Origin of the sequence: Streptococcus vestibularis, from assembly GCF_900636445.1 — a bacterium.
Lineage (GTDB): Bacteria > Bacillota > Bacilli > Lactobacillales > Streptococcaceae > Streptococcus > Streptococcus vestibularis.
Map to the genome: position 1 here is coordinate 57672 of NZ_LR134275.1, position 57671 is coordinate 115342.

Here is a 57671-nt window from a genome sequence, read left to right on the forward strand (position 1 = left end):
TTTACCATTATTTTAGTTAATAGGGTAGGGACAAGAAAGCATCTATTAGGAAGTATTTCATGAAAAAATACAAAAATTCTGTTATAATATGCAAGGAATATACATAAAAAGAGGAAAGATAATGAAGAGAGATCGTCAAGCTGTTATCAAACAGATGATTTCAAGAGATAAGATTGGGACACAAGAGGAAATTAAGCAACGCCTAGAGGCGGAAGGTATCACGGTTACACAAGCGACCTTGTCACGTGATTTGCGTGAGATTGGACTTTTGAAGCTTCGTGATGAAGAAGGCAGACTCTACTACAGTTTGTCTGAACATGTGCTTCCAAGTTTGGATCCTACGGTTAAGGACTATGTCAAATCAGTTTCCCGTGCCCAGTTTATGCTGGTCCTTCACACGGAGTTGGGTGAGGCTGATGTTTTGGCCAATCTAATTGACAGTGATGGCAACCCTGAAATTTTAGGAACTGTTGCTGGGGCAGATACTCTATTGGTAATCTGTAAGGATGCTGTGGTTGCTGAAAAACTGGAAAGCGAGTTTCACTGATGAACACTCCTCATCAGGATCTCCAAAAAGCCAAAGAAGAGTTAATCGACCTCCTCAAACACCATGAGGCGGTTCTTGCTTTTCAAGAGGCTGAGAAGGCCATTGGACAGGTACCTCAAATCAGTCATCTGGCTGGACAGATGAAGGCTTATCAACAAGAAGCCGTACTTTTTCAAAAAATTGAGAAACAACGTGCCTATGAGGAGGCAGGGGAACAAGCAGATTTGATTCAGCATGAGTTGGAAAATTTGCCTATTGTTCAGGACTACCGTCAAAAAATGCAAGATGCCAGTGACTTGATCCAATATGTGACCAAGTCTATCGAAGAAAGGATTAACGAGGAGTTAAGACATGGCTAAGGAAAAAATATCTCCAGGAATGCAGCAGTATTTGGATATCAAGGAAAATTATCCAGATGCTTTTTTGCTCTTCCGTATGGGGGATTTTTATGAACTTTTTTACGAGGATGCCGTTAAGGCTGCCCAGATTTTGGAAATTAGCCTAACCAGTCGTAATAAGAACGCCGATAATCCCATTCCTATGGCTGGTGTTCCTTATCATTCAGCTCAAGCCTATATTGATGTCTTGGTTGAGATGGGGTACAAGGTAGCCATTGCTGAGCAGATGGAGGATCCTAAACAGGCTGTTGGTGTGGTTAAGCGTGAGGTTGTTCAGGTTATCACCCCAGGAACAGTGGTTGACAGTTCTAAACCTGATAATGCCAATAATTTCTTGGTAGCTATTGACAAGGCTGGAAGTCGATTCGGCCTGGCCTATATGGATGTGTCAACGGGTGAATTTTTTGCGACAGAGTTGGACGATTTCAGTTCAGTTTATAGTGAAATTCAGAACCTTAAGGCACGTGAAGTAGTGGTTGGTTATGATTTACCCGAAGCTGATGAACAAGTTTTGGTGAAGCAGCTCAACCTGCTTCTCTCCAAGGAAACAGAGGTTTACGATGATGTCCACTTGATTGACACTGGCTTGACAGACTTGGAAAGCAGTGTAGCGGGTAAACTTCTTCAGTATGTGCACCGTACTCAGATGCGTGAGCTCAGTCATTTACAAAAGGCTCAGCACTATGAGATTAAGGATTACTTGCAGATGTCTTATGCGACCAAGTCAAGTTTGGATTTGCTGGAAAATGCTAGAACGGGCAAGAAACACGGTTCTCTTTTCTGGCTCTTGGATGAAACCAAGACAGCTATGGGAATGCGTCTTTTGCGCACTTGGATTGATCGTCCTTTAGTGAATCAGGCTGCAATCATAGAGCGTCAGAATATTATCCAAGTTTTCTTGGACAATTTCTTTGAGCGTAGTGACCTGACTGAGAGTCTTAAAGGTGTTTACGATATTGAGCGCTTAGCCAGTCGAGTTTCCTTTGGCAAGGCTAATCCTAAAGATTTGATTCAGCTAGGTCATACCCTGGCTCAGGTTCCAGTTATTAAGGCAATTTTGGAGTCTTTTGATGACGAGGCCTTGTCACGTCTTTTACAAGAGTTAGATACCCTGCCAGAATTAGAAAGTCTGATTCGTTCGGCTATTGACCCAGATGCTCCTGCAACCATTACAGAAGGTGGCATTATCCGTGCTGGTTTTGATGAGACCTTGGACAAGTATCGCAAGGTGATGAGTGAAGGAACGTCATGGATCGCAGACATCGAAGCCAAGGAACGTGAAGCGTCTGGTATTACAACACTAAAAATTGATTATAACCGTAAAGATGGTTATTACTTCCATGTGACCAACTCTAACCTTAGCTTGGTTCCTGATCATTTCTTCCGCAAGGCAACCCTGAAAAATTCGGAGCGTTTTGGAACTGCTGAGTTGGCTAAGATTGAAGGTGAGATGCTCGAGGCACGTGAAAAGTCATCAACGCTCGAATATGATATTTTCATGCGTGTCCGTGAGCAGGTTGAACGCTATATTGACCGTTTGCAATCTTTGGCTAAGGCCATTGCGACAGTCGATGTGCTTCAGAGTTTGGCAGTTACAGCAGAGACTAATCATTATGTTCGTCCTGTGTTCAATGATGAGCATCGTATTGTTATTGATCAAGGTCGTCATGCGGTGGTTGAGAAGGTTATGGGCGTTCAGGAATACATTCCAAACACGATTACCTTTGACAGTCAGACCAATGTTCAGCTCATCACAGGACCAAATATGAGTGGTAAATCTACCTATATGCGTCAGTTAGCTTTGTCAGTCGTTATGGCTCAGATGGGGTCTTACGTACCAGCAGATAGTATTGATTTGCCAGTTTTTGACGCCATTTATACACGTATTGGTGCTGCAGATGACTTGATTTCAGGTCAGTCGACCTTCATGGTTGAGATGATGGAGGCTAATCAGGCCATTAAGCGGGCAACACCTAATTCCTTGATTATTTTTGATGAGTTGGGACGTGGGACGGCCACCTATGATGGTATGGCTTTGGCCCAGTCTATCATTGAGTTTATTCATGACAAGGTGGGGGCTAAAACCATGTTTGCTACCCATTATCATGAGTTGACAGCCCTGTCAAATACATTGACACACCTTGTCAATGTCCATGTAGCAACACTTGAAAAGGATGGCGAGGTGACCTTCCTTCACAAGATTGTTGATGGCCCAGCCGATAAATCTTATGGTATTCATGTGGCTAAGATTGCAGGTTTACCAGCAGATTTACTGGAACGTGCTGACACCATCTTGACACAATTAGAGGGCGAGACAGTTACTATCCAACCTCAGGAAAAGGTATCGCCTCAAGAGAAGCCTGTCACTGAAACGCATATTAATGAGCAAATCTCTCTCTTTGATGATTTTACTGAAAATCCAGTTCTTCAAGAGTTACGAGACTTGGACATTTACAATATGACACCGATGCAGGTCATGATGGTTGTAGCAGATTTAAAACAGAAACTATAAAAGAAGCTTGTCAATTGACAGGCTTCTTGTCTTTTACAGATGTTTCAATTCTTGGTTGAGTTCTTCAATATCCTTTTTCATTTTCCAATAAGAGAAGACCCAAACGAGCAGATAGATAAGGCTGAATTCAATGACTAGCTCCAAGTAGAAAGTCAAACGTAGAGGGAACCACCCGCTGAGGGTAGCTAGTGGAATGAAACCTAGACAGGTCAAGGCGTAGTGAGTGAGGGTTGCACGAAGTAAACTCCACTCAGCCTTACGGAAAATATAACTGGCGACTTCAAAGAGGATACCGATTGCAAACCAAGTAATGATACAGTAGGCCAATACCAAAGATCCGTGAACCTGATGTGACGTCATCCATTGTCCAATAGCTGAATGAGGATTAAGAGGCATGTAGCTTGGTGCCCAGATAAGAGACATAATCATGGATACGGCAAGTCCGATAAGGATGCCCTTTGTGCCTGATTTAAAAAGTTGCTTTTTCATTGTAATTTCTCCTTTATTGCTTTGAGGTAACGGCGTGATGAGTAGGTGGTTTCCTTATTTTTAAGGTGAATTTCAACGAGGCCGTTAGGGGTAATGTTGAAGCGTTCAATTTCTTTGAGGTTGACAATCTCTGATTGTGAGATTTTGATAAAGTAAGATGGCAGTTTTTCTAAAACTTGATAGAGACGTAAGCCTAAATGGTACTCTCCTTGAATAGTTTCAGCTAGAACCTGCCGATTTTCGATGTAAATTCTGGAAATAGCTTTGGGTTCAATAAGATAAGTTTCGCCATCTTTTTTTCCTTTGAGTCGCTGGTTGTCATCCAAACTTTCAACAAACTCGACGACTTGCTGAATCTTTGGCGTCCGACTAGGTGCCTGAATCTGCAACATTTCTTCTTGAAATACCGGGTCAATCTGAACTTTTATTTTCATAACTATCCTTTCTTATTTGTAATTGAGGAGGCCTCCTCCCTTTCACACCCTTATTAAACACTATTTACTAGTCCACAGCAATAGCGCTCGTCTATGTGGTCCTATATAGTGTTTAAGTGGTTGAAAATATTTTAGAAAACCCCTATACTTAATGAAAACGTACTGACGAGGTAATCACATGAAATCTATAATGAAATGGCTAGCAGGAATTTTTCTTGCCTGCAGTCTGATTTTGAGCTTTTTTACACCTTTTGAGAAGGCACTAACACTGAATTTGCTCTTGCTTTATTTCTTTGTTAAGCAGTTTATGGATTTGACAAGCTCACCCAAAACCTACCAATGGATTTTCCAAATCGTCTACCTCTTGATTTTTTCTGGGCTCATTTGGTTCAACTTTCGTCATGGGGATATGATTATTATAGCCACAGCCTTATCTTGGCTAACAGTTGTGTGTGAGTTATGGCTTTATAGGAAGCATCAGTAACAGTTAGAAACAGTGATCTCTCAACCTTTTAGAAGGGAAAATAATAATTATGACAAAAATCATCGAATTGCCTGAGGTGTTAGCCAACCAGATTGCTGCTGGTGAGGTCGTAGAGCGCCCAGCCAGTGTTGTCAAAGAGTTGGTGGAAAATGCTATTGATGCCGGTAGCACTCAGATTACCATTGAAGTTGAAGAATCAGGTCTCTCAAAAATTCAAATCACAGACAATGGCGAAGGAATGGCTCAAGCTGATGTGGCCATGAGTTTGCGCCGTCATGCAACAAGTAAAATCAAAAATCAAGGAGATCTCTTTCGTATTCGGACCCTTGGTTTTCGAGGTGAGGCTCTGCCCTCTATAGCTTCTATCAGTCATCTAACTATTGTGACAGCAGCGGATGGAGAAGCCTATGGGACTAAACTGGTTGCTAAAGCTGGAGAAATTGAGAGTCAGGATCCTATTTCAACACCAGTTGGAACAAAGATTACCGTTGAAAATCTATTTTATAACACCCCAGCTCGTCTCAAGTATATGAAGAGTTTACAGGCTGAGTTGGCTCATATTGTTGATGTTGTTAATCGTCTGAGTCTAGCTCATCCCGAGGTTGCCTTTACCTTGCTTAATGATGGTCGTCAGTTGACACAGACATCAGGTACTGGAGACCTCCGTCAAGCTATTGCTGGTATTTATGGTTTGACAACGGCTAAAAAAATGGTGGAGATTTCAAATTCTGACCTTGATTTTGAAGTTTCTGGATATGTTAGTCTCCCTGAGTTAACCCGTGCGAATCGTAACTACATCACGATTCTCATTAATGGACGCTATATAAAAAACTTCCTGCTTAACCGTGCCATTTTTGATGGTTATGGTTCTAAACTCATGGTAGGACGCTTCCCTATTGCAGTTATTGATATTCAGATTGATCCCTACTTGGCCGATGTCAATGTTCACCCAACAAAGCAGGAAGTACGTATCTCTAAAGAAAAAGAGCTCATGGCCCTTATCAGCTCAGCCATTGCTCAAAGCCTTAGAGAGCAGGATTTGATTCCTGATGCCCTTGAAAATTTGGCCAAGTCTAGTACCAGAGGTGCAGCTAAGCCAGTTCAAACCAGTCTTCCACTCAAACAAACCAATCTTTACTATGATAGCAGTCGTAATGATTTTTTTGTCAAACCAGAGACCGTCCAAGAGGATATCAAACCTCTTATATCGGAGTCAGAGTCTCCAGTTTCATCGGTAGAAAACAAACCACAACCTTCTGTTAAACAGGCACAACGTTCAGTAGATGAAAGTGATGACGAACACGAAAAACTTGATTATAAAAACAAGTCGAAAATGAAGCGCATGCTTGAAACTTTGGATAATGAGGAAACATCAACCTTCCCTGAGTTGGAGTTTTTTGGTCAAATGCATGGAACCTATCTCTTTGCGCAAGGACAAGGTGGACTTTACATCATTGACCAACATGCTGCTCAAGAACGTGTCAAGTATGAGTACTATCGTGAAAAGATCGGTGAGGTTGACAGCAGTCTACAACAGCTCTTGGTTCCCTATCTCTTTGAATTTTCAGGTTCAGATTACATTAGTTTACAAGAAAAAATGTCCCTTCTGAACCAGGTTGGTATCTATTTAGAGCCTTATGGGAATAACACCTTCATTCTTCGTGAACATCCTATCTGGATGAAGGAAGAAGAGATTGAATCAGCGGTCTATGAAATGTGTGACATGCTTCTTTTGACGAATGAAGTGTCTGTCAAGACCTACCGTGCTGAGCTAGCCATCATGATGAGTTGTAAACGTTCAATCAAGGCTAATCATGCACTTGATGATTACTCTGCGCGTGACCTCCTAGTACAGCTTGCACAGTGTAAAAATCCCTACAATTGCCCTCACGGACGTCCAGTACTTGTCAACTTTACCAAGTCTGATATGGAAAAAATGTTCCGTCGTATCCAAGAAAATCATACAAGTCTACGTGACCTAGGGAAGTATTAAAACTTTTTTTGGTCTTGCTTTACGAATAGGAATGTTAGATTTATAATAGTGGTGAAGATAAGGAATCTTCTAATGTTTTAGCATATCATTGTAGGATGATTGCCTGATTTTTAAGTTAGGAGGTAGAGTGATGAGACACCTAACAAAAACTAATAAACACTTTTTACTTGTTGGCTTAACATTTTTAGCGACTAGCTTGATTTTCTATATTTTGGCCTGGTTAGGTCAACCAAGTTTGGAGAATACTCTCGTAAATGTTTCTAGCATTGCCTTTACTTTAGGCGTTGTAACATATATTCTATTAGGTCTAAAGATGATTACAGATACTTTAAAGACGAGTAGTCATCCTTAAAATAGAGCAAACAGAATCCACTTTCGAGTGGATTTTTTGTTACAATAGTACAGCAGTGCTTGAGATGACAAAATAAACACTCAAGACAATTATCTTACAAGTATAAAATGATAAAGCAAACCATTGAAGAAACGAACGAGAAAGGAAATCACACGCCATGTATGATTACATCAAGGGAACTCTAGTGAAAATTACCGCCAAGTATATTGTTATAGAAGCAAACGGCTTAGGTTATATTGTCACTGTAGCGAATCCATATAGTTTTTCTGACCAAATGAATCAGACTATCCAAGTCTATCTTCATCAGGTTATTAGAGACGATGCCCACCTTCTTTTTGGTTTCCATACTGAAGATGAAAAAGAGGTCTTCCTTAAGCTTATTTCAGTTTCTGGAATAGGTCCGACGACTGCCCTAGCCATTGTTGCTGTAGATGATAATCAAGGCTTGGTTGCTGCTGTTGATAATAGTGACATCAAGTACTTGATGAAGTTTCCAAAGATTGGTAAAAAGACAGCTCAACAAATGGTTCTGGATTTGGCAGGGAAATTTGCAGAGTTACCAACAGAAACGACCAAGACGACACCAAGTCAACCTGAAGGGAATCATCAATTGGATGAGGCTATGGAAGCCTTGATTGCTCTTGGTTATAAAGCCACAGAACTTAAGAAAATCAAGGCCTTCTTCGAAGGAACTAATGAAACGGCAGAGCAATACATTAAATCGGCTCTTAAAATGTTGATGAAATGAGGTAAGCAATGGTCAATCGTTGTCGTTGGGTTCCAACAAACAATAAATTATATTGTGATTATCATGACAAGGAGTGGGGAAAGCCTATTGGTGACGACCAAAAACTTTTTGAGCTGCTTTGCTTAGAAAGTTATCAGTCAGGGCTTTCTTGGTTAACCGTTTTAAATAAAAGACAGGCCTTTAATCGTGTTTTTCATGACTATAATATTGAGCGTGTTGCCCAGTTTAGCCTAAGTGAACTTGAAGATGCGCTTCAAAATCCAGACATCATTAGGCACAAACTTAAGCTAGAAGCAACCGTAAATAATGCCAAACAAGTACTAAAAATCCAAGATGAATTTGGCTCCCTGTCCCATTATTTTTGGCATTTCTTTGACGGAAAGCCCTTGATAAATAATGTACCCACATATAAGGACGTCCCATCATCAACTGCTTTATCCCAACAGATTGCCAACAATCTAAAAAAGAGAGGGTTCAAATTTTTAGGACCGACAACTATATATTCATTTTTACAAGCCGCAGGATTTGTGAATGATCATGAAAATAACTGTGACTTCAAATAAATGAGTGGATTTGATTGACAAGACGAGCAAAACATGTTAGTTTATAAACGAACATGTTTTTGAGATTATTTTACGAATAGTAATATAGGTGAACCAATGAAAGCTGAATTGATTGCAGTAGGAACTGAAATCCTAACTGGGCAAATCACCAATACCAATGCCCAATTTTTATCTGAGAAACTAGCTGAACTAGGAATTGACGTGTATTTTCACACAGCAGTAGGAGACAATGAAAACCGCCTACTTTCAGTTCTTGATCAGGCTAGTCAACGTAGCGATTTAGTCATACTTTGTGGTGGACTTGGCCCTACTGAGGACGACTTAACCAAGCAAACACTGGCTAAATTTTTAGGAAAAGAACTCGTTTTTGATGAGGAGGCTAGTAAAAAACTGGATAGTTTCTTTGCTACTCGTCCTAAACACACACGAACACCTAATAATGATCGCCAAGCGCAAATTGTTGAGGGATCTGTACCCTTGCAAAATCTCACCGGTCTAGCAGTTGGGGGGATTATTACTGCTCAAGGGGTGACCTATGTCGTCTTGCCTGGTCCACCAAGTGAACTCAAATCTATGGTGAACCAAGAGCTTATTCCAGCTCTTACAGAGAATCATACTACTCTTTATTCTAGAGTCCTAAGGTTTTTTGGTGTTGGAGAAAGTCAATTGGTGACTATTCTTAAAGATCTCATTGTTAACCAAACGGACCCAACCATTGCGCCCTATGCTAAAGTGGGAGAAGTGACCCTTCGCTTATCAACAAAGGCATCGTCGCAAGAAGAAGCGGATCGAAAACTAGATGTTTTAGAAGAACAAATTCGTTCTACTAAAACTCTAGATGGAAAAAGCTTGTCTGACCTCATATATGGATATGGAGAATCAAACAGCTTAGCTTATGAAGTGTTCTATTTGCTTAAGAAATATGGCAAAACTATTACTGCAGCTGAAAGTTTAACAGCTGGCTTATTTCAAGCTAGTGTTGCTGATTTTTCTGGAGCTTCACAAGTATTCAAGGGTGGTTTTGTTACCTATAGCATTGAAGAAAAAGCTAAAATGTTAGATATTCCCTTATCTAAATTAGAAGAGAATGGTGTTGTTAGTCATTTTACAGCAGAAAAAATGGCTGAGGGTGCCCGAGCTAAGACAGATAGTGATTACGGAATTGCGCTTACTGGAGTGGCAGGACCAGATACATTGGAAGGGCATCAAGCAGGTACAGTCTTTATTGGTATTGCCGATAGAAACCAAGTGCGGTCAATTAAGGTTGTTATAGGTGAAAGGAGTCGATCTGATGTCAGATATATCAGTACACTCTATGCCTTTAACCTAGTTCGCCAAGCTTTATTACAAGAAGACAACTTGATTTAAGTTTGTTATTTATCATAGGAAGAAGAGGAAATTAAGTGGCTAAGAAAACAAAGAAAACAGAAGAAATCACAAAGAAGTTCGGTGATGAGCGTCGCAAAGCACTCGACGATGCATTAAAAAATATTGAAAAAGATTTTGGTAAGGGTGCAGTTATGCGTCTTGGTGAGCGTGCAGAGCAAAAAGTTCAGGTTATGAGCTCAGGCTCGCTAGCTTTGGATATTGCTCTTGGTGCGGGTGGTTATCCTAAAGGTCGTATTATTGAAATTTACGGACCGGAATCATCAGGTAAAACAACCGTTGCTCTTCATGCAGTTGCTCAGACTCAAAAAGAAGGTGGCATCGCAGCTTTTATCGATGCCGAGCATGCTCTTGACCCTGCTTATGCAGCAGCTCTAGGTGTTAATATCGATGAGCTTCTTTTGTCACAACCTGATTCTGGTGAGCAAGGTCTGGAAATTGCAGGTAAGCTGATTGACTCTGGTGCAGTGGATTTGGTTGTTGTTGACTCAGTTGCGGCCTTGGTACCACGTGCAGAAATTGATGGAGATATTGGTGACAGTCATGTAGGACTTCAAGCACGTATGATGAGTCAAGCCATGCGTAAACTTTCTGCATCTATTAATAAAACAAAAACGATCGCCATCTTTATTAACCAGTTGCGTGAAAAAGTTGGCATCATGTTTGGTAACCCAGAGACTACCCCAGGTGGACGTGCTTTAAAATTCTATGCATCAGTACGCCTTGATGTACGTGGTAATACACAAATTAAAGGAACCGGTGACAAAAAGGACCAAAATGTAGGTAAGGAAACCAAGATTAAGGTTGTTAAAAACAAAGTTGCTCCACCATTTAAAGAAGCTTTTGTTGAAATTATGTACGGCGAAGGAATTTCACAAACTGGTGAACTTGTAAAAATTGCAAGTGATTTAGGTATTATTCAAAAAGCCGGGGCTTGGTTCTCATATAATGGGGAGAAAATTGGTCAAGGATCTGAAAATGCTAAGAAATATTTAGCAGATCACCCAGAGATTTTTGAAGAAATCGATCATAAAGTACGCGTACACTACGGTTTGATTGAGACAGATGAAGACGATGTTGTTGAAGGTACACAAGTTGAAGACACGGCTGATGATCTCGTTCTAGATCTTGATTCAACCATTGAAATTGAAGAATAAGTGTTAAAGAGCCCAAAAGGTTCTTTTCTTTTTGCTTTGAATTAAGAAGAAAACAAGAGCAATACAAGTTAAAAAAGCGGATACACTCCAGACTCAAAATAGGTCGCTAGACCGATTTAATAAATCAAAGACGGTGATAAGATAATAGTATCATGTGACAGAAAGAGAGAATTAACATGATTAAGATTTATACAATTTCAAGTTGTACAAGTTGTAAAAAAGCAAAAACATGGTTGAACAACCATCAACTTCCTTATAAAGAACAAAATCTTGGTAAAGAACCACTTACAAAAGAAGAAATCCTTACTATCCTTTCAAAGACAGAGAATGGTGTTGAGAGCATCGTTTCATCAAAAAATCGCTATGCTAAAGCTTTAAATTGTGATATTGATGAGCTTAGCGTCAGTGAAGTAATTGATTTGATTCAAGACAATCCTAGAATTTTGAAGAGTCCAATCTTGATTGATGATAAGAGATTGCAAGTGGGTTATAAAGAAGATGATATTCGTGCTTTCTTACCACGTTCAATTCGTAATGTCGAAAATTCACAAGCACGCATGCGTGCAGCACTATAAAATTCTAAAAGAAGGTCACTAGTATCTTCTTTTTGTTTTTCAAAAAGAAGAATTTGTTGACTTTATTTATTAAACTTGATAAACTAATAAAGTCCTAAACAACTTGTTCAGTAATAAAAAAGGTAAAAAACTTTAAAAAAGTTATTGACAAGTTTAAGCAGAGATGATATTATAAATAAGCTGTTTCGAAAGGGACGGCAAACGCCAAGAAGTGAAAAAAACTTTAAAAAAGGTGTTGACAAGATATTCTATCTTTGCTAGAATATAGAAGTTGTCTCAAGAGAGACAAAGACCTTTGAGAACTGAATAAGAAACCAAGTGCAGGGTTATGATAGAAGAATTATAACCTGTCAATTTACAAGAATAAATCGTCAGACGACGGTAATGAGTTAACGCTCGAACAATTATTAAAGATTTTAATGAGAGTTTGATCCTGGCTCAGGACGAACGCTGGCGGCGTGCCTAATACATGCAAGTAGAACGCTGAAGAGAGGAGCTTGCTCTTCTTGAATGAGTTGCGAACGGGTGAGTAACGCGTAGGTAACCTGCCTTGTAGCGGGGGATAACTATTGGAAACGATAGCTAATACCGCATAACAATGGGTGACACATGTCATTTATTTGAAAGGGGCAATTGCTCCACTACAAGATGGACCTGCGTTGTATTAGCTAGTAGGTGAGGTAACGGCTCACCTAGGCGACGATACATAGCCGACCTGAGAGGGTGATCGGCCACACTGGGACTGAGACACGGCCCAGACTCCTACGGGAGGCAGCAGTAGGGAATCTTCGGCAATGGGGGCAACCCTGACCGAGCAACGCCGCGTGAGTGAAGAAGGTTTTCGGATCGTAAAGCTCTGTTGTAAGTCAAGAACGAGTGTGAGAGTGGAAAGTTCACACTGTGACGGTAGCTTACCAGAAAGGGACGGCTAACTACGTGCCAGCAGCCGCGGTAATACGTAGGTCCCGAGCGTTGTCCGGATTTATTGGGCGTAAAGCGAGCGCAGGCGGTTTGATAAGTCTGAAGTTAAAGGCTGTGGCTCAACCATAGTTCGCTTTGGAAACTGTCAAACTTGAGTGCAGAAGGGGAGAGTGGAATTCCATGTGTAGCGGTGAAATGCGTAGATATATGGAGGAACACCGGTGGCGAAAGCGGCTCTCTGGTCTGTAACTGACGCTGAGGCTCGAAAGCGTGGGGAGCGAACAGGATTAGATACCCTGGTAGTCCACGCCGTAAACGATGAGTGCTAGGTGTTGGATCCTTTCCGGGATTCAGTGCCGCAGCTAACGCATTAAGCACTCCGCCTGGGGAGTACGACCGCAAGGTTGAAACTCAAAGGAATTGACGGGGGCCCGCACAAGCGGTGGAGCATGTGGTTTAATTCGAAGCAACGCGAAGAACCTTACCAGGTCTTGACATCCCGATGCTATTTCTAGAGATAGAAAGTTACTTCGGTACATCGGTGACAGGTGGTGCATGGTTGTCGTCAGCTCGTGTCGTGAGATGTTGGGTTAAGTCCCGCAACGAGCGCAACCCCTATTGTTAGTTGCCATCATTCAGTTGGGCACTCTAGCGAGACTGCCGGTAATAAACCGGAGGAAGGTGGGGATGACGTCAAATCATCATGCCCCTTATGACCTGGGCTACACACGTGCTACAATGGTTGGTACAACGAGTTGCGAGTCGGTGACGGCAAGCTAATCTCTTAAAGCCAATCTCAGTTCGGATTGTAGGCTGCAACTCGCCTACATGAAGTCGGAATCGCTAGTAATCGCGGATCAGCACGCCGCGGTGAATACGTTCCCGGGCCTTGTACACACCGCCCGTCACACCACGAGAGTTTGTAACACCCGAAGTCGGTGAGGTAACCTTTTGGAGCCAGCCGCCTAAGGTGGGATAGATGATTGGGGTGAAGTCGTAACAAGGTAGCCGTATCGGAAGGTGCGGCTGGATCACCTCCTTTCTAAGGAAAAACGGAATGTACTTGAGTTTCTTATTTAGTTTTGAGAGGTCTTGTGGGGCCTTAGCTCAGCTGGGAGAGCGCCTGCTTTGCACGCAGGAGGTCAGCGGTTCGATCCCGCTAGGCTCCATTGAATCGAAAGATTCAAGTATTGTCCATTGAAAATTGAATATCTATATCAAATTCCATATGTAAGTAATTACATATAGATAGTAACAAGAAAATAAACCGAAACGCTGTGAATATTTAATGAGTTAGGTCGAAAGGCCAAAATAAGGTTAAGTTAATAAGGGCGCACGGTGGATGCCTTGGCACTAGAAGCCGATGAAGGACGTGACTAACAACGAAATGCTTTGGGGAGCTGTAAGTGAGCAATGATCCAGAGATGTCCGAATGGGGGAACCCGGCAGGTAATGCCTGTCACTCATTACTGTTAAGGTAATGTAGAGGAAGACGCAGTGAACTGAAACATCTAAGTAGCTGCAGGAAGAGAAAGCAAAAGCGATTGCCTTAGTAGCGGCGAGCGAAACGGCAAGAGGGCAAACCGAAGAGTTTACTCTTCGGGGTTGTAGGACTGCAACGTGGACTTAAAGATTATAGAAGAACTACCTGGGAAGGTAGGCCAAAGAGAGTAATAGCCTCGTATTCGAAATAGTCTTTATACCTAGCAGTATCCTGAGTACGGCGAGACACGAGAAATCTCGTCGGAATCTGGGAGGACCATCTCCCAACCCTAAATACTCTCTAGTGACCGATAGTGAACCAGTACCGTGAGGGAAAGGTGAAAAGCACCCCGGGAGGGGAGTGAAATAGAACCTGAAACCGTGTGCCTACAACAAGTTCGAGCCCGTTAATGGGTGAGAGCGTGCCTTTTGTAGAATGAACCGGCGAGTTACGATATGATGCGAGGTTAAGTTGAAGAGACGGAGCCGTAGGGAAACCGAGTCTTAATAGGGCGCATTAGTATCATGTCGTAGACCCGAAACCATGTGACCTACCCATGAGCAGGTTGAAGGTGAGGTAAAACTCACTGGAGGACCGAACCAGGGCACGTTGAAAAGTGCTTGGATGACTTGTGGGTAGCGGAGAAATTCCAAACGAACTTGGAGATAGCTGGTTCTCTCCGAAATAGCTTTAGGGCTAGCGTCGATGTTAAGTCTCTTGGAGGTAGAGCACTGTTTGGGTGAGGGGTCCATCCCGGATTACCAATCTCAGATAAACTCCGAATGCCAATGAGATATAATCGGCAGTCAGACTGCGAGTGCTAAGATCCGTAGTCGAAAGGGAAACAGCCCAGACCACCAGCTAAGGTCCCAAAATATATGTTAAGTGGAAAAGGATGTGGGGTTGCACAGACAACTAGGATGTTAGCTTAGAAGCAGCTATTCATTCAAAGAGTGCGTAATAGCTCACTAGTCGAGTGACCCTGCGCCGAAAATGTACCGGGGCTAAAACATATTACCGAAGCTGTGGATACCTTTATAGGTATGGTAGGAGAGCGTTCTATGTGCGAAGAAGGTGTACCGTGAGGAGTGCTGGAGCGCATAGAAGTGAGAATGCCGGTATGAGTAGCGAAAGACAGGTGAGAATCCTGTCCACCGTAAGACTAAGGTTTCCAGGGGAAGGCTCGTCCGCCCTGGGTTAGTCGGGACCTAAGGAGAGACCGAAAGGTGTATCCGATGGACAACAGGTTGATATTCCTGTACTAGAGTATATAGTGATGGAGGGACGCAGTAGGCTAACTAAACCAGACGATTGGAAGTGTCTGGCCAAGCAGTGAGGTGTGATATGAGTCAAATGCTTATATCTCTAACATTGAGCTGTGATGGGGAGCGAAGTTTAGTAGCGAAGTTAGTGATGTCACACTGCCGAGAAAAGCTTCTAGCGTTAATTATACTCTACCCGTACCGCAAACCGACACAGGTAGTCGAGGCGAGTAGCCTCAGGTGAGCGAGAGAACTCTCGTTAAGGAACTCGGCAAAATGGCCCCGTAACTTCGGGAGAAGGGGCGCTGACTGATGGTCAGCCGCAGTGAATAGGCCCAAGCAACTGTTTATCAAAAACACAGCTCTCTGCTAAATCGTAAGATGATGTATAGGGGGTGACGCCTGCCCGGTGCTGGAAGGTTAAGAGGAGTGCTTAGCGTAAGCGAAGGTATGAATTGAAGCCCCAGTAAACGGCGGCCGTAACTATAACGGTCCTAAGGTAGCGAAATTCCTTGTCGGGTAAGTTCCGACCCGCACGAAAGGCGTAATGATTTGGGCACTGTCTCAACGAGAGACTCGGTGAAATTTTAGTACCTGTGAAGATGCAGGTTACCCGCGACAGGACGGAAAGACCCCATGGAGCTTTACTGCAGTTTGATATTGAGTATCTGTACCACATGTACAGGATAGGTAGGAGCCTATGACCTCGGGACGCCAGTTTCGAGTGAGGCGTTGTTGGGATACTACCCTTGTGTTATGGCTACTCTAACCCAGATAGGTTATCCCTATCGGAGACAGTGTCTGACGGGCAGTTTGACTGGGGCGGTCGCCTCCTAAAAGGTAACGGAGGCGCCCAAAGGTTCCCTCAGAATGGTTGGAAATCATTCGCAGAGTGTAAAGGTATAAGGGAGCTTGACTGCGAGAGCTACAACTCGAGCAGGGACGAAAGTCGGGCTTAGTGATCCGGTGGTTCCGTATGGAAGGGCCATCGCTCAACGGATAAAAGCTACCCTGGGGATAACAGGCTTATCTCCCCCAAGAGTTCACATCGACGGGGAGGTTTGGCACCTCGATGTCGGCTCGTCGCATCCTGGGGCTGTAGTCGGTCCCAAGGGTTGGGCTGTTCGCCCATTAAAGCGGCACGCGAGCTGGGTTCAGAACGTCGTGAGACAGTTCGGTCCCTATCCGTCGCGGGCGTAGGAAATTTGAGAGGATCTGCTCCTAGTACGAGAGGACCAGAGTGGACTTACCGCTGGTGTACCAGTTGTTCTGCCAAGAGCATCGCTGGGTAGCTATGTAGGGAAGGGATAAACGCTGAAAGCATCTAAGTGTGAAGCCCACCTCAAGATGAGATTTCCCATGATTTTATATCAGTAAGAGCCCTGAGAGATGATCAGGTTGATAGGTTAGAAGTGGAAGTGTGGTGACACATGTAGCGGACTAATACTAATAGCTCGAGGACTTATCCAAAGAAAGTAACTGAGACATATTGACAACGATTTGGTTTCTTGATACAGTATAGATATTCAATTTTGAGTTGAGAATACTCAGAGTTAAGTGACGATAGCCTAGGAGATACACCTGTTCCCATGCCGAACACAGAAGTTAAGCCCTAGTACGCCTGATGTAGTTGGGGGTTGCCCCCTGTTAGATACGGTAGTTGCTTAGCACAAAGGGAGTTTAGCTCAGCTGGGAGAGCATCTGCCTTACAAGCAGAGGGTCAGCGGTTCGATCCCGTTAACTCCCATTTAGCGGGTGTAGTTTAGTGGTAAAACTACAGCCTTCCAAGCTGTTGTCGCGAGTTCGATTCTCGTCACCCGCTTTATTTGGAAACAAATATCCAAGCATTTAGCTTGGGCGCGTAGCTCAGATGGTTAGAGCGCACGCCTGATAAGCGTGAGGTCGGTGGTTCGATTCCACTCGTGCCCATCATATGGTCCGTTGGTCAAGGGGTTAAGACACCGCCTTTTCACGGCGGTAACACGGGTTCGAATCCCGTACGGACTATATTTTATGGAGGATTACCCAAGTCCGGCTGAAGGGAACGGTCTTGAAAACCGTCAGGCGTGTAAAAGCGTGCGTGGGTTCGAATCCCACATCCTCCTTATAATTAACGCGGGATGGAGCAGCTCGGTAGCTCGTCGGGCTCATAACCCGAAGGTCGTAGGTTCAAATCCTGCTCCCGCAATTTGGCTCGGTAGCTCAGTTGGTAGAGCAATGGATTGAAGCTCCATGTGTCGGCGGTTCGATTCCGTCTCGCGCCATTTGTTTATATTTTGGAAGGGTAGCGAAGAGGCTAAACGCGGCGGACTGTAAATCCGCTCCTTCGGGTTCGGGGGTTCGAATCCCTCCCCTTCCATAGTTACGGGCATAGTTTAAAGGTAGAACTAAGGTCTCCAAAACCTTCAGTGTGGGTTCAATTCCTACTGCCCGTGTTAGTAAAGTGGCGAATGTGGTGAAGTGGTTAACACATCAGATTGTGGCTCTGACATTCGGGGGTTCGATTCCCCTCATTCGCCTATATTTTTGGGGTATAGCCAAGCGGTAAGGCAAGGGACTTTGACTCCCTCATGCGTTGGTTCGAATCCAGCTACCCCAGTTATACTTTGCCGGCGTGGCGGAATTGGCAGACGCGCTGGACTCAAAATCCAGTGTCCGCAAGGACGTGCCGGTTCGACCCCGGCCGCCGGTATATGTTACACTCCTTAAGGAGTGTTTTTTTGTCTATAGGAGTTTATTTTTTATGTTTAATAAATTTCAGCTTCTCTTAAAACAAATTCGTTTTCCTGAGGATCACGATGCTTTTAAAGAAATTAAAGATGGTTCTATCGAAACAGTAAAGCTATTTAAATCAAAGCGCCAGTGGTTTTTTGTTTTTTCTTTTCCTAGTGTTCTGTCTTATGAGTCTTTTACTCTTTTTGATAGTTTACTTCATTCTTCCTTCAATTCTTTAGGTGCCAAAGCTTTTTTTGAGATTCGTTTAGTTACTACTGCTTGCGATGATTCATTACTTGGGGATTATTTTTCATATGCTTTAGATAGTTTAAAAGTGTCTCACTTTTCTATTTATTCTTTATTCTCAAATCTAGATGTTGAGATTTCGAATAATAGTATTATTGTTAAGGCTCCAGAGCATATTATAAAGGAAAATTTACAGGATAGATTTATTTCTTTGATATCTAAATCTCTTTCTCAAGTTGGTTTATCTGATGTATCCATTTCTGTTGTCGAAGATAAGGTAGCTTCATCTTCTTTTGAAGAGGCTTACCAAACAAATAAGGTTTTTTTACAAGAACAAGCTGAGTCTCAAGCAAGACAAGCGCTTCAATCTATTCTTGAAAGTGTCCCAGCACCGAAACCCGTGAGCGAACCGTCCCAAAATTTTGCTGAGAAACAAAGTCAACGTCAAGCTAGTTTTGATAAGGCTGAAATAACGCCAATGGTTGATATTAATTCTGAAGAGAATCGTGTTGTTTTTGAAGGATATATTTTTGATGTAGAGCAACGTGAAACTAAGACTGGTAGAATTATTATTAATTTCAAGGTAACTGATTATACCTCTAGTTTTGTTATGCAACGATGGGTAAAAGATAGTGATGAGCTCGCTAAGTTCGATATGATAAAAAAGGCGAACTGGGTTAGGGTTCGTGGTCGTATCGAGAATAATCCTTTCACTCATAGTCTGACAATGAATGTACAAGATATCAAAGAGATTTCGCACACACCTCGCAAGGATTTGATGCCTGAGGGACAAAAGCGTGTGGAATTTCATGCACATACTAACATGTCGACTATGGATGCCATGCCAACTGTGGAAGAGCTTATTGATACTGCTGCTTCTTGGGGGCATCCAGCTGTTGCTATAACTGATCACGCTAATGTTCAGAGTTTTCCTCATGGCTACCATAGGGCTAAGAAAGCTGGTATTAAGGCTATTTTTGGTCTTGAAGCCAATCTTGTTGAGGATAAAGTTCCTATTGTTTATAATTCCCAGAATTTGGAATTAAAAGAAGCAACTTATGTTGTATTTGACGTTGAGACAACGGGCTTGTCTGCTGTTCATAATGATTTGATTCAGATTGCGGCATCAAAAATGCATAAAGGTAATATTGTTGAGCAATTTGATGAATTTATAGACCCAGGGCATCCTCTTTCTGCTTTTACTACTGAGTTGACGGGTATTACTGATAATCATGTAAAAGGTGCTAAACCTTTAGTCCAAGTTTTACAGGAGTTTCAAGAATTCTGTCAAGGAACTGTGCTAGTGGCTCATAATGCGACCTTTGACGTTGGTTTTATGAATGCCAATTACGAAAGACATCAGTTACCAACAATTTCACAACCGGTTATTGATACTTTAGAATTTGCACGAAATCTTTATCCTGAGTATAAGCGTCATGGTTTGGGTCCTTTGACGAAGCGGTTTGGTGTGGCGTTGGACCACCACCATATGGCCAATTATGATGCGGAAGCTACGGGCCGTCTGTTGTTTATCTTTATAAAAGATGTGTTTGATAAGCACGGTTTGACTAATCTGGAACAGTTGAACACGGAGTTGGTTTCTGAAGATTCGTATAAAAAGTCTCGTGTCAAACATGCAACGCTATATGTTCAGAATCAAACTGGCTTGAAGAATATCTTTAAGTTGGTAAGTTTATCAAATGTTTCATACTTTGAGGGAGTAGCACGTATTCCTCGTACGGTCTTAGATGAGTATCGTGAGGGAATTATTGTAGGTTCTGCTTGTGCTGATGGTGAGGTTTTTGATACGCTTCTATCTCACGGTATTGATAAGGCGGTTGAAGTTGCTAAATATTATGACTTTATTGAAGTTATGCCACCGGCAATTTATGCTCCCTTGATTGCAAAGGATTTAATCAAGGATGAGGCGGCTATAGAACAACTGATTCGAGATTTGATTGAAGTTGCTAATCGTCTGGACAAACCTGTGCTGGCTACGGGAAATGTACATTATATCAATCCTGAAGATGCCATTTATCGTGAAATTATTGTTCGTGCTTTGGGACAAGGAGCCATGATTAATAGGCCAATCGGTAAGGGAGAAAATGCGAAACCTGCTCCTTTACCTGAAGCGCATTTTAGGACAACTAACGAGATGCTAGATGACTTTGCCTTTTTAGGAAAAGACTTAGCCTATAAAATTGTTGTAACTAATACGCAGGCTATGGCGGACCAAATTGAAGAGGTTGAGGTTGTCAAAAAAGACTTGTACACACCTTTCATTGATCGTGCAGAAGAACAGGTTGCAGAGATGACTTATGCTAAAGCATTTGAGCTTTATGGTAATCCTTTGCCTGACATTATTGACTTGCGGATTGAGAAAGAGTTGTCCTCAATTCTTGGTAATGGATTTGCCGTAATATATCTGGCATCACAGATGCTGGTAAACCGTTCAAATGAACGTGGCTACCTGGTTGGCTCTCGGGGGTCTGTTGGCTCTAGTTTTGTTGCAACAATGATTGGAATTACTGAGGTAAATCCTATGCCACCTCATTATTTATGTCCTAAATGTCAACACTCAGAGTTTATCACGGATGGTTCTTATGGCTCTGGTTTTGATTTGCCTGATAAGGAATGTTCAGAATGTGGAACTGAGTATAAAAAGGATGGTCAGGATATTCCTTTCGAGACCTTCCTCGGTTTTGATGGGGATAAGGTTCCTGATATTGATTTGAACTTTTCAGGAGATGATCAGCCGTCGGCTCACTTGGATGTACGTGATATTTTTGGAGAGCAATATGCCTTCCGTGCTGGAACGGTAGGTACTGTTGCAGATCGGACAGCTTATGGTTTTGTCAAGGGTTACGAACGTGATTACAATAAGTTCTATCGTGATGCTGAGGTTGATCGTTTGGCTATGGGTGCTGCTGGGGTTAAGCGAAATACAGGTCAGCACCCAGGTGGTATCGTTGTTATTCCAAATTATATGGATGTCTATGATTTTACACCTGTTCAATATCCGGCTGATGATGTAACTGCTGCTTGGCAGACAACTCACTTTAACTTCCACGATATCGATGAGAACGTGTTGAAGCTAGATATTCTGGGGCATGATGATCCGACTATGATTCGTAAGTTACAGGACCTATCAGGAATTGATCCAAAAGATATTCGAGCAGATGATCCGGATGTGATGAAACTTTTTTCAGGGACTGAGATTTTAGGGGTAACACCTGAACAAATTGGGACCTCAACGGGAATGTTGGGGATCCCTGAGTTTGGGACTAACTTTGTTCGTGGTATGGTCGATGAGACGCATCCGACGACCTTTGCAGAACTCTTACAGTTATCTGGTTTATCCCATGGTACAGATGTGTGGTTGGGTAATGCACAAGATTTGATTAAGGAAGGTATTGCCACCTTGAAAACAGTTATCGGTTGTCGTGATGATATCATGGTATACCTAATGCATGCAGGGTTAGATCCTAAGATGGCCTTTACCATTATGGAACGTGTGCGTAAGGGAATGTGGTTGAAAATTTCTGAAGAAGAGCGAAATGGTTATATTCAAGCCATGCGTGAAAATAATGTTCCGGACTGGTATATTGAATCTTGTGGTAAAATCAAGTACATGTTCCCTAAAGCCCATGCGGCTGCTTACGTTATGATGGCCCTTCGTGTAGCTTATTTCAAGGTGCACCATCCTATTTATTACTATTGTGCTTACTTCTCGATTCGAGCCAAAGCATTTGAGCTTAAGACGATGTCTGCAGGGCTCAATGCTGTTAAAACTCGAATGGAAGATATTAAGGAGAAGCGCCAACGAAATGAAGCGACTAATGTTGAAAATGACTTGTTTACAACGCTTGAAATTGTCAATGAAATGTTAGAACGTGGCTTTACTTTTGGCCAGTTAGATCTTTATAAGAGTCAGGCGACTGAATTTTTGATTGAAGGAGATACCTTGATTCCTCCGTTTATCGCACTTGAAGGTTTGGGTGAAAACGTTGCGAAGCAAGTAGTTGCTGCGCGTGAAGAAGGGGAATTTCTCTCCAAAACAGAATTGCGTAAACGAGGAGGCCTATCATCAACCTTGGTTGAAAAATTGGATGAAATGGGCATTCTAGGAAATATGCCAGAAGATAATCAGTTAAGTCTTTTTGATGATTTCTTTTAATGGCTAAAGTGAATTGTCATCAACTTTGAGAGAATGGAGTCAGTCTCCGTTCTCTTTTTGTTTAGGTATCTGTATGTGATGATAAAAAGCCAAAGCTGATAGAAAACTTTTTTCTTCGTCTTATGGTATACTGATAGAAAATTATAGTTTCAAGGAGTTAATCATGGTTTTATCACATTTTAAAGAAAATCTTGAAAAATATGCTAAATTATTGGTTGCCAATGGGATTAATGTACAACCTGGTCATACGGTGGCCTTGAGTATAGATGTAGAGCAAGCAGAGCTAGCTCATCTTTTAGTAAAAGAAGCCTATGCTTTAGGAGCAGCTGAGGTAATTGTTCAATGGTCGGATGATATTATTAATCGCGAGCGCTTCTTACATGCCGATATGGACCGCATTGAAGAGGTTCCTGCTTATAAAAAAGCTGAGATGGAATATTTGTTGGCCAAAAAGGCAAGTCGCTTAGGAGTTCGTTCTTCAGATCCAGGGGCCCTTAATGGTGTCGCTCCTGAACGTCTATCTGCTCATGCTAAGGCTACTGGGGTAGCCTTTAAACCTATGCAGGTGGCAACTCAGTCTAATAAGGTTAGTTGGACTGTAGCTGCTGCAGCTGGTAAGGAATGGGCTAAGAAGGTCTTTCCTGATGCTTCGAGTGATGAGGAAGCCGTAGATTTACTTTGGGACCAAATTTTCAAGACCTGTCGTGTTTACGAAGAGGATCCTGTACATGCCTGGAAGGAACATGCTGACCGTTTAGATGCTAAAGCACGTATACTCAATGAGGCGCAATTCTCAGCCCTTCATTACACAGCACCAGGAACAGATTTGACCCTTGGTTTGCCGAAAAACCACGTTTGGGAGTCAGCAGGAGCTATCAATACCCAAGGTGAAGGTTTCTTGCCGAATATGCCGACAGAAGAAGTCTTTACGGCACCAGATTTTCGTCGTGCAGATGGTTATGTCTCAAGTACAAAACCACTAAGCTATAATGGTAATATTATTGAGGGAATCAAAGTAACCTTCAAAGATGGTGAAATTGTAGATATTACAGCAGACCAAGGTGACGAAGTGATGAAGAATCTCGTCTTCAACAATAATGGGGCGCGTGCTCTAGGTGAATGTGCCTTGGTAGCAGATCCAAGTCCTATTTCGCAGTCTGGTATTACCTTCTTTAATACCCTTTTTGATGAAAATGCCTCCAACCATCTAGCTATTGGGGCAGCCTATGCTACCAGTGTTGAGGGGGGAGCAGACATGACAGAAGAGGAGCTTAAAGCAGCTGGTCTTAATCGTTCTGATGTACACGTAGATTTTATGATTGGTTCAAATCAAATGGATATTGATGGTATCCGCCAAGATGGTAGTCGTGTGCCTATCTTCCGAAATGGGGATTGGGTGATTTAAGTATCGTGGAGGATTTCTTATGATTGGAAGTATGATAGTTGGTTTTCTAATTGGCCTTATTGCCTCTGCTATATCAAATAGGGGTGAACGTATGGGCTGTATTGGTAAGACCTTTGTTGGATGGTTAGGTGCTTTTGTTGGTCAGCTTCTTTTTGGAAATTGGGGACCGATGCTAGCAGATACTGCTATCGTTCCTTCGGTACTAGGTGCTGTTATCTTATTAGCCCTTTTTTGGAATCGTAATAGTTAGAAATGAAAGAGTTCTGAGATATTGGTTAGATATCTAAGGACCCTTTTTTCTTATTTTTTCATTTCCATATACCACTTTTAGAAAAACTGTGGTAGAGTAGTGAAAATAGCATCTATTTGGAAAGGACTAGGAATGAGTGACTTAGATAAAAACATAGCTGTAAAAAGTATGGTTGTTATGCGTAAGGCTTTTCGTACCATCGATGCCAAGGTTTCTGAGACCTTCAAAGAATTTAATTTGACACCAACTCAATTTGGGGTTATGGATGTGCTTAATGCCAAGGGGCGTATGAAGATTGGTGAATTAATTGATCGCATGCTTGCTACCTCGGGTAATATGACTGTCGTCATTAAAAACATGGAGAAAAAGGGTTGGTTGATACGAAAAGCCTGTCAAACAGATAAGCGTGCTTTTGAGATTGATTTGACGGATGAGGGCCGCCGTATTATCAAAGCAGCAATCCCCCCACATCAGCGAGCGATTGAGGAGACTTTTTCCGTTTTGTCTCCTGACGAACAGTCACAATTGGTAGAGCTTCTGAAAAAATTTAAGAATGTCTGAGCATATTTCTTTATATTTATAATAAAATCAATTATATTACTATGTAGTAGTAAAAATGATTGTTAGAAATACAAAGGAAATTTATCATGAAAAATATCCTATTTATCGTTGGTTCTCTTCGTAAGGGATCATTTAACCACCAATTAGCAGAAGAAGCTGAGAAAATGCTAGCTGATAAAGCTAATGTTTCTTATCTTGACTATAGTAAAGTACCTGTTTTTAATCAGGATTTAGAAAGTCCGGTTCTTCCTGTTTTGGCAGAAGTTCGAGAACAGGTCTTGGCAGCAGATGCAATCTGGATTTTCTCACCGGTTTATAATTTCTCAATTCCTGGGCCAGTGAAAAATTTGCTTGACTGGCTAAGCCGCGCCCTTGACCTATCAGATCCTTCAGGGCCATCAGCTCTTCAAGATAAGATTGTAACCGTGTCATCAGTTGCTAATGGTGGTCACAATCAACTTTTTGATGCCTACAAAGAATTGTTACCATTTATCCGTACCCAAGTAGTTGGTGATTTTACAGCGACACGTGTAAATGATACAGCCTGGGTAGATGGAAAATTCGTAGCAACAGAAGAAGTTCTTGAAAGCCTTCAGAATCAAGCGGAAGCTTTGATTGAAGCGATTAAATAAGAATAATGAATACCCGAGCTTTCTAGCTTCGGGTATTTTTATATGCAACAATGAAAAAAGACACCCTAAGGTGTCCTCATATTATGAAGGCGGTAGACGGATTTGAACCGACGATCAAGCTTTTGCAGAGCCGTGCCTTACCACTTGGCTATACCGCCATAACAGATACCATTCTATCGAAAAAACAAAGATTCGTCAAGCCTCTTTCATCAAATTGACTGATTGATTGTTCAAACTGTCCATCTACAAGAAACATAAAGAGACTGAAAGACATTCAACTTCTTTGTATTAATTATAACTGTTGTATATAGATTACTAACACGTATGTCTTGATTATTGTCTAATCAAGTAATCAAAGGCTCCGATAGCATTTGTAGCACTAGACCCCATGGAAATAATGATTTGTTTGTAGGCGCTGTCAGTATAGTCACCTGCTGCAAAAATACCAGAGATATTTGTTGAACCAAATTTATCAACGATAATATCTTGGCGTTCATTGAGTTCAATACCACTGTCTTTGAGCCAAGCAGTACTTGGTACAAGACCAATTCGAACAAAGACACCCTCAAGGTTAAGATGTTTTTCTTCATTTGTATCACGCTCAACGTATCTCAAACCAGTCACATAATCTTGACCCAGAATTTTTTTGTTGCAACGTTCTTAAGAATGGTTAGATTATCCGTTTTAGCAGCTCGTTCTTGTAAGACTTGATCTGACTTTAATTCAGGTAAGAACTCTAAGACCGTAACATGTTTAGTGATACCGGCTAAATCTAAAGCCGCTTCCAAACCTGAGTTACCACCACCGATAACGGCAATATTTTTCTCTTCAAATAGTGGACCATCACAGTGTGAGCAATAAGTAACACCTTTGTTGCGGAATTCTTCCTAGCCAGGAATGTTGATATTACGCCATTTGGCTCCGAGAGCTAGGATAGCAGTTTTAGCCTGTAGAACGGCACCGTTAGCTAGTGTGACTTCAATGAGTTCTTTCTTTTCAATGCCAGTAGCTAATTGACTTTTGATGATATCAACGTCGTAAGATTTAGTATACTCTTCAACTTGGTCCATTAACTTAGTACCTTCTGTATATAGCGTACCAATCATGTTTTCAATACCAACTGTCTCAATAACTTGTCCTCCAAAGGTTTCTGCTAAAAGACCAGTTTTTAGTCCTTTACGGGTAGCATAAATTGCAGCACTGTTTCCAGCAGGACCACCACCAATAATCAAAACATCATAGACACCTTTATCAGCGAAAGAATCAGCATCAAGTGGGCCGTCGAGTTTTTCTACAAGCTGTTCAATGCTTGCACGACCAGATGTAAATTCTTCTCGGTCTTTATAAACCGTAGGAACAGACAAGATACCTTTCGCTTTGACTTTACCCTAATACATTCCACCTTCAATCATAGTATGTGTGATATTTAGGTTCAAAACAGCCATAATATTAAAAGCTTGAACGATATCTGGACAATTAATATTTTCATCTGTTACAGTGATGAATTCCCCATTTTGAGAAGCTTGTGCTGAAAATTCTATAATTTCTTTTCCGACTAATGACAAAATAATGTCATCCTCTATTTTTGAAATCCTAATTATAAACAAAATACTTATTAATCTTAAAGAAAACGATTTTATTTTTTAATGAAAGCATGTTTTTTCCAATGAGGTTATTGATTTTATAGCTTGTCAAATATCACTTTTTTTGATAAACTACTATAGTTACCTAGAGTGACAAATACTCATTTTAAGCCGATTGTGGTCTTGTTGCCGCAAGGTGGGACTGCAAGTCTAAAGCTTAGAAGAGGAAAAAACAATTTTTTAAGGAGAAATACTCATGGCAGTAATTTCAATGAAACAACTTCTTGAGGCTGGTGTTCACTTTGGTCACCAAACTCGTCGCTGGAATCCTAAGATGGCTAAATACATCTTCACAGAACGTAACGGAATCCACGTTATCGACTTGCAACAAACTGTAAAAATGGCTGACACAGCTTACGAATTCGTTCGTGAAGCAGCAGCTAACGATGCAGTAATCTTGTTCGTTGGTACTAAAAAACAAGCTGCTGAAGCAGTTGCTGAAGAAGCAACTCGTGCTGGTCAATACTACATCAATCACCGTTGGTTGGGTGGTACTCTTACAAACTGGGATACTATCCAAAAACGTATCGCTCGTTTGAAAGAAATCAAACAAATGGAAGCTGATGGAACTTTCGAAGTTCTTCCTAAGAAAGAAGTTGCACTTCTTAACAAACAACGTGCACGTCTTGAAAAATTCTTGGGTGGTATCGAAGATATGCCTCGTATTCCAGATGTAATCTACATCGTTGACCCACACAAAGAACAAATCGCTGTTAAAGAAGCTAAAAAACTTGGTATCCCAGTTGTAGCAATGGTTGATACAAACGCTGATCCAGATGAGATCGATGTAATCATCCCAGCTAACGATGACGCTATTCGTGCCGTTAAATTGATCACTTCAAAAATGGCTGACGCTATCATCGAAGGTAACCAAGGGGAAGATGCTTCTGCAGATTTCCAAGAAGCAGCTGCAGCTGATTCAATTGAAGAAATCGTTGAAGTTGTCGAAGGGGACAATAACTAATCTTTAGGATTAGTTAGGGTATGATGCCCACTAAAGATACGACAAATACCTAAGGGGCGGGGCTCAGCCCAGCCCCTTAATTTTATAAAATAAATTTGGAGAAAAACAAAATGGCAGAAATTACAGCTAAACTTGTTAAGGAATTACGCGAAAAATCTGGTGCTGGTGTCATGGACGCTAAAAAAGCATTAGTTGAAGTTGATGGTGATATCGAAAAAGCGATTGAATTGCTTCGCGAAAAAGGTATGGCTAAAGCAGCTAAGAAAGCTGACCGTGTTGCAGCTGAAGGTTTGACTGGTGTTTACGTTAACGGTAACGTTGCAGCAGTTGTTGAAGTTAACGCTGAAACTGACTTCGTTGCGAAGAACGCTCAATTCGTTGAGTTGGTAAACGAAACAGCTAAAGTGATTGCTGAAGGTAAACCAGCTAACAACGAAGAAGCACTTGCATTGACTATGCCTTCAGGTGAAACTCTTGAAGCTGCATACGTAACTGCTACAGCTACTATCGGTGAAAAGATTTCATTCCGTCGTTTTGCAGTTGTTGAGAAAACTGATGCACAACACTTCGGAGCTTACCAACACAACGGTGGACGTATCGGTGTTGTTTCAGTTATCGAAGGTGGAGATGATGCTCTTGCAAAACAAATCTCAATGCACATCGCAGCGATGAAACCAACTGTTCTTTCATACACTGAATTGGATGAACAATTTGTTAAAGATGAATTGGCACAACTTAACCACGCTATCGATCAAGATAACGAAAGCCGTGCAATGGTTAACAAACCAGCTCTTCCACACCTTAAATATGGTTCTAAAGCTCAATTGACTGATGCTGTTCTTGCTCAAGCTGAAGAAGATATCAAAGCTGAGTTGGCTGCTGAAGGTAAACCAGAAAAAATCTGGGATAAAATCATCCCAGGTAAAATGGACCGCTTCTTGCTTGACAACACTAAAGTTGACCAAGCTTACACTCTTCTTGCTCAAGTTTACATCATGGACGACAGCAAAACAGTTGAAGCTTACCTTGAATCAGTAAACGCTTCAGTAGTAGAATTCATTCGCTTTGAAGTTGGTGAAGGTATCGAAAAAGCATCTAACGACTTTGAATCAGAAGTTGCAGCTACAATGGCAGCAGCACTTAACAACTAATTCTAGTTGCTAGATAAAAAGAAAGAAGTTACGTAAATGAATCGTAACTTCTTTTTTGTTGTTATTAAAAAACATCTGAGCATGCCCCAGACGTTAACAAAGTAATTAATGAGCGAAGGTATTTACACCAAGTAGAAGAGAGAGTGTTCCCATGATGATACCTGCAAGGATAACCCCAAGCATAACAGCAATAACACTACGTTTAAACTCCCAATCTAGGATAGATGCTGCTAGAGTACCAGTCCAAGCTCCTGTTCCTGGAAGTGGAATTCCTACAAAGAGTAGAAGGGACCAGAAGACACCCTTGTCTCCAGCGGCCTTTTCAAGTTTTTGGCCCCCACTGTGACCTTTTTTAAGACACCAGGTAAAGAAGCCACCAATCAGAGGTTTGTCTGTCCCCCATTCGAGAACACGGCGGGCGAAGAAGAAGATAATTGGGACTGGAATCATGTTCCCAATGACACAAAGAATGAGGGCCTGCCACCAAGGAATACCTGAGGCGATAGCAACAGGAACAGCTCCACGGAGCTCCACTAAAGGAATCATAGAGATTAAGAGTGCAATGATGTATTTCATGAGTAACCTTTCATAGGGAAATAAATAAGAGATAAGACTCAAAGTGAGATGAGCTTTATCAAGAGTGATAAGACTAGTACTACTGCGAAAGTGCTAAAAAGTACTTGTTGGATTAGATAGGTCTCAGCCTGTCAAAGTGGATAGAAAATTTGAATCAAACACTTTAAGTTACCTAATATTTTAGTCTTATTTATTGTATCTTATATGTTCTCTAATGACAACTTTAAAAAGCTTTTCGAGAGTATAGTTTCCCATGAGCTGACATTTTTGGTATAATAATAGTCAGTTATAGTCAAATTAGACTGGAGGAATTAAGATGGCAAGAAATACATCAGATAGTATAGAAGAATATATTAAAGAATTGCTGGGCCAGTCTGGAACTGCTGAGATTCAACGGTCGAACTTGGCAGATGCTTTTCAAGTAGTACCAAGTCAGATTAACTATGTTATCAAGACTCGTTTTACAGAGAGTCGTGGGTATATTGTTGAGAGTAAACGTGGTGGTGGCGGCTATATTCGCATTGTCAAAGTTAGATTCTCCGACAAACACCATATGATTAATGATTTGCTGCAAAATTTGGCAGATCAGCTCAGCGAGCAGGTATTTACAGACTTGATTCAGTTGCTTTTTGATGAAAAAATCATCACTGAACGTGAGGGAAATTTGATTTTAGCAACTGCTAGTGATGATGTTTTAGGCGCAGATGCGGCTGCTACTCGTTCGCGTATTCTACGCTCGCTATTACTTAGATTGGATAGAAAAGGAAATTAGATGACGACATATTCAAGAAAAATGCAGGCCATTTTCCATCGTGCTCAGCTTGAGGCAGAGCGTTTTGGAAGTCCTTTCTTGGAGACTTGGCATGTGCTTCTGGCTATGGTTGAGGTTCCAGGATCTGTAGCCTACTTAACCTTTACTGATTTTGAGGACCGTATTCGTGCGGAAGAGATTGAGACCGCTGCTGTACTAGCGATGGAGAAAAGTCCGAAAGACTTGTCTGAATCAGATATTATCGATTTACGTGCACAGTCACATGCTTTAGAGGCTATGTTGCAAGAGGCAGAGGGAATTGCTAGTGTGACTGGTGCTGTAGAGGTAGGGTCTGAACATGTATTGATGGCCTTCCTTCTTCATAAGGATTTGATGGTTTGTCGTCTCCTTGAAGTTGCTGGTTTTCAATATAAGGATGACAGCGATAAGCCTCGCATTATCGATTTACGACGTTCTTTGGAGCGTTACGCAGGTCTTAGTAAGCAAGATTTGAAGGCCATTCATGACCTTCGTAAGCCTAAAAAATCAAAGGCATCAGGAAATTTTGCTAATATGATGCAGCCTCCTCAATCTTCTACTGGGGAACTGTCAGATTACACCAAAGACTTAACGGCAGTAGCTGAGTCAGGTGCCCTTGATCCTGTTATTGGACGTGAGAAAGAAATTTCACGCATGATTCAGGTTTTGAGTCGTAAAACAAAGAATAACCCAGTTCTTGTGGGTGAAGCAGGTGTTGGTAAGACGGCACTTGCGCTTGGCTTGGCACAACGTATTGCTTCAGGCGAAGTACCTTTTGAGTTGGCTGATATGCGTATCTTAGAGCTTGATATGATGAGTGTGGTTGCAGGAACACGTTTCCGTGGCGATTTCGAAGAACGTATGAATCAAATCATTGATGAGATTGAAGCTGATGGAAAAATCATTCTCTTTATTGACGAATTGCATACGATTATTGGTTCTGGTTCAGGTATTGATAGTACCTTAGATGCGGCGAATATTTTGAAACCTGCTCTAGCACGTGGGACCCTTCATATGGTTGGAGCAACTACTCAAGCTGAGTACCAGAAGCATATTGAGAAAGATGCAGCTCTTTCTCGCCGTTTTGCTAAGATTACAATTGAGGAGCCAAGTGTAGCTGAGGCGATTGATATTCTAAAAGGCCTACGTTCGTCTTATGAAGACTATCATCGTGTAACGATTACTGATGAGGCAGTTGAGACAGCGGTCAAGGCGGCCCACCGTTATTTGACGAGTAAAAACTTACCTGACTCTGCCATTGATCTTTTAGATGAAGCGAGTGCAACTGTTCAAGGTAGTATCAGAAAAGAAGCCAAACGTGAGATAACATCTTTGGATGAAGCACTTCTATCTGGTGATATGAAGGCTGCTGTTAAACAATATAAAGCTAGCCAAAAAGCAAAATTACCAAAACCTGCCTTGGTAGATGCAGATCAGATTATGCAAACCCTTAGTCGTCTATCAGGTATTCCTGTTGAGAAGATGACTCAGGCAGATAGCAAGCGTTACTTGAATCTGGAAGCAGAGCTTCACAAACGTGTTATTGGTCAAGACGAAGCAGTTTCGGCGATTAGTCGTGCTATTCGTCGTAACCAGTCAGGTATTCGTACTGGAAAACGTCCGATTGGTTCCTTCATGTTCCTTGGACCTACTGGTGTTGGTAAGACAGAATTGGCCAAGGCTTTGGCGGAAGTTCTCTTTGATGATGAGTCAGCTTTGCTTCGTTTTGATATGTCAGAATACATGGAAAAATTTGCGGCTAGCCGACTTAACGGTGCTCCTCCAGGTTATGTTGGATATGATGAGGGTGGTGAATTAACAGAGAAAGTTCGCAATAAGCCTTACTCAGTCCTCCTCTTTGACGAGGTGGAAAAGGCTCACCCAGATATTTTCAACATCCTCTTACAGGTTTTGGATGACGGTGTTTTGACAGATAGCCGTGGTCGTAAGGTTGACTTTTCAAACACTATCATCATTATGACCTCAAACTTGGGAGCGACTGCTCTTCGTGATGATAAGACCGTTGGTTTTGGAGCCCAAGAAATTTCTCATAATCACCAAGCTATGCAGTCACGTATTATGGAAGAACTTAAGAAAGCCTACCGTCCAGAATTTATTAACCGTATTGATGAGAAGGTTGTCTTCCATAGTCTTGAGGAAGAGCAGCTTCGTGAGATTGTCAAGATTATGGTGAAACCGTTGGTATCAGCTTTGGCTGAAAAAGGGATTGACTTGAAATTCCAACCAGCTGCCCTTAAGCATTTAGCTAAAGATGGCTATGATGTTGAGATGGGTGCTCGTCCATTACGTCGTACGATTCAAACTCAAGTGGAGGATAAATTATCTGAGCTCTTACTAGGTAACCAAGTAGTTAGTGGACAAACTCTTAAAATCGGCTGCTCGAAAGATAAATTAACCTTTACAGTAGTGTAAAAATCAAACAAAAAGACAGATTACAGGTGTAGTTTGTCTTTTTTTGTGTCAATAGGAATCAATGTAGAGCCCATCTTTCTGTAAAGTAGGTGTAAAAGAAAAAGCCGAGCCACGCTCGACTGTAAGTATTAGAGTTTCTCGTTGACAAAGGTGACAAAGTGATTCCACCAAACCTTGAGGAAGAAGCTTTTCTTAACTTCTTTACCAGCAACCAGTTCCATGCTTGGCATGCCTTGATTAGGTAGGTAGCCTTCTCCTACAAGATCCTTATCTTCAAAGGTGGCTGTTCCCACCTTGTCTCCTGCCTTGACAGGGGCTTGCATCTGGTTGGTAGTGACTTTAATGTGTTTGTTATTGTTGGCATCTATTTTTTGGATAATATTAAAGTCAGACTTAGCGACGGCAGTGACTTGCTTAGATTTACCATCAAGGACAGAGGCTTGACTTTTACCGATGGCTTGTCCTTTTTTGGCAATGGTCTTGCTTTCCCAATGATAGACTACGTAGTTAAGTAGGTCGTTAGTTGCAGTGAAACGGGCGTAATCATCAGTATCGGTATTATCAGAATTCAAAATGACTGTGATAATGCTCATGCCACTTTCATTTGAGTGGGCCACGAAGGAAGCACCAGCCAAGTCGGTGGTACCTGTTTTTAGACCATCAACTCCTTTACGGTAACTAGGTTGTCCCTTAAGCATATAGTTGGAGGTTTTGAGTTTGTTGACACCATCAAAGTCAGCCTCAGTTTTTTTAGTGATATCGAGAATTTCAGGATATTCTTTCACCACGTGTTGCGCAATGACAGCAACGTCCTTAGCACTCATGGTGTTTTCTTCGTCAGATTTAGAGCCTGGATAGATATTGTCACCTAAGTAAGAATTATTGAGACCAGAGGCATTGACAATCTTGGCATCAGTGATACCCCAATCTTTAAGTTGGGCTTTCATCATGTCGACAAACTTACTTTCGGTTCCTCCGATTTCCTCGGCTAGAGCAATAGATGCACTGTTGGCACTGGCAATAAGGGTTGCGTCAAGAAGTTGTTTGACAGTGTATTTGCGGGCATCTAGTGGAATATTAGATACTCCGGCACTGACAGTTAGTTCAAAGGGATAGTCAGAAATATCAACTTTGCTGTTCCATTTGAGGTCTCCCTGATCTACCGCTTTATAAACCATATAGGCTGTTAGGAGCTTGGTAATAGAGCCAATTCCAGCAGAGGTAGTGGCATCTTTTTCGTATAAAATTTTGCCAGTATTAGCTTCGACAGCGACGGCATGTTTGGCTGCGGCATCATATCCTTTTTTCTTATCTGCTGCAAAAGCAGGGGCTACGCTTCCCAGACAGAGTAAGAAGGTCATCATAAGCGTAATCAGTTTTTTCATGGTTTGTTCCTTCATGTGTTTTGGATATTTATTATACCACATTTTGAGAGGAACTTAAGGTGTTGAGAATGGGCTTTTACTTACAAGACCAATTTTGAAGGCAAGATAAAACTACCTTTTGATATTTAAAAGGTAGTTTTGTGTTTACTTATTTCCTGTAAAGAAATTAACGATATGGTTCCACCAAACTTTTAAGAAGAAACTTTTCTTGATAGATTGGTTGGCTGTTACCGAAATTTGAGGGGGATCAGAGATGTAACCTGTTCCTACGAGATCCTTGTCATCAAAGGTTGCTGTTCCAATAGTGTCGCCTTTTTTGATAGGTGCTGTTATAGTTTTTGCTTTGATTTTAACAGCATCATTTTTGCTGTTTATTTTTTGAACGACTATAAGGTCTGACTCGAGCTTAGCAGAGATGGTTTGACTGTCTCCATCGGCTACCTTAATATCATTTTTCTTGACGATTTGTCCTTTGGTGTTGAGGGTTTTGATTTCCCAGTTTTGAGTCACATAATCTAGCAACTCATTTGTGGCTGTGAATCTGGCAGCTTCATCCTCTCCGCCATTGTCCGCATTCATAACAACTGTAATCAAACTCATGCCATTTTCATTGGAGTGGGCTACAAAGGATGCCCCTGCAAGTTCGGTTGTTCCAGTTTTGAGTCCATCAACGCCTTTACGGTAGTTGTCTTGTCCCTCCAACATATAGTTGTGTGTCGTTAATTTGTTGTCACCTTCGAAGTCAGTTTCGGTTTGCTTGGTGATTTCAAGTACCTGAGGATAGTCTTTGATGAGGTGGTCTGCAATAATGGCAACATCTAGAGCACTCATCGTGTTCTCGTCATCTGGTTTAGAGCCAGGATAGCGGTTATCCCCAAGGTGTTTATTGTTTAGACCAGAAGCGTTAAATAATTTAGCATCTGTAATGCCCCATTCTTTAAGTTGGGCTGTCATAGTATCAACAAAGGCACTCTCTGTTCCTGAGATTTTTTCAGCTAGAGCAATTGCTGCACTGTTGGCACTACTAATGAGGGTGGCATCTAAGAGTTGTTTGACAGTATATTTTCGAGAATCTAGTGGGATATTTGAAACTTCTGAATCAACTGTTAGGTTGAATGGGTAGTCTGAGATACCTACCTCAGTGTCCCAATTAATTTTACCTTGATCAACAGCTTTATAGACCATGTAGGCTGTCAGGATTTTCGTCATTGAAGCAACACCATCAGGAGTGGTGGCATCTTTTTCATAGAGCACTTTTCCTGTAGTGGTTTCGATAGCGATCGCATGTTTTGCAGCAACATTGAAGTCATCAGTCTGATCTTGTGCTAGGGCAGGTGTTGTTAGGCCTATTAAGATTAAGGTAATCATAATGATGTGTTGTAATTTTTTCATAGTCATTCCTTTGGCTCTCATAAGTGTTTATTATATCACAAAACCACTTAAATATCTGAAATCGAGAAAAGCTTGGAGTGCAACTTATGCCGAAGCTCTGCCATTTTCAACTATAATATGGTAAAATGGAAGTTATATCAAATGAATGATATAAAGTTGACCAGTTCGTTTTTGTGGGGCTGGTTATGGATAAAAAGAGGGATCAAACATGGCTAAACAAACTTTTGAGATGACCTTTGCAGGACGCCCACTTGTTGTGGAAGTGGGACATGTAGCCAAGCAGGCTAATGGTGCCGTTGTAGTACGTTATGGAGATACAACCGTATTGTCAGCAGCTGTTATGTCTAAAAAGATGGCAACTGCAGATTTCTTTCCATTACAGGTTAATTATGAGGAAAAAATGTATGCGGCTGGTAAGTTCCCGGGAGGTTTTAATAAGCGCGAAGGCCGTCCTTCAACAGACGCCACTTTGACTGCTCGTCTTATTGATCGTCCTATTCGTCCTATGTTTGCGGAGGGGTTTCGTAACGAAGTTCAAGTCATTAATACTGTTCTCTCTTATGATGAAAATGCTAGTGCGCCAATGGCAGCTATGTTTGGGAGTTCTTTAGCACTTTCTATTTCGGATATCCCTTTCAATGGTCCCATTGCTGGGGTTCAAGTGGCTTATGCAGCGGAAGATTTCATCATCAACCCAAGTGCATCAGATAAAGACGTTTCACAGTTAGACTTGACAGTGGCCGGTACCAAGGAAGCCATCAATATGGTAGAATCAGGTGCTCAGGAATTGTCAGAGGACATCATGTTGCAAGCACTTTTGAAGGGACATGAAGCTATTCAAGAGTTGGTTGATTTCCAAAATTATATTGTTGCGGCTGTTGGTAAGGAAAAGGCTGAGGTTGAACTGCTCCAAGTTGATGCTGAATTGAAAGTCGAAATCGAAACGGCTTATTATGATCAGTTAGCTAAGGCTGTTCAGGTGGAAGAAAAACTGGCGCGTGAAGCAGCAACCCAGGCTGTTAAAGAAGAGGTCCTTACTTCTTATCAAGAACGCTTCGCAGAAGATGAAGATAAGGAAACTATTCTACGTGATGTGGTAGAAATCCTTGAGCAGATGGAACATGCTGAAGTGCGCCGTCTGATTACAGAAGACAAGGTTCGTCCTGATGGTCGTCGTGTGGATGAAATTCGTCCTTTGGATGCTGAAATTGACTTTCTGCCAAAGGTTCATGGATCAGGTCTCTTTACACGTGGACAAACCCAGGCCTTATCAGTCTTGACTTTAGCCCCTATGAGTGATACACAACTTATTGATGGTTTGGATCCAGAGTATAAGAAACGTTTCCTTCACCACTACAATTTCCCTCAGTATTCGGTGGGTGAAACAGGGCGTTACGGTGCACCAGGTCGTCGTGAAATTGGTCACGGAGCCTTGGGTGAGCGAGCCCTTGCTCAAGTTCTCCCAAGTATCGAAGAGTTTCCATATGCTATCCGTTTGGTAGCCGAAGTCTTGGAGTCAAATGGGTCTTCTTCACAGGCTTCTATTTGTGCAGGTACTTTGGCTCTTATGGCCGGTGGGGTGCCGATTAAGGCACCTGTTGCGGGGATTGCCATGGGCCTTATTTCAGATGGAACTAACTACACTGTTCTAACCGATATTCAAGGTTTGGAAGATCATTTTGGTGATATGGACTTTAAGGTGGCTGGTACACGTCGAGGTATTACAGCTCTTCAGATGGATATTAAGATTTCAGGTATTACACCTGCCATTCTCGAAGAGGCTTTGGCTCAAGCCAAGGTAGCTCGTTTTGAAATTCTTGATGTTATTGAGTCAGCAATCGCTGAGCCACGTCCAGAGTTGGCTCCAACAGCGCCTAAGATTGATAGTATTCAGATTCCTGTTGACAAGATTAAGGTTGTCATCGGTAAAGGTGGCGAAACAATTGACAAGATTATTGATGAGACTGGTGTCACTATTGATATCGATGAAGAGGGACTTGTTCAGATTTTCTCTAGTGATCAGGATGCTATTAACCGTGCCAAAACAATTATTTCCGATCTTGTACGTGAAGCAAAGGTTGGCGAGGTCTACACTGTACCAGTTGTGCGTATTGAAAAGTTCGGTGCCTTTGTCCATCTCTTTAATAAGACAGATGCTCTCGTCCACATCTCAGAACTAGCTTGGGAACGCACTGAGCGTGTCGAAGATGTGGTTAAGGTTGGGGATATGGTAACTGTTAAAATTATCAAAATCGATGAAAAAGGACGTATCGATGCCTCAATTAAGACCTTGCTTCCTAAGCCCGAAAAGATTGAAGACGAGGAAAATGAAGGAGAGCATCGTCACCGCCGTCGTTCTCATCACAAACCACGCCACCATAATGAAAATGGTAAAGCACCGCAAAATCCTGATAAATCAGAAATGAAAGAACAGACAGAAGAATGACAGAAAATCAAGAATTGCAAGCTTTTGATGAAACCTTGAGAGAGTTTTTAACGGAACCAGACCACTTTTTAACCAGTCTGGCTTTGGTTAATCACCTACAACGTACTCCCGTCTTGGCTGCCCAAGACCTCTACGCAGTTGAAGTGGAAGGCAAGAAGGTTGTTCCTGTCTTCACTAGTGAACAGGACCTACAATCTTTTAAAGCTACTCAAGAGAGTGCTCGAGAGCAAACTTGGGTAGAACGTTCGAGCTTAGATGTTTTAACACAACTGGTTCAGGCAGAGCTTTTTGGGCTTGCTTTCAATTTAAAAGAGGATGGTGACGTCTCGAATACCACTCTTTTTGCAAGCAGTGAACTCATCCAGTTTATCAACTATTTCACTCAGACCTTAAATAATCTTTTGGGTGAGGAAAATCAAAAGGCAGATTCTAAAGATAAGATTTATCTTGTCCCAGCCTTTGTTCACAAGCGCGAGGAAGATGGTCAGGATGACCGTCTCTTTGCGACCATGTCGAATGCAGAGGGACAGAGTTATGTGCCTGTGTTTACGAACTTAACGAGCTTTGCAAAATGGTACGGTAACGAGACTTTTGGTCTACCTTTCCGTAAGGCTAAAGGGACGATTTTGCAATGGCCACTGTCAGAAATTTACCAGCCTTCAACAGGCGAAAATGAGTTGGACAAGGTTCAAGGTATTGTCATCAATCCTTTTGATGACCAGCCTGAGTTAATCGATTGGGCTTATTTTGAGAATGATAGTAAGTAATCCTAGTATTATCAAACCTCTGAAAAAGATAATAAGGCGACAGTAAACAATAATGATATAAGGAGTGACCTATATGGGGTGGTGGAAAGAAAGTATTGATATTGTAAAGAAAAATGACCCAGCGGCTCGGACAAGTTTGGAGGTTCTTTTAACCTATCCTGGTCTAAAGGCTTTGGCCGCTCATCGTATCTCACATTTTCTCTGGCGCCACCATTGTCGACTGTTAGCTCGTATGCATAGTCAATTTTGGCGATTTTGGACTCAGATTGAGATTCATCCTGGGGCTCAGATTGCTGAAGGTGTCTTTATTGATCACGGTTCTGGCCTTGTCATTGGTGAAACAGCTGTGGTTGAAAAAGGAGCTATGCTCTATCACGGTGTTACTTTAGGTGGTACTGGTAAAGATGTCGGAAAACGTCACCCAACCGTTCGTGAGGGTGCATTGGTTTCAGCCCATGCTCAGGTTATTGGTCCTATTGAGATTGGGAAAAATGCTAAGGTAGGTGCAGCAGCTGTGGTTGTTGCCGATGTCCCAGAAGATGTTACGGTAGTTGGTGTCCCTGCTAAAGTCGTACGTGTTCACGGTAAAAAGGATGAAGAAGTGATTCATGACATTGAGGAAGGTCGTGAATACTATAGCGAAAAGCTAGAAGATCTTCTAAAAGCAGCAAGCTTTCACTCATCACGTCTATAAGGACAGAAAAAGATGAAACTCTTTAGTTCAAAGGTGACTCGATTGACGGTCGTGGGCCCCCTTGCCCTTGTCTACATTGCTTTACATAGAGCAGATTATAGTATGGCCGCCTTATGGTTTTGCATTGCTCTGTTATGGGTCGGTCTTGTTTTTAAGCAACGACACAAGTGAGATTTGAGTAATGAAACAATTCTTCAAGGACAATCCTTTTTTGGTCTTCTATATAGTTGGGAGTTTTCTTTCAGCTATGTCTCTCTTGGCTCAAGGTCAGCTAGTTGCGGCTATTTGGATTATAATTCTCGTTATACTCTTGTGTTTGTACCTAAACCATATCAAGGATAAAAAATAGTTTCCAGTTAATTGAAAGGAATCTCTAGTGATTAAAATTTATGATACGATGACACGTTCGCTCCGTGATTTTGTACCTTTGACAGAAAATGTTGTCAATATGTATGTCTGCGGACCAACAGTTTACAATTATATTCATATCGGAAATGCCCGTTCAGCAGTAGCTTTTGATACTATTCGTCGTTATTTTGAGTATTGTGGCTATACAGTCAACTATATTTCCAACTTTACGGATGTAGATGATAAAATTATTAAGGCAGCCAATGAAGCTGGTATTTCGACCAAAGAATTATCAGACAAGTTTATCACAGCCTTTATGGAAGATACCGCACAACTTGGAATCAAACCAGCGACACAAAATCCTCGTGTTATTAACTACATGGATGAAATTATTGCATTTGTGTCAACCTTGATTGATAAAGGTTTTGCTTATGTTGCTGAAGGTGATGTATACTTCCGAGTAGCTAAGTCAAAAAATTATGCAAAATTAGCTAATAAGACCTTGGAAGATCTTGAAATTGGTGCTAGCGGACGTACGGATGCTGAGACAGATCGTAAGGAAAATCCTCTGGATTTTGCCCTTTGGAAAGCTGCCAAAGAAGGAGAGATTTCTTGGGAAAGTCCTTGGGGACCTGGACGTCCAGGCTGGCACATCGAATGTTCTGTTATGGCGACTGAAATCCTTGGGGATACTATCGATATCCATGGTGGAGGTGCGGACCTTGAGTTCCCACACCATACTAATGAAATCGCACAATCAGAAGCCAAAACGGGTAAGACCTTCGCTAATTATTGGATGCACAACGGTTTTGTTAATGTGGACAATGAGAAAATGTCAAAATCCTTGGGTAACTTTGTGACTGTTCATGATATGCTTAAGACGGTTGATGGGCAAGTGCTTCGCTTCTTCCTAGCGACACAACAGTATCGTAAACCAATTAACTTTACCGAGAAAGCTATCCATGATGCTGAAGTCAATCTCAAGTATTTGAAAAATACGCACAGTCTTCCCTTGACAGATCAGGTGAATCAAGATGAGTTGCAAACTTATCTTGATGCTTTACAGGTGGCTATGGATGATGACTTTAATACGGCAAATGGTGTGACTGTTCTGTTTGATATGGCCAAATGGATTAATTCAGGCAACTATGATGAAACTGTTAAAGATGCTTTTGAAAAAATGCTCCAAGTTTTCGGTATTGTTTTCGAAGAAGAAGTTCTTGATGAAGATATCGAAAAACTCATTGAAGAGCGTCAGGCAGCGCGTGCTAACAAGGACTTTGCGACAGCAGACCGCATTCGTGATGAGTTAGCTGCTCAAGGTATCAAACTTCTTGATACCAAGGAGGGCGTGAGGTGGACACGTGACTAAACATCTTGATGTAAACCTTATTAACGGTATTGCTCTCGCCTTTGAGGGAGATGCTGTTTATTCCTTATACATTCGCCGTCACCTGATTTTTCAAGGACAGACTAAGCCAAATCAATTGCATCGTCTAGCTACACGCTATGTTTCCGCCAAGGCTCAAGCTAGCCTCATTGAAAAAATGATAGATCGAGAGCTTTTGACTGAAAAAGAGCTGGACATATACAAACGAGGTCGTAATGCTAAGAGTCATACCAAGGCTAAAAATACGGATGTTATTACCTATAAAATGTCAACAGGTTTCGAGGCAGTTATGGGTTATCTTCATATGACCGAGGATGTCGACCGCCTAGAAGAGTTGGTTACTTGGTGCATTGATGAAGTTGAGAAAGAAATCTAAAAATTCTGCTGAGAGCAGGATTTTTTGTTATTTAAAATTAATCTAGATTGTGAAAAAATAATAGATTATGTTAATAGTGAGGCATCAGCTCCGTAAGTTGATTTTTCTTCAGTTGAAGCCAAGGCAGAACCAACCAATCAAGTCAGCTCAGTGGGACCTCAACGTCATTGGTGGTTGTCTCTTCAAGTGAGACAGATGAGGGTCTTCTTGAGGTACATTCTCAAGTTGATATTGTAGAGACGAGTGTTTCTATGACTACATCTCATTCAGAAGAGGCTCGTGTCCAAGATTTTGGTGAGGATCGATCGGTAGCTGCATCTGAGCGAGGAGATGCAAGCGCAACATCTGAAGTGGCTTAAGAAACTGCTAGCTCTCTTGCATCGACAACTGCAGAAATAAGTCAGTTGGATAAAAATACAGAGTGAGAGTTTGACCTATTCGTCAAAAGTAACCTTTACAGACGGACTTATCTCAGAGATTTCCGGAAACAGTTCAACAAGCACAGGCTCAATTGACATCTTCCAAGCAGTAGGTAAAACCATTACCTAGGCTGAGAGAAAGATTGTGGAATCAATTGCAGATCCGGATACAATTGGTAAGCAGGCTTTAGCTGCTGCAACGCTTGTTCTGGTTCTTATAGTGCTTTATCTAGCAGCAATTACATTTATTTAACATGCTTTGCCCTCGTAAGAGGGCTTTTTTTATGATAGAATGGGCATATGAAAACAACTAAAGAAACAAGCCTAGATATTGTTTATGGTGTGCATGCTGTAACGGAGAGTCTAGAGGCTAATACTGGAAACAAACTCTATATTCAAGACGATCTTCGAGGGAAAAATGTGGATGCTATTAAGGCTTTGGCAGCTGAAAAGAAGGTTTCCATCTCTTGGACACCGAAGAAGACCTTGTCTGATATGACAGGTGGGGCTGTTCATCAAGGTTTTGTCCTTCGTGTGTCAGAGTTCGCTTACTCTGATCTCTCAGTTATTATGGATAAGGCTGAGCAAGAGGAGAACCCTCTGATTCTCATTTTAGATGGACTTAATGATCCTCATAACTTTGGTTCTATCCTACGAACGGCTGATGCTACCCAGGTGACAGGAGTTATTATTCCCAAGCATCGTGCTGTAGGGGTAACCCCTGTCGTTGCCAAGACATCAACAGGGGCAGTGGAGCATATTCCGATTGCGAGAGTGACTAATCTGAGCCAAACCCTTGATAAACTTAAAGAATCAGGCTTTTGGGTATTTGGTACAGATATGGACGGTACACCATCTCATAAATGGAACACAGCTGGTAAGCTTGCTCTTATCATTGGTAATGAAGGTAAGGGAATTTCTGCTAACATCAAGAAACAAGTTGACGAGATGATTACTATTCCTATGAGTGGCCATGTGCAGAGCCTAAACGCCAGTGTGGCAGCTGCAGTTCTTATGTATGAAGTTTATCGAAACCGATTGTAACTATGAAAAAAAGAATACTTCTGGTTGATGGTTATAATATGATTGCCTTTTGGCAAGAAACCCGTCAACTCTTTAAGGCCAATCAGCTTGACGAAGCTCGTGAAACACTGATTCGTAAGCTCAATCATTATGCCAACTTTGAGCATATTGATATCATCTGTGTGTTTGATGCCCAGTTTGTTCCAGGGAGCCGTCAGCGCTATGATCAGTACCGTGTTAGTGTTATTTTTACTGAGGCAGACGAGACAGCCGATAGCTATATTGAGCGCTCAGCAGCTGAAATGAATACTGTTCAAAATCTAGTTGAAGTGGCGACTAGTGACTTGAATGAACAGTGGGCCATCTTTTCTCAAGGAGCTTTACGTGTTTCAGCGCGTGAGTTGGAGGAGCGTGTTAATACCGTTAAGTCGGACTTAGACAAGATGTCAGCACATATTGACTTAACAACCCCCAAGTTACGTCCATGGGATGAAACACAATTAGGAAAATTACAGAACCTTTTAAATGAAATAGAATAGAGGGATATATGACATTTAAAATTTTGACAGATTCAACAGCAGATCTAGATGAAAAATGGGCTCAGGAGAATGATGTTGAACTTATTGGTCTGACCATTACGCTCGATGATATTACTTATGAGACCGTTGGTCCCAATCGATTAACGAGTGACCGTCTCTTGGAAGCTATGCAAGAAGGAGGTCAACCGACCACAAGTCAGGTGAATGTTGGTCAATTTGAAGAGGTTTTTCGTCGTCATGTTCAAAATGATGATGCTCTTCTTTATCTTGCCTTCTCATCAGTGCTTTCAGGTACTTATCAAAGTGCTGTTATGGCGCGTGACATGATTTTAGATGAGTACCCAGAAGCTGTCATTGAGATTGTAGATACCCTGGCGGCAGCAGGTGGAGAAGGTTATCTTTCTATCTTGGCGGCAGAAGCTCGTGACCAGGGTAAGAGTTTATCCGAAACGAAAGCCATGATTGAGGACATTCTGCCACGTTTACGGACCTATTTCTTAGTTGATGATCTCTACCATCTTATGCGTGGAGGTCGTCTTTCTAAGAGCTCAGCAATTATTGGTAGTTTGATTAATATCAAGCCTCTTCTTTGGCTAGACGCTTCAGGTAAGTTGGTTCCTTTGGCTAAAATCCGTGGACGTAAAAAAGCCATTAAAGAAATGGTCCTGAATGCTACTCAGGATATTGGACATAGCACAGCGATTGTCGCTTATGCTAATGATTTTGCAGCTGCGAAGAATCTAAAAGAACGATTGTTAGCAGTTGACGGCATTGAACAAGTTCTTATTATGCCACTTGGACCAGTTATTTCTACCCATGTCGGACCAGATACCTTAGCCGTCTTTACGATTGGTGAGGAAGCTAGATAGAAAAAATCAGATAGGTTTTCCTATCTGATTTTTTCGTTGTCTGAAATGATGTATCAATAGAAAATAAGAAGATAAATCATACAAAATGAATAGTATATTTAACATGATGTAAAACAATGCTGTAATAAATCTATAAAATGGAGGGAACAAAATGAAGGAGTTAAAGAAAAAGTAGCTAGCACGATGGATGAACGTGCTCAGTTAATCAGTAACAGCATCTGCTGCTGGAGGTTATGGAGTAGCCATGATTGATATATTTGTAACGATTATGGTTACTGGTAAGACACACTCCGTATACTTAGCTCAGTCATTATTAATTATTACTTTTTTTGGATCTATGTGAGTGGTCGTAGTGCATAGCATATCACGAAATGGGCATCCACGGTTACTGGACAAAAAATTGAGAAGAAAGTGTTCGTATTATCCTGAGTAATGTTGCTTTTTGGAATTGTTATATCATCAATTGGTTTGTTAAATTTAGTACAGTCTATTGAGATGAATAATAATATTATGAGTAGTGTAGCATTTTTGACATTGGGTTTGATCCTTATTTGTGACGGATTGGTTATCATCAAAAAAATCAGAAAAAACCGTCTGGAAGAACTATAAGACGAAGCGTAGGGTTTTTTAATGAAAAATTTAAAATTAAAGTCAGCACGTGTGGCAAAAGACCTCACTCAACAAGGCTTAGCAGATTCTATAGGAGTCTCTCGCCAGACCATCTCACCTATTGAAAAGGGAGACTACAATCCGACCATAGATTTGTACATTGCCATCTGTAAAACATTAGACCAGCTTTTTTTGGGAAGCTGAGGACTAGTTTGCATCCCTTAGAGGAGAGGTTGCTGGGGGATTCTATTACCTAACTTATAAAACGGGAGCTAAAAAAATAAAAGAAAAACACCTCCAAATGACTTGCCTTGGACGTGTTTTTTTGATATTATGTTAGACGGTATTGTTTACCCCATTTGAAAGGCCCCGGAACCTTCCAAATACTTTTTGATGGGAAGGAACACCCATCACTCGTAAACAAAAATCGAACTATATATAGGAGAAATCATGAACAAAACAACATTTATGGCTAAACCAGGCCAAGTTGAACGTAAATGGTATGTCGTTGACGCAACTGATGTGCCACTTGGACGTCTTTCTGCAGTAGTTGCTAGCGTACTTCGCGGAAAAAACAAACCAACTTTCACACCACACACTGATACAGGTGATTTCGTAATCGTTATCAATGCTGAAAAAGTTAAATTGACTGGTAAAAAAGCAACTGATAAGATCTACTATACTCACTCAATGTATCCAGGTGGATTGAAACAAATCTCAGCAGGTGAACTTCGTTCTAAAAATGCTGTTCGTTTGATCGAAAAATCAGTTAAAGGTATGCTTCCACACAACACTCTTGGACGCGCACAAGGTATGAAATTGAAAGTCTTCGTTGGCGGTGAGCACACTCACGCTGCACAACAACCAGAAGTACTTGATATCTCAGGACTTATCTAATTCTAAGAGGAAAGGAGCACTAATATAATGGCACAAGCACAATATGCAGGTACAGGACGCCGTAAAAACGCCGTTGCACGCGTACGTTTGGTTCCAGGTACTGGTAAAATCACAGTTAACAAAAAAGATGTAGAAGAATACATCCCACACGCAGACCTTCGTCTCGTTATCAACCAACCTTTTGCAGTTACTTCAACTGAAGGTTCATACGACGTACACGTTAACGTTGTAGGTGGTGGATACGCTGGTCAATCAGGTGCGATCCGTCACGGTATCGCTCGTGCACTTCTTCAAGTAGACCCAGACTTCCGCGATTCATTGAAACGCGCTGGACTTCTTACTCGTGATGCACGTATGGTTGAACGTAAGAAACCAGGTCTTAAGAAAGCTCGTAAAGCATCACAATTCTCAAAACGTTAATCAATACGATTATATCAACGTTTCAAAGCACTTTGCAAAGATTTTGCAAAGTGCTTTTTTGTCGATTTTTGAGCTAGAATAGCTTTGTGATAACCTTCTGATAACCTCTTCAAAATTTTAAAAATCATAATTTTATTTTGCTTTATTGAGATAATCTGCAAATTTGTCAATAGAGTTTTTCTCACCAGTTTTTGTGGTGTGAGTATAGACATCTAATGTCATCTGACTGCTTGCATGACCGAGACGTTTTGATGTATTAGAAGGATCGATTCCAATTTCAGACATAAGTGTTGCATGTGTATGTCTAAACCCATGTGGGCTAATTGGTTTTAATTTATGCTTTTTAATAATTCGATTCAGTACGTTATTAATGTAATCAGCATGCAAAGGTTCAATTTTGTCATTACTTGATATGTAATAGAACATATATTCGTTACTAATATTCAGCTTTGTAAGAGGAAACTGAGATTGTTCTTTCAGATAGAAATTTCTCCATTGCTTAATAATATCGATTGTCTCATCATCAAGATAGATTGTACGAACTGAAGATTCATTCTTTGTGCTCTTTTCAATCGCTTTACCGTCAATTCTTCCTAGACTTTTATCTATGTTTAATAGATTGCTGTCAAAGTTAATATCAGCCCATTTTAAAGCGTATAACTCCCCTTTTCGTAGTCCACTAAATGCAAGCAGTCTAAATAAAGCAAAATGTTTAAATGGCTCAGTTTCTTTCACTATATCAAGGAAATGATGTAATTCCTCCAGAGACCAAAAATTATCTGATCTAGTTTTTTTGATTTTAGGCATGATAACATTCTTCATTGGATTTCGATCAATGTAGTTCATGTTGATTGCAAAATCAAAAATTTTTGAGGTATAGGATTTTATCTGTTTGATATTTTTGAAAGTCTGAGATTTTTGTGTAATAAAGTTTTGACAGTCTAAAGGACTGATTTGGTCAACAAATTTATCTCCAAATATTGGTAGAATATGTATTCGATAGATATTCTTAGTTTGGGAAGAAGTTGTTTCTTCAACGGTACCAACATAGGCCTTAAACCATTCTTGATAAAGTTCTTTATAAGTGACTTTGGGGTTAGGTTTGTCGGTATTTACTGTGGGGGCAACGACACCAGCTTCTAAACGAGCTTCGTACAATTTTGCCTCTTTTTTGGTTTTGAACCCTCTCTTTAAGTGCCTTTTTTTCTTTCCATAAGCATCTAAGCCAATGTAAAAGCTGACATAGTAAAGGATTCCTTTTTTTGTTTTGTATTTGTGTATAGACATTTTTTCTCCGTATCTAAGTTTTCGGAGCTTATGTAATCGAGAAATGAGTGTCTATCTATTTTTTCTATCTTCTTGGCGGATAGCGTATTCGTCTGTTTTAATCCAGCTCTGCCAAACTTTAGAATCTTTATTTTGGTGATTCATATAATCTATAAACTCAGACATAAAACGTTTGTTTTTCTCAGCTAGATATTCTGAGAATATATGACGAAATTCATCTGAAAAACTATCATCAAGTGGTAGTGTTAATGCCCTTTCGCCAAATTCGATGCTCTTCTTTAACTTCTCCATATCGCTTTTAAAAGGTGTCACAGAACCAATTTTAGATGTTTTGAAACTATCTGTAACAATTTTAAGATTTGATGGAGCGTGTGGGTTGCTATCAAGTCCCATAATGTAAGCGACGGAAACATTAAAGTATTTTGCCAATTTTTCAGCATTATCTTTTTTAGGTTTGCGGATTCCTTGATTGTATCCAGAAAGTGTAGGATAGGCTATATTTGTAGCTTCGCTAATTTCTGTCAATTTTTTTCCGCTATTTTCTATCAGTTTAGTAATATGATTCGTCATAAGAACCTCCTTTTTATCATTATAACACATTTTATTCTTTTTGAATAAAAAAGCTTGACAAAAATTCAAAAAGGATATATAATTCAAAATGAATAACAAATTAAATGGTTTCGGAGCTTATTTAATTTAGAAATGAGGTGTGAATTTATGTCGGAAACTACTTTAGTTGTCCAGCTTCCTAAAGAATTAGAGAAGCAATTACGTGCTCACTATGATGAGATGATTTCAAATGCTGTAGCAAGAGTATTTGAAGATAAAGAACTTTATAAACCTATGGTTCGTATGTCAGGTTTGTCTAGGTGGTTAGATGTATCTACGACAACAATCCAAAAATGGACGAAAGAAGGAATGCCAACCATGGTGATTGATGGAGTGACTTTATACGATAAAAGAGCAGTAACACGATGGTTGAAGCAATATGAAAGATAGGTACTCGTATGAATGGTGTTCAGTGGATCAAGATAACAACAGATATATTTGATGATGAAAAAATTCAGCTAATAGAATCAATGCCAGAAGGAGATACTCTTATTGTAATATGGTTTAAAATTCTGGTGCTTGCAGGAAAGCAAAATAATAGTGGCATATTAAGTCTAGGGAACAAGGTTTATTACACAGAAGAGATGCTTTCAACAGTGTTTAGGCGAAAGGCTACATCTGTAAAATTAGCTCTCAGCATGTTTGAAGAATTTGGCATGATAGAAATCATAGATGGCGCTATTACCATTCCAAAATGGGAGAAACATCAGAATATAGATGGACTAGAAAAGATTAGAAAACAAACTAGGGAACGTGTTGCTCGTCATAGACAAAAACAAAAAGCACTAATTACAGGCGAGCCACAACTCGTTTTAGACTGTAACGTTACAGTAACGGATGAAAATGATAATGTAACGCAAGAGATTAAGAACAAGAGTAAGAATAAGAAAGAGATTGAGAATATACTGGATAATAGTTCTAGAAAGCCTGAAACTTATATTCCACCCAAATATTATTCTTTGTTAGAATCCATTTCTTATAAGTACAATGATAGATTTTTGTATCCTAACAATTACACTTTAACACATGCTCAGAAGATGAAGATAGGCGAGTATTTGGCTAGTGGGTATGTAACTAGTGATGAAGTCATTAGCATGATTGAACGGATTCCTGAGGATGCGACGTCTCCTTTGGCGTATTTATTTAAGTCTATGGAGAATTTAAAGCAGGAACGTATGCTGGAGTGCAAAGCTATTGCCCATGAAAATGCCCGAAAGAAGTATATGATAAATGAGTAGATATAGGACTGTTCTAAAGAAATGTTACATCACTGAGGAGCAAAATGAAATAGTGAATAACTTGATTGAAATGACAAATCATCTAAGTTTTTCCTCTTATGCCAGAAAAATGTTATTTAAGAGCTCGCCTATTTATCTTCAATTTGATTTTGAATCTTATCATGACTTTATATTTCAAGTTAGAAGAATTATCAATAACTTACGTCAGTTAGAAAGAATAGCAGAACAAAGTGAGGATTTGGATAATGTAAGGATATTTCACTACTGCGTTGAGCTGATGATAGAATATGAAAAGAAGACAAGTAAACAAGTGAAAGAACTTGTAAAACGACTAAATAAGAAAACGAGGTGATAGGACCATGAGAATAAAATCTGTGTTGAAACAGGTGTTTTTGACGGAAGAAGAAAATAAAAAATTAAATGATTGTATGAGGAAGGAAAATATTCGTAATTTTTCTGAGTTTGCTAGACAAAAATTAATACGAACAGATTTGAACATCCAAAAAGTCTCTTTTGAAGGTTTAGTTCCTTTAACAGAAGAGTTGGAACAAGTCGGAAAGAATATCAATTCTATAGCCCGTCTTGCAACTGTAGTTGGGAGAATAAGCTATGAAAACAAAATGGATATGTCTATTTTGATGCAAAAAATAGTTGCTGTGATGGAGGAAAAAGATGTTTATTTTCAAAAGTAATATGGATAAGGATTTTGATCAGATATGTGAATACATATTGAAATTAAAGCGAGCAGAATTATTTCTTCATGGAATTAAACAACAAGATAAAACGAAGGCTCGTTTGTATCATGCGATGCTGGAATACTATGATGCTAACCATAAAAAAGAAAGACATATGAGAATTTTAAAATAAGGAAACGCTGTTAAAAATTTTGCAGCGTTTTTTATATATCTTCTTAAAATATTTGTACACACAAATGACAGTCAAATTGATTTTTGGGATTATTTTATCGAGAAGGAAAGATTTCTCATAATATGACTTTGCGAGCTCAGAGTCTGTATACACACACTCCCAAAATCATCCTAAAATTTGTATACACAAAGTGTATGTACTTTTTGGGATGATTTGAATTTTGGGGAATCCCCAAACCCCTGATGAATTATACGAGCAAAAAAATTTGGGAGTAAGTTTTAGAAAGAACTATTCTAAAGTATTTAAAATCTGACTTTAAGTAAATTTTTTATTATGTGACTATTAGCCTGTCTCACTCCGCTAGGTGCGAGACAAAAAAATACCCGCTATGCGGGTGTGTACTGACCCCCAAAAGTTAGACAGAAAAAATCTAACTTTTGGGGTCAGTACAAAAGCGTTTTTATTGTATAAAGAATATCAAATAGTTTGAGGGTTTTACTTGTCGCTGTATTTCTTCACTATCCTTTTTGTAATACTCCTGCTTTGTTCCTGAAATATCTACAGTGAATACGTCATCCTTGAAGGTATAATTCTCTTTTCGGTTTATGATATTAGAGCCAGTCGGTTCGATTGTTGCACTGTCTTTATCAATTGTAAAGGTGTCGGCCTCTCCTTTGTTGCTATTTCCTTTGTTACCTGAAATGGTAAAGGCAACTTCATTTCTACTCTCGTTTATTCAACGGTATTCGCCATCTAAAGAATTGCTTGATTGGTTAGAGCATGCAATTAATAAAATTGTAGATAGAGACACTAAAAGTAATGTGATAAATCTTTTCATTTACATACTTTTTATTTCTATATTATATTAAAGAAACATTACATAAGTAAGACAGTAATTTTTTAGGTTGATCTCTTTCTTTCGGGAAAATCATTATGTTTCGGAAAGTCAAGATTTTGTTATTATTTATGATATACTGGTACCGTAATTATATCCTTACAGAGGTTAAGTAAGGGTTTCAGTACACGTCAATAGATGTCAAAATATTGATTTTAAGCGATTTTTGATTTTTGGAAACTCATTATATCGCACTACAAATCAATAAAAACTGTACCTTTTTTAGATAAATATATTATCTGGATATTGAAGTTAAGCCCTGCTGTCATTTCGATGGCAGGGCTTTTTAATATTTGGTACACTAACTTCTTATCTATATTTTGGTGGATTTTAAGTTGACATCTACAAAGTTTAATGTTAGAATACATTCAAAAATATATTTGAATGAGGTATTTTATGATTCAAAATGTTGTTACTTCAATAATCCTGTATTCTGGGACAGCCGTAGACTTACTTATTATCCTAATGTTATTTTTTGCCAAAAGAAAAAGCAGAAAAGACATCATTAACATCTATTTAGGACAATTTCTAGGCTCTGTTAGTCTAATATTGCTAAGTTTGCTTTTTGCATTTGTCTTAAATTATATTCCTAGTAAAGAGATTTTAGGTTTACTCGGTTTGATTCCAATTTTCCTAGGTCTCAAAGTTTTGCTTTTAGGAGATTCTGATGGAGAAGCTATTGCCAAAGAAGGTTTGCGCAAAGATAATAAAAACCTGATATTTCTAGTCGCTATGATTACTTTTGCAAGTTGTGGTGCTGACAATATTGGTGTCTTTGTTCCATATTTTACTACCTTAAATTTAGCAAATTTGATAGTAGCTTTACTTACCTTTCTAGTCATGATTTATCTCTTGGTTTTTTCTGCCCAAAAATTGGCACAAGTCTCTTCTGTTGGAGAAATTTTGGAAAAATATAGCAGATGGTTTATTGCCGTTGTTTATTTAGGATTGGGGATATATATCCTGATTGAAAATAACAGTTTTGACATACTATGGACTATATTAGGCTAGGAGAAAATATTATGAAAAAAGATAGTATCTGCCAAGTGAATGTTATAAATCAGCAAAATATTACAACCGCAACGAACTACCTTGAAAAGGAAAAAGTCCAAAAATCACTTCGCATTTTAACAAAATTTACCGATAATAAACAGATAAATATCATCTTCTATCTTCTTGCTGTTGAAGAACTCTGTGTCTGTGATATAGCCTGTTTACTAAATCTCAGTATGGCATCTACTTCCCACCATCTTCGTAAACTAGCCAATCAAAACATCTTGGGCACTAGAAGAGAGGGGAAAATTATATATTATTTTATAAAAGATGAGGAAATCAGGGATTTTTTTAATCAACTAGGATAACAACTATTTTTACTACTTTTCCATGATTCTAGGGAGCTACTCTATGAAATTTTTTGATGAAAATTACTCACAAGAAATAATATATAGAACTGTTTAAATATCTTCAGGATAGAAAAAGAAATTGTCCAGGCACGAAGAAACTGTATATTTGTTGCTAAACTGTACATCATCTTTATGATACAGTATTTCGTATTTCTCAACTACATAAGCTCCGAAAACTAAAATGTGATAACCCTTTGATAACCTCTCGATTTTCAAAAGGATTATATATGTAAATATTGAGGATTTATCTCTTAAAATTACTTGATTTTAGTGATAATTTACCATAAATATCATAATGTAGAAAAAACCAGGTCTTAAGAAAGCTCGTAAAGCTAGCCAGTTCTCTAAACGTTAAGAACCAGCTACAATCCAGTATTTACAACACTTCATGGTTCACACTATGAGGTGTTTTTTTGATGATTTTTAACAAAATTCACACCACTTTTCACACCAAATTCAGACTCTTTTGTCAACTGTAGTGGGTTACTAAAAAGTCATACTCTGGAGAGGACAAGTTTTGTTCTCTCCTTATAAATAATCGTTTCATTTTGAAAATCAGGAAAGCGTTGTTAACGGATCCAGTCAAGCAAATAATAGCCAAGAAGTCAATGCAATGTTTGGTGGTTTCTTCTTTATCGTTATCTTCCTATCCATTATCTTTATAGTTGGTGCTGTATTAGTCATCTACTATAAACAAATCTCAGAAGGTTATGAAGATCGTGAACGCTTTGTCATCTTGCAAAAGGTTGGTTTGGATCAAAAACAAATCAAGCAAACTATTAACAAGCAAGTCTTGACTGTCTTTTTCCTTCATGTAATCTTTTCCTTTATCCATCTAGCATTTTCTTATCACATATTAAATTTGATCCTCAAGGTCATTGAGGTTGTGGATACAGCTATGATGTTAACTGTAACTCTTTCCGTTTGTGGTGTCTTTGCCCTTATCTATGTTTTAATCTTTATAATTACTTCAAGAAGTTATCGTAAGATTGTCTAAATGTAAAAAAATGTTATGCTAGCAAATGACTAGAATATAGTCAAAAAATAAAGGAGACAAAATGAAAGAAAGTTATTTTGACGGAGGAATCCTAGATTATATTGGATACTTTATCTTAGCAGCCCTAATTAACTTACTTACCTTTGGTATCGCAACATCTTGGGCGGTTTTCATGATACAAAATTGGAAAACCAAACATACGGTAGTGGATGGTCAACGTCTATACTTTGACGGGACTGGAGCACAACTGTTCGGTAACTGGATTAAGTGGTTTCTTCTAACCATCATCACGTTTGGAATCTATGGCTTCTGGTTGAACATAAAAATGGAGCAATGGATTGTTAAACATACTCATCATGTTTAAGCATTAAAACGGTATCTTCTTTCAGAGGAGATATCGTTTTTTCTTCTTCGGAGAAGGAAACAAAAATTTCTTCTTTTCTCTATCATTTAAATTAATTGATTTCTTCAGAGAAAGACTGTAAAATTTTTGATATAATGTCAAGGATGGTCTGATAGATATTTAAAAGATAATGTTCAAAAGAATTGCAGGTGGAAATTAAAAATATGTAAGATTGGACAGAAGTCTTTCTACCATCATCCATGCGGAAACAAATTATATGAAATAAAAGGAATAACCAATGACCGGAAACTATTCAACACGTGAATACCGAGAGAAATTATATGATGATCTTCATGTTAGATTAAGAGATACAGTGATTTTGATGTGTGCGATTTTTATTGCCTCTATAGGTCTAAATATGAATTCAACAGCTGTCATTATTGGAGCTATGCTGATTTCCCCTCTTATGACACCGATTGTTGGACTGGGATTCGGTTTAGCTATTTTTGATACGCGTTTAATCAAACAATCTCTAGAGGTTTTATTTATTCAAGTATTGGTCAGTTTGCTTGTATCGACTCTGTATTTCTGGATTTCTCCCTTATCTTATGCAAGTAGCGAGTTGATTGCACGAACCTCTCCAACCATTTGGGATGTTGTCATTGCTATTGCTGGTGGGATAGCAGGTGTCATTGGTTCAAGGAAAAAAGAAGCAAACAATATCGTGCCAGGAGTAGCCATCGCAACAGCTCTAATGCCACCTATCTGTACTGCGGGCTATGGTTTAGCTAATGGAAATGTACGATATTTATTTGGGGCTCTCTATCTTTTCTTGATCAACTGTGTCTTTATCATGATAACCAATATTGTTGTAACAAGAATTTTGATGAGAAAATCTCCTTTAAGTTCATTTAAAGAGCTAAACATTAAAATGAGAATTGGGTTGATATCCTTGATTGTATTATTGATTGTTCCGGCTAGCTATTCAGCAGTCACTCTGACGATGGATCAAGCACGAAAAGAAGGGATCAAACAGTTTGTAGGAAAAGAGTTCGCCAATCACACGGTTATTAATCAAGTCTACAAGTCAAGGAACAATGAATTGGTCTTGACAGTTGTTGGAGATCCAATTTCAGAAGAAGAATTAGAAACCATTCGCCAAAAACAAGCCTCTTACGGTATTCAATCTGTTCAATTGAAAGTCAATCAAGTCCATAATTCGACAAAATTAGATAGTGAGACGACCAAGGAATTTTACGAAAACATTGACAAGTATATCGATCAAAGACTCTCTGAAAAAGATTCACAAAACGATCTCGTAAAAGAAAATGAAGCAGACAAGGAGTGAGGACGATGAACTGAATAGGTTTTTATGCCGTATTTTTCTTCTTTCTTACCTATAACAAAATAAAATTGATGAATACGAGATTTTTCTTTAGATGAAAGAAAGTACATTAAAGTATTTTACTGCAAATTCAATTTATAAAAAAACAACTTAATAAAAAATGGCTTCCTTTTGCGGAATATTGCGATTCTTGTTATCTCATGCTTGGTTTTAATCCAGACCAGGAGGGGCAAGAAGGGCAGATTATTTGCTACAGTCATGACCCTGATGAAATTATCTATGTGGCAAAAAGTTTTACGGAGCTGATTGAAGGGATAATGGAAGTGATCGTATAAAAGAAGGTAGTATATTCCCCTATTAAAAAAATATTGATTCAAATTTTATGAAATTAATCAGTAGATATCGTTCTGAAAATCCTTGATATTACGCTATTTTTAGTCCAACTGAAACCCATACTTTCCAAACCAGGTCTTAAGAAAGCTCGTAAAGCTTCACAATTCTCAAAACGTTAATCAATACGATTATATCAACGTTTACAGACATTCAAGAATTTTCTCTTGGATGTCTTTTTTTGTTCAAAAAACGAAAGTTCACCCCAAGTTCACCCTATTACTTTTTGAGACTCCTAAAGGCTATTTCTCCTGCTGTTTGATTTACTGTTTTAGTAGTATTTACATAAGTCTTCGTTATTTGGATGTCGCTATGAGTAAGTGCTTCTGAAATAGCGTTTAATGATGTTCCAGCCTGTTTTGCCAAAGTTGCTCCGGTGTGTCTTAATTTGTGAGGTATGGTGTGAGTAAGTTCCTAATTACAGCGTTTGACTGATTTCATCTTATTACTAAGTCGGTTTGTTAAAAGCAGGAATGACACAAAAAGAATTGGGAAAAATTCTAGGTGTAACTAAACAAACAATTATTAACAATGAGAAAGGCACTACCGAACCCAGTTGGGAACGCCTAGAAGATATTGCGAAAGCTATAAAAATAGATGTGGATGAACTCTTTCCTTATAGTGAGTTTGGAGAAAAGAAAGGGGATTTAAAGTGGGAAGAGCATTTGGAACGTTTGGTATATGATTTTCAGTATGCTCGTATGGTGCTGTTACAGAGTCTTTTTGATTACTCAAAATTCCAGCGAGAGGTAGAACAAAAAACTTATATGAAAGAGAAACTCAATCAAACATTGAAATTGGGAAGCAACAATACTATGTCTGACGAGGAGAAGATAGAGCTTATTAACCTTAAATATGAAAAAGATATTCAGAAGAAAATTGACAATCTGATTGTGTTATATAAAGACCAATCAGACAAAGAACTTGATGTTGTTCGATTTGAAAAGATAAATTTATAAAGAAATTACCTTGAAGCTGTCTTTTTTGAGTTATTTATCAAACAAATTATGATGATTGGAGTAATTGGGCTGATAAATAATATAAAACGCAATCAACTTTTAAATTGATTGCGTTCTGTTATGTGACTTTAAGTCCGTTTCGCTCCGAAGGTGCGAAACAGATAAACCACCCGCTATGCGGGTGCGCATCGAAGGTTATACCGTCATAACAAAAAAACTCCAAACGAGTTACAATATAGGTGTTCAAGCCAATTGTAAAGCGGAAGGAGTTAAGACTATGGCGCAAAAAGCTCACAGTTTATCACATACAAAATGGATGTGTAAGTACCACATTGTATTTACACCTAAGTATAGACGAAAAATAATCTATAATCAATATAGGAGTAGTCTGGGAGAGATTTTTCATAGACTATGCCAATATAAAGGCGTTGAAATAATAGAAGGCCACTTAATGCCAGATCATGTTCATATGTTAGTAAGTATTCCACCACGAATGAGTGTAGCTAGTTTTATGGGATATTTGAAAGGTAAAAGTGCATTAATGATGTTTGATAAACACGCCAATTTAAAATATAAATTTGGGAACAGACATTTTTGGGCAGAAGGTTATTATGTAAGTACGGTAGGACTTAATGAAGCCACAATTAAGAAATATATTCAGGAACAAGAGAAGCATGATATCGCTTTAGATAAATTAAGCGTGAAAGAATATGAAAATCCCTTTAGGGATAACGGTAAGTAATGCGAATGCCTCTTTGAGAGGCTTGTGACGAGTCAAAAGCAATAAGGCTTGAACAAAGTGAAAGCCAGCGTCTTTAGGCGCTGGCTGGTATTATGGGCTTATAGCCCTTGGTCAAACCACCCGTTAGACGGGTGGTTATGATTTAGTTTTATTCTTTTCTATAAAGGTAACGACT

At 40.0% G+C, this 57671-nt stretch carries 49 protein-coding genes, 14 tRNA genes, 3 rRNA genes and 6 pseudogenes (1 of these 72 only partly in view); 59 read left to right on the plus strand and 13 right to left on the minus strand.

Annotated elements, in window-relative coordinates:
• Positions 1-118 precede the first annotated feature (118 nt).
• Genes argR through mutS form a run of 3 tightly spaced genes read left to right on the plus strand, consistent with a single transcriptional unit; the run spans position 119 to position 3457 of the window.
• Entirely contained in the window at positions 119-547 is a 429-nt protein-coding gene (gene argR / locus EL076_RS00330; protein ID WP_170314548.1) for an arginine repressor, read from the plus strand.
• Complete coding sequence (locus EL076_RS00335) at positions 547-906, plus strand: YlbF family regulator (RefSeq protein ID WP_002889586.1); 360 nt, start codon at positions 547-549, stop codon at positions 904-906. Before argR ends, EL076_RS00335 begins: the two co-directional genes overlap by 1 nt.
• 19 nt (positions 907-925) lie before the next feature.
• Positions 926-3457: a DNA mismatch repair protein MutS gene (gene mutS, locus EL076_RS00340; protein ID WP_408055270.1), complete on the plus strand. Its 2532-nt coding sequence runs from the start codon at positions 926-928 to the stop codon at positions 3455-3457.
• A gap of 33 nt (positions 3458-3490) precedes the next feature.
• On the opposite strand, the gene EL076_RS00345 is transcribed toward mutS, so the two are convergent.
• Together EL076_RS00345 and EL076_RS00350 are read right to left on the minus strand one after the other, a co-directional pair.
• Positions 3491-3946, minus strand: coding sequence for a DUF3021 domain-containing protein (locus tag EL076_RS00345; protein WP_126428891.1), 456 nt, complete (start codon positions 3944-3946; stop codon positions 3491-3493).
• Entirely contained in the window at positions 3943-4380 is a 438-nt protein-coding gene (locus tag EL076_RS00350; RefSeq protein ID WP_164555384.1) for a LytTR family DNA-binding domain-containing protein, read from the minus strand. Before EL076_RS00350 ends, EL076_RS00345 begins: the two co-directional genes overlap by 4 nt.
• A gap of 178 nt (positions 4381-4558) precedes the next feature.
• On the opposite strand from EL076_RS00350, the gene EL076_RS00355 reads away from it, so the two are divergent.
• The 29 genes from EL076_RS00355 to EL076_RS00495 all read left to right on the plus strand — a co-directional run bounded on the left by EL076_RS00355 (position 4559) and on the right by EL076_RS00495 (position 25290).
• Positions 4559-4864: a hypothetical protein gene (locus EL076_RS00355; RefSeq protein ID WP_003094956.1), complete on the plus strand. Its 306-nt coding sequence runs from the start codon at positions 4559-4561 to the stop codon at positions 4862-4864.
• Between the two features lie 49 nt (positions 4865-4913).
• Positions 4914-6857 carry a DNA mismatch repair endonuclease MutL gene (gene mutL / locus EL076_RS00360; protein WP_126428893.1) on the plus strand — a complete coding sequence of 648 codons (1944 nt, stop codon included), beginning with the start codon at positions 4914-4916 and terminating at the stop codon, positions 6855-6857.
• A 130-nt stretch (positions 6858-6987) separates the two neighbouring features.
• Complete coding sequence (locus EL076_RS00365) at positions 6988-7209, plus strand: hypothetical protein (protein WP_002886321.1); 222 nt, start codon at positions 6988-6990, stop codon at positions 7207-7209.
• A 157-nt stretch (positions 7210-7366) separates the two neighbouring features.
• Positions 7367-7957, plus strand: a complete 591-nt coding sequence (gene ruvA, locus EL076_RS00370; RefSeq protein ID WP_002886323.1) for a Holliday junction branch migration protein RuvA — start codon at positions 7367-7369, stop codon at positions 7955-7957.
• An 8-nt stretch (positions 7958-7965) separates the two neighbouring features.
• Entirely contained in the window at positions 7966-8520 is a 555-nt protein-coding gene (locus EL076_RS00375) for a DNA-3-methyladenine glycosylase I (RefSeq protein ID WP_002886325.1), read from the plus strand.
• Positions 8521-8616: 96 nt separating this feature from the next.
• Positions 8617-9888 carry a competence/damage-inducible protein A gene (locus tag EL076_RS00380; protein WP_003094929.1) on the plus strand — a complete coding sequence of 424 codons (1272 nt, stop codon included), beginning with the start codon at positions 8617-8619 and terminating at the stop codon, positions 9886-9888.
• 35 nt (positions 9889-9923) lie between these two features.
• Positions 9924-11063, plus strand: coding sequence for a recombinase RecA (gene recA, locus EL076_RS00385; RefSeq protein WP_003094936.1), 1140 nt, complete (start codon positions 9924-9926; stop codon positions 11061-11063).
• 176 nt (positions 11064-11239) lie between these two features.
• Entirely contained in the window at positions 11240-11638 is a 399-nt protein-coding gene (spx, locus tag EL076_RS00390; protein ID WP_003094927.1) for a transcriptional regulator Spx, read from the plus strand.
• Positions 11639-12053: 415 nt separating this feature from the next.
• Positions 12054-13601 (plus strand): 16S ribosomal RNA (locus EL076_RS00395).
• 54 nt (positions 13602-13655) lie between these two features.
• Positions 13656-13728 (plus strand) — tRNA-Ala (locus EL076_RS00400).
• Between the two features lie 146 nt (positions 13729-13874).
• Positions 13875-16774, plus strand: a 23S ribosomal RNA gene (locus EL076_RS00405).
• 83 nt (positions 16775-16857) lie between these two features.
• Positions 16858-16973: ribosomal RNA gene (rrf, locus tag EL076_RS00410) — 5S ribosomal RNA — on the plus strand.
• Together the 16S, 23S and 5S rRNA genes with 13 tRNA genes alongside form the textbook arrangement of a ribosomal RNA operon.
• Positions 16974-16978: 5 nt before the next feature.
• A tRNA-Val gene (locus EL076_RS00415) sits at positions 16979-17051 on the plus strand.
• Positions 17052-17055: 4 nt separating this feature from the next.
• Positions 17056-17126 (plus strand) — tRNA-Gly (locus EL076_RS00420).
• Positions 17127-17159: 33 nt separating this feature from the next.
• Positions 17160-17233, plus strand: a tRNA-Ile gene (locus EL076_RS00425).
• A gap of 6 nt (positions 17234-17239) precedes the next feature.
• Positions 17240-17311, plus strand: a tRNA-Glu gene (locus tag EL076_RS00430).
• Between the two features lie 8 nt (positions 17312-17319).
• Positions 17320-17409 (plus strand) — tRNA-Ser (locus EL076_RS00435).
• Positions 17410-17418: 9 nt separating this feature from the next.
• Positions 17419-17492: transfer RNA gene (locus tag EL076_RS00440), tRNA-Met, on the plus strand.
• A gap of 3 nt (positions 17493-17495) precedes the next feature.
• A tRNA-Phe gene (locus EL076_RS00445) sits at positions 17496-17568 on the plus strand.
• Between the two features lie 14 nt (positions 17569-17582).
• Positions 17583-17663 (plus strand) — tRNA-Tyr (locus EL076_RS00450).
• Between the two features lie 5 nt (positions 17664-17668).
• Positions 17669-17739, plus strand: a tRNA-Trp gene (locus tag EL076_RS00455).
• An 11-nt stretch (positions 17740-17750) separates the two neighbouring features.
• A tRNA-His gene (locus EL076_RS00460) sits at positions 17751-17823 on the plus strand.
• 8 nt (positions 17824-17831) lie between these two features.
• Positions 17832-17903 (plus strand) — tRNA-Gln (locus EL076_RS00465).
• Between the two features lie 9 nt (positions 17904-17912).
• Positions 17913-17996 (plus strand) — tRNA-Leu (locus EL076_RS00470).
• A gap of 51 nt (positions 17997-18047) precedes the next feature.
• Positions 18048-22442, plus strand: coding sequence for a PolC-type DNA polymerase III (locus tag EL076_RS00475; RefSeq protein ID WP_003092332.1), 4395 nt, complete (start codon positions 18048-18050; stop codon positions 22440-22442).
• Positions 22443-22605: 163 nt separating this feature from the next.
• Entirely contained in the window at positions 22606-23847 is a 1242-nt protein-coding gene (locus EL076_RS00480) for an aminopeptidase (protein ID WP_126428895.1), read from the plus strand.
• Positions 23848-23866: 19 nt separating this feature from the next.
• Positions 23867-24097 (plus strand): GlsB/YeaQ/YmgE family stress response membrane protein, encoded by a 231-nt coding sequence (locus EL076_RS00485; RefSeq protein ID WP_002889604.1) that lies wholly within the window; start codon positions 23867-23869, stop codon positions 24095-24097.
• A gap of 132 nt (positions 24098-24229) precedes the next feature.
• Positions 24230-24658, plus strand: a complete 429-nt coding sequence (locus EL076_RS00490) for a MarR family winged helix-turn-helix transcriptional regulator (RefSeq protein ID WP_048788060.1) — start codon at positions 24230-24232, stop codon at positions 24656-24658.
• Between the two features lie 86 nt (positions 24659-24744).
• Positions 24745-25290, plus strand: coding sequence for an NAD(P)H-dependent oxidoreductase (locus EL076_RS00495; protein ID WP_003092301.1), 546 nt, complete (start codon positions 24745-24747; stop codon positions 25288-25290).
• Positions 25291-25377: 87 nt separating this feature from the next.
• On the opposite strand, the gene EL076_RS00500 is transcribed toward EL076_RS00495, so the two are convergent.
• Positions 25378-25448: transfer RNA gene (locus EL076_RS00500), tRNA-Cys, on the minus strand.
• Positions 25449-25623: 175 nt separating this feature from the next.
• Positions 25624-26768 (minus strand): annotated as a pseudogene (gene ahpF / locus EL076_RS00510) (alkyl hydroperoxide reductase subunit F); the annotation flags it as partial.
• 361 nt (positions 26769-27129) lie between these two features.
• Between ahpF and rpsB the strand changes: the two are divergent.
• The gene (rpsB, locus tag EL076_RS00515) at positions 27130-27897 is read left to right on the plus strand and encodes a 30S ribosomal protein S2 (protein ID WP_002886342.1); all 768 of its coding nucleotides are present in this window, start codon (positions 27130-27132) and stop codon (positions 27895-27897) included.
• 110 nt (positions 27898-28007) lie between these two features.
• Complete coding sequence (gene tsf / locus EL076_RS00520; protein WP_126428896.1) at positions 28008-29048, plus strand: translation elongation factor Ts; 1041 nt, start codon at positions 28008-28010, stop codon at positions 29046-29048.
• A gap of 105 nt (positions 29049-29153) precedes the next feature.
• Here tsf and EL076_RS00525 read toward each other — a convergent pair whose 3' ends face one another.
• Positions 29154-29624, minus strand: a complete 471-nt coding sequence (locus tag EL076_RS00525; RefSeq protein ID WP_126428897.1) for a COG2426 family protein — start codon at positions 29622-29624, stop codon at positions 29154-29156.
• Between the two features lie 316 nt (positions 29625-29940).
• On the opposite strand from EL076_RS00525, the gene EL076_RS00530 reads away from it, so the two are divergent.
• Positions 29941-30396, plus strand: a complete 456-nt coding sequence (locus EL076_RS00530; protein ID WP_003092291.1) for a CtsR family transcriptional regulator — start codon at positions 29941-29943, stop codon at positions 30394-30396.
• Entirely contained in the window at positions 30397-32847 is a 2451-nt protein-coding gene (locus EL076_RS00535) for an ATP-dependent Clp protease ATP-binding subunit (protein WP_048788058.1), read from the plus strand. It abuts the gene before it with no gap.
• A 128-nt stretch (positions 32848-32975) separates the two neighbouring features.
• Here the strand turns inward: EL076_RS00535 and pbp3 (EL076_RS00540) are convergent, their stop codons facing one another.
• Both pbp3 (EL076_RS00540) and pbp3 (EL076_RS00545) read right to left on the minus strand, forming a co-directional pair.
• A complete protein-coding gene (gene pbp3, locus EL076_RS00540) occupies positions 32976-34232 on the minus strand; it encodes a D-alanyl-D-alanine carboxypeptidase PBP3 (protein WP_126428898.1) in 1257 nt (418 codons plus the stop codon).
• Between the two features lie 144 nt (positions 34233-34376).
• Positions 34377-35624: a D-alanyl-D-alanine carboxypeptidase PBP3 gene (gene pbp3, locus EL076_RS00545; protein WP_197716140.1), complete on the minus strand. Its 1248-nt coding sequence runs from the start codon at positions 35622-35624 to the stop codon at positions 34377-34379.
• Between the two features lie 208 nt (positions 35625-35832).
• Between pbp3 (EL076_RS00545) and pnp the strand changes: the two genes are divergently transcribed.
• The 11 genes from pnp to rpsI all read left to right on the plus strand — a co-directional run bounded on the left by pnp (position 35833) and on the right by rpsI (position 46421).
• Positions 35833-38070: a polyribonucleotide nucleotidyltransferase gene (gene pnp, locus EL076_RS00550; protein WP_126428900.1), complete on the plus strand. Its 2238-nt coding sequence runs from the start codon at positions 35833-35835 to the stop codon at positions 38068-38070.
• Positions 38067-38837 (plus strand): SseB family protein, encoded by a 771-nt coding sequence (locus EL076_RS00555; protein ID WP_126428901.1) that lies wholly within the window; start codon positions 38067-38069, stop codon positions 38835-38837. Before pnp ends, EL076_RS00555 begins: the two co-directional genes overlap by 4 nt.
• Before the next feature lie 73 nt (positions 38838-38910).
• Entirely contained in the window at positions 38911-39531 is a 621-nt protein-coding gene (cysE, locus tag EL076_RS00560) for a serine O-acetyltransferase (RefSeq protein ID WP_003092303.1), read from the plus strand.
• 376 nt (positions 39532-39907) lie between these two features.
• On the plus strand, positions 39908-41251 hold the full coding sequence (cysS, locus tag EL076_RS00565; protein WP_126428902.1) for a cysteine--tRNA ligase: 1344 nt from the start codon (positions 39908-39910) through the stop codon (positions 41249-41251).
• On the plus strand, positions 41244-41645 hold the full coding sequence (locus tag EL076_RS00570; RefSeq protein ID WP_003092285.1) for a Mini-ribonuclease 3: 402 nt from the start codon (positions 41244-41246) through the stop codon (positions 41643-41645). The genes cysS and EL076_RS00570 overlap by 8 nt, the downstream gene beginning before the upstream one ends.
• Before the next feature lie 719 nt (positions 41646-42364).
• Positions 42365-43108, plus strand: a complete 744-nt coding sequence (rlmB, locus tag EL076_RS00580; protein ID WP_126428903.1) for a 23S rRNA (guanosine(2251)-2'-O)-methyltransferase RlmB — start codon at positions 42365-42367, stop codon at positions 43106-43108.
• Positions 43109-43110: 2 nt separating this feature from the next.
• Positions 43111-43626 (plus strand): NYN domain-containing protein, encoded by a 516-nt coding sequence (locus EL076_RS00585; protein WP_003098327.1) that lies wholly within the window; start codon positions 43111-43113, stop codon positions 43624-43626.
• 8 nt (positions 43627-43634) lie between these two features.
• Positions 43635-44495, plus strand: a complete 861-nt coding sequence (locus tag EL076_RS00590; RefSeq protein ID WP_126428904.1) for a DegV family protein — start codon at positions 43635-43637, stop codon at positions 44493-44495.
• A gap of 630 nt (positions 44496-45125) precedes the next feature.
• Positions 45126-45308 (plus strand): helix-turn-helix transcriptional regulator, encoded by a 183-nt coding sequence (locus EL076_RS00600; protein WP_126428905.1) that lies wholly within the window; start codon positions 45126-45128, stop codon positions 45306-45308.
• Positions 45309-45554: 246 nt separating this feature from the next.
• On the plus strand, positions 45555-46001 hold the full coding sequence (gene rplM / locus EL076_RS00605) for a 50S ribosomal protein L13 (RefSeq protein WP_002886374.1): 447 nt from the start codon (positions 45555-45557) through the stop codon (positions 45999-46001).
• 27 nt (positions 46002-46028) lie between these two features.
• On the plus strand, positions 46029-46421 hold the full coding sequence (rpsI, locus tag EL076_RS00610) for a 30S ribosomal protein S9 (protein ID WP_002888293.1): 393 nt from the start codon (positions 46029-46031) through the stop codon (positions 46419-46421).
• 132 nt (positions 46422-46553) lie between these two features.
• Here rpsI and EL076_RS00615 read toward each other — a convergent pair whose 3' ends face one another.
• Together EL076_RS00615 and EL076_RS00620 are read right to left on the minus strand one after the other, a co-directional pair.
• Positions 46554-47708, minus strand: a complete 1155-nt coding sequence (locus EL076_RS00615; RefSeq protein WP_000022149.1) for a site-specific integrase — start codon at positions 47706-47708, stop codon at positions 46554-46556.
• Between the two features lie 51 nt (positions 47709-47759).
• Entirely contained in the window at positions 47760-48278 is a 519-nt protein-coding gene (locus tag EL076_RS00620; RefSeq protein WP_000181350.1) for a helix-turn-helix domain-containing protein, read from the minus strand.
• 147 nt (positions 48279-48425) lie between these two features.
• Here EL076_RS00620 and EL076_RS00625 point away from each other — a divergent pair, with 147 nt between their 5' ends.
• The 4 genes from EL076_RS00625 (at position 48426) to EL076_RS00645 (ending at position 50422) form a co-directional block, all read left to right on the plus strand.
• The gene (locus EL076_RS00625; protein ID WP_000005472.1) at positions 48426-48707 is read left to right on the plus strand and encodes a hypothetical protein; all 282 of its coding nucleotides are present in this window, start codon (positions 48426-48428) and stop codon (positions 48705-48707) included.
• An 8-nt stretch (positions 48708-48715) separates the two neighbouring features.
• Positions 48716-49555, plus strand: a complete 840-nt coding sequence (locus EL076_RS00630; RefSeq protein ID WP_001014727.1) for a phage replisome organizer N-terminal domain-containing protein — start codon at positions 48716-48718, stop codon at positions 49553-49555.
• A 359-nt stretch (positions 49556-49914) separates the two neighbouring features.
• On the plus strand, positions 49915-50247 hold the full coding sequence (locus EL076_RS00640) for a hypothetical protein (RefSeq protein WP_126428906.1): 333 nt from the start codon (positions 49915-49917) through the stop codon (positions 50245-50247).
• Positions 50228-50422, plus strand: a complete 195-nt coding sequence (locus EL076_RS00645; RefSeq protein ID WP_000469564.1) for a hypothetical protein — start codon at positions 50228-50230, stop codon at positions 50420-50422. The genes EL076_RS00640 and EL076_RS00645 overlap by 20 nt, the downstream gene beginning before the upstream one ends.
• 460 nt (positions 50423-50882) lie before the next feature.
• Here EL076_RS00645 and EL076_RS10535 read toward each other — a convergent pair.
• Both EL076_RS10535 and EL076_RS10140 read right to left on the minus strand, forming a co-directional pair.
• Positions 50883-51260 (minus strand): annotated as a pseudogene (locus EL076_RS10535) (hypothetical protein).
• A gap of 251 nt (positions 51261-51511) precedes the next feature.
• A complete protein-coding gene (locus EL076_RS10140; protein WP_071788300.1) occupies positions 51512-51685 on the minus strand; it encodes a FanG protein in 174 nt (57 codons plus the stop codon).
• A 28-nt stretch (positions 51686-51713) separates the two neighbouring features.
• Here EL076_RS10140 and EL076_RS00660 point away from each other — a divergent pair, with 28 nt between their 5' ends.
• From EL076_RS00660 to EL076_RS00685, 6 genes and pseudogenes are all read left to right on the plus strand, one after another.
• Positions 51714-52328 carry a CadD family cadmium resistance transporter gene (locus tag EL076_RS00660; protein ID WP_000615750.1) on the plus strand — a complete coding sequence of 205 codons (615 nt, stop codon included), beginning with the start codon at positions 51714-51716 and terminating at the stop codon, positions 52326-52328.
• 11 nt (positions 52329-52339) lie between these two features.
• Positions 52340-52678: a Cd(II)/Zn(II)-sensing metalloregulatory transcriptional regulator CadX gene (gene cadX, locus EL076_RS00665; protein WP_000711088.1), complete on the plus strand. Its 339-nt coding sequence runs from the start codon at positions 52340-52342 to the stop codon at positions 52676-52678.
• 604 nt (positions 52679-53282) lie between these two features.
• Positions 53283-53717: pseudogene (locus EL076_RS00670) on the plus strand (FtsX-like permease family protein); the annotation flags it as partial.
• A gap of 61 nt (positions 53718-53778) precedes the next feature.
• Complete coding sequence (locus tag EL076_RS00675; RefSeq protein ID WP_003092329.1) at positions 53779-54081, plus strand: DUF898 family protein; 303 nt, start codon at positions 53779-53781, stop codon at positions 54079-54081.
• Positions 54082-54358: 277 nt separating this feature from the next.
• A complete protein-coding gene (locus EL076_RS00680) occupies positions 54359-55408 on the plus strand; it encodes a DUF389 domain-containing protein (RefSeq protein ID WP_126428907.1) in 1050 nt (349 codons plus the stop codon).
• A gap of 149 nt (positions 55409-55557) precedes the next feature.
• Positions 55558-55740 (plus strand): annotated as a pseudogene (locus tag EL076_RS00685) (SMI1/KNR4 family protein); the annotation flags it as partial.
• Positions 55741-56014: 274 nt separating this feature from the next.
• Here the strand turns inward: EL076_RS00685 and EL076_RS00695 are convergent.
• Positions 56015-56248 (minus strand): annotated as a pseudogene (locus EL076_RS00695) (tyrosine-type recombinase/integrase); the annotation flags it as partial.
• An 8-nt stretch (positions 56249-56256) separates the two neighbouring features.
• On the opposite strand from EL076_RS00695, the pseudogene EL076_RS00700 reads away from it, so the two are divergent.
• Positions 56257-56754, plus strand: a pseudogene (locus tag EL076_RS00700) (helix-turn-helix transcriptional regulator); the annotation flags it as partial.
• Between the two features lie 277 nt (positions 56755-57031).
• A complete protein-coding gene (gene tnpA / locus EL076_RS00705) occupies positions 57032-57496 on the plus strand; it encodes an IS200/IS605 family transposase (protein ID WP_002883780.1) in 465 nt (154 codons plus the stop codon).
• Between the two features lie 148 nt (positions 57497-57644).
• Here the strand turns inward: tnpA and EL076_RS00710 are convergent, their stop codons facing one another.
• A protein-coding gene (locus tag EL076_RS00710) for an MFS transporter (protein WP_117647554.1) crosses the window boundary here: on the minus strand, positions 57645-57671 show its 3' portion. 1344 nt of this gene lie beyond the right edge of the window; only the last 27 of its 1371 coding nucleotides appear in the window; its start codon lies beyond the right edge, outside the window; the stop codon is at positions 57645-57647.

Excerpts from the sequence above, each read along its gene's own strand:
- EL076_RS00335 (WP_002889586.1), top strand. The coding sequence starts at position 547 with ATGAACACTCCTCATCAGGATCTCCAAAAAGCCAAAGAAGAGTTAATC.
- mutS (WP_408055270.1), top strand. The coding sequence starts at position 926 with ATGCAGCAGTATTTGGATATCAAGGAAAATTATCCAGATGCTTTTTTG.
- EL076_RS00345 (WP_126428891.1), bottom strand. The coding sequence starts at position 3,946 with ATGAAAAAGCAACTTTTTAAATCAGGCACAAAGGGCATCCTTATCGGA.
- EL076_RS00350 (WP_164555384.1), bottom strand. The coding sequence starts at position 4,380 with ATGAAAATAAAAGTTCAGATTGACCCGGTATTTCAAGAAGAAATGTTG.
- EL076_RS00355 (WP_003094956.1), top strand. The coding sequence starts at position 4,559 with ATGAAATCTATAATGAAATGGCTAGCAGGAATTTTTCTTGCCTGCAGT.
- mutL (WP_126428893.1), top strand. The coding sequence starts at position 4,914 with ATGACAAAAATCATCGAATTGCCTGAGGTGTTAGCCAACCAGATTGCT.
- EL076_RS00365 (WP_002886321.1), top strand. The coding sequence starts at position 6,988 with ATGAGACACCTAACAAAAACTAATAAACACTTTTTACTTGTTGGCTTA.
- ruvA (WP_002886323.1), top strand. The coding sequence starts at position 7,367 with ATGTATGATTACATCAAGGGAACTCTAGTGAAAATTACCGCCAAGTAT.
- EL076_RS00375 (WP_002886325.1), top strand. The coding sequence starts at position 7,966 with ATGGTCAATCGTTGTCGTTGGGTTCCAACAAACAATAAATTATATTGT.
- EL076_RS00380 (WP_003094929.1), top strand. The coding sequence starts at position 8,617 with ATGAAAGCTGAATTGATTGCAGTAGGAACTGAAATCCTAACTGGGCAA.
- spx (WP_003094927.1), top strand. The coding sequence starts at position 11,240 with ATGATTAAGATTTATACAATTTCAAGTTGTACAAGTTGTAAAAAAGCA.
- EL076_RS00475 (WP_003092332.1), top strand. The coding sequence starts at position 18,048 with ATGTTTAATAAATTTCAGCTTCTCTTAAAACAAATTCGTTTTCCTGAG.
- EL076_RS00480 (WP_126428895.1), top strand. The coding sequence starts at position 22,606 with ATGGTTTTATCACATTTTAAAGAAAATCTTGAAAAATATGCTAAATTA.
- EL076_RS00485 (WP_002889604.1), top strand. The coding sequence starts at position 23,867 with ATGATTGGAAGTATGATAGTTGGTTTTCTAATTGGCCTTATTGCCTCT.
- EL076_RS00490 (WP_048788060.1), top strand. The coding sequence starts at position 24,230 with ATGAGTGACTTAGATAAAAACATAGCTGTAAAAAGTATGGTTGTTATG.
- EL076_RS00495 (WP_003092301.1), top strand. The coding sequence starts at position 24,745 with ATGAAAAATATCCTATTTATCGTTGGTTCTCTTCGTAAGGGATCATTT.
- rpsB (WP_002886342.1), top strand. The coding sequence starts at position 27,130 with ATGGCAGTAATTTCAATGAAACAACTTCTTGAGGCTGGTGTTCACTTT.
- tsf (WP_126428896.1), top strand. The coding sequence starts at position 28,008 with ATGGCAGAAATTACAGCTAAACTTGTTAAGGAATTACGCGAAAAATCT.
- EL076_RS00525 (WP_126428897.1), bottom strand. The coding sequence starts at position 29,624 with ATGAAATACATCATTGCACTCTTAATCTCTATGATTCCTTTAGTGGAG.
- EL076_RS00530 (WP_003092291.1), top strand. The coding sequence starts at position 29,941 with ATGGCAAGAAATACATCAGATAGTATAGAAGAATATATTAAAGAATTG.
- EL076_RS00535 (WP_048788058.1), top strand. The coding sequence starts at position 30,397 with ATGACGACATATTCAAGAAAAATGCAGGCCATTTTCCATCGTGCTCAG.
- pbp3 (WP_126428898.1), bottom strand. The coding sequence starts at position 34,232 with ATGAAAAAACTGATTACGCTTATGATGACCTTCTTACTCTGTCTGGGA.
- pbp3 (WP_197716140.1), bottom strand. The coding sequence starts at position 35,624 with ATGAAAAAATTACAACACATCATTATGATTACCTTAATCTTAATAGGC.
- pnp (WP_126428900.1), top strand. The coding sequence starts at position 35,833 with ATGGCTAAACAAACTTTTGAGATGACCTTTGCAGGACGCCCACTTGTT.
- EL076_RS00555 (WP_126428901.1), top strand. The coding sequence starts at position 38,067 with ATGACAGAAAATCAAGAATTGCAAGCTTTTGATGAAACCTTGAGAGAG.
- cysE (WP_003092303.1), top strand. The coding sequence starts at position 38,911 with ATGGGGTGGTGGAAAGAAAGTATTGATATTGTAAAGAAAAATGACCCA.
- rlmB (WP_126428903.1), top strand. The coding sequence starts at position 42,365 with ATGAAAACAACTAAAGAAACAAGCCTAGATATTGTTTATGGTGTGCAT.
- EL076_RS00585 (WP_003098327.1), top strand. The coding sequence starts at position 43,111 with ATGAAAAAAAGAATACTTCTGGTTGATGGTTATAATATGATTGCCTTT.
- EL076_RS00590 (WP_126428904.1), top strand. The coding sequence starts at position 43,635 with ATGACATTTAAAATTTTGACAGATTCAACAGCAGATCTAGATGAAAAA.
- EL076_RS00600 (WP_126428905.1), top strand. The coding sequence starts at position 45,126 with ATGAAAAATTTAAAATTAAAGTCAGCACGTGTGGCAAAAGACCTCACT.
- rplM (WP_002886374.1), top strand. The coding sequence starts at position 45,555 with ATGAACAAAACAACATTTATGGCTAAACCAGGCCAAGTTGAACGTAAA.
- rpsI (WP_002888293.1), top strand. The coding sequence starts at position 46,029 with ATGGCACAAGCACAATATGCAGGTACAGGACGCCGTAAAAACGCCGTT.
- EL076_RS00615 (WP_000022149.1), bottom strand. The coding sequence starts at position 47,708 with ATGTCTATACACAAATACAAAACAAAAAAAGGAATCCTTTACTATGTC.
- EL076_RS00620 (WP_000181350.1), bottom strand. The coding sequence starts at position 48,278 with ATGACGAATCATATTACTAAACTGATAGAAAATAGCGGAAAAAAATTG.
- EL076_RS00625 (WP_000005472.1), top strand. The coding sequence starts at position 48,426 with ATGTCGGAAACTACTTTAGTTGTCCAGCTTCCTAAAGAATTAGAGAAG.
- EL076_RS00630 (WP_001014727.1), top strand. The coding sequence starts at position 48,716 with ATGAATGGTGTTCAGTGGATCAAGATAACAACAGATATATTTGATGAT.
- EL076_RS00640 (WP_126428906.1), top strand. The coding sequence starts at position 49,915 with ATGAGAATAAAATCTGTGTTGAAACAGGTGTTTTTGACGGAAGAAGAA.
- EL076_RS00645 (WP_000469564.1), top strand. The coding sequence starts at position 50,228 with ATGTTTATTTTCAAAAGTAATATGGATAAGGATTTTGATCAGATATGT.
- EL076_RS10140 (WP_071788300.1), bottom strand. The coding sequence starts at position 51,685 with ATGTATTCTAACATTAAACTTTGTAGATGTCAACTTAAAATCCACCAA.
- EL076_RS00660 (WP_000615750.1), top strand. The coding sequence starts at position 51,714 with ATGATTCAAAATGTTGTTACTTCAATAATCCTGTATTCTGGGACAGCC.
- cadX (WP_000711088.1), top strand. The coding sequence starts at position 52,340 with ATGAAAAAAGATAGTATCTGCCAAGTGAATGTTATAAATCAGCAAAAT.
- EL076_RS00675 (WP_003092329.1), top strand. The coding sequence starts at position 53,779 with ATGAAAGAAAGTTATTTTGACGGAGGAATCCTAGATTATATTGGATAC.
- EL076_RS00680 (WP_126428907.1), top strand. The coding sequence starts at position 54,359 with ATGACCGGAAACTATTCAACACGTGAATACCGAGAGAAATTATATGAT.
- tnpA (WP_002883780.1), top strand. The coding sequence starts at position 57,032 with ATGGCGCAAAAAGCTCACAGTTTATCACATACAAAATGGATGTGTAAG.